This window comes from Geodermatophilus sp. DSM 45219 (assembly GCF_900104025.1).
Lineage (GTDB): Bacteria > Actinomycetota > Actinomycetes > Mycobacteriales > Geodermatophilaceae > Geodermatophilus.
In genome coordinates, this window is record NZ_FNIQ01000005.1 from 1 (window position 1) to 57,671 (window position 57,671).

The window sequence follows — 57,671 nt, forward strand, 5'->3', positions numbered from 1 at the left end:
CAGGCCAAGACCGCCACCCTCGCCCTCACCTTCTCCGGCGTCCAGCGCGCCGCCGCCACCCGCTGACCCCCACGCGACCCGGACACCCGAGGAGCTGAGATGACCGCGATCCCGATGCCCGCCCCCGGGGCAGCCCACCCGCTGCGACCGGTCGCCACGCGCCCCGCGACGGGGTTCCTGGGCCGCTGGTCGGTGCGGCTGCTGGTGGCCACCGCGGTCACCGCCTCCGCCGTCCTGGTCGCCGGCACCACCGCCGCGAGCGCCGCGTTCTCCGACTCCGCGGCCCTGCCGGCGATGACCGTCGGCACCGGCGCCGTCGCGCCGGCCACCAACGTGCGGGTCGATGTCTCCTGCGTCACCACGACGACGGTGGTCCAGCTGACGTACACGGTCTACGGCTGGGGCGCCCAGCTGACCGGCTACTCGGCGTGGTCGTCCACGGCCAGCGCGAAGAGCAACGTCGAGAGCGACGTGACGGTGCGGGAGGACGGCCCCAGGGGCAACCAGTACACGACGACCCGTACGACCAAGGACACCGAGCTCTACGCCTCGCTCAAGTGGACCCGGAGCGTCTCCCCCCGGGTCACCGGCTACCGGATGACGGCGCACACCGTCGCCGGCGACTTCGACATGGGCGGGACCGGCCCGAACGCCACCGAGATGACCGCGCGGTACGACGCGGACGTCGTCGACTTGGGTGCGACGCTCACGATCGACACGGTCACCGACTACGGCTGGATCGGCACCTCGAAGGCGAGCAACACCGTCAAGTGCTGACCTCGCCACCACGGCTCGATGCTGTTCCGCCGCACTCCCACACCCGACCGTGTGCGCCGATGCGCGGTTCGAGTGCCTCGAACTGTGCATCCCCGCACACGGTCGCTCGGGACACGTGTGTCGGCGGGCAAGGGGTGCGCCGGACCGGTCACTCGCTGGGCGGCTGCTCGCTGCCGTCGCCGATGGTCGCCACCGCGCGGGCCGCGTCGGGCCCCTCGTCGAGCAGCACCCGGAAGCCGTCGTCGTCCAGGATCGGCGCCTTGACCTGCACCGCCTTGTCGTACTTGCTGCCCGGGTCGGCGCCGACGACCACGAACCCGGTCTTCTTGCTCACCGAGCCGGTCACCTTGCCACCGCGCTCCTGGATGGCCGCGATGGCCTGGTCGCGGCTGAGGTCGCGCAGCGAGCCGGTGACGACGACGGTCATGCCGGTCAGCGGACCCGGCCCGGCGTCCTCCCCCTCGTCGGCCATCCGCACCCCGGCCGCCCGCCACTTCTCGACGACCCCGCGGTGCCAGTCGACGGCGAACCACTCCGTGACCGACCGGGCGATCGTCGGCCCCACCCCGTCGGCGGCGGCCAGCTCCTCCTCGGACGCCTCGGCGATCCGGTCGAGCGAGCGGAAGTCGCGGGCCAGCGCCTGGGCAGCGGTCGGGCCGACGTGCCGGATGGACAGCGCGACCAGCACCCGCCACAGCGGGACGTCCTTGCGGATCTGCAGGTTGGCCAGCAGCTTGCCCCCGTTCGCCGACAGGGTGCCGTCCTTCCTGGTGAAGAACGCCGTGCGCTCGAGCTTCTCGGCGTCGAGGGAGAACAGGTCGCCCTCGTCCTGCAGCAGGCCGCTCTGCAGCAGCGCGATCGCGGCCTCGTACCCGAGGTTCTCGATGTCGAAGGCGCCGCGACCGGCCACGTGGAAGACCCGCTCCCGCAGCTGGGCGGGGCAGGAGCGGGCGTTCGGGCAGCGGATGTCGGCGTCGCCCTCCTTCTCGTGCCGCAGCTCCGTGCCGCACTCCGGGCAGTGCGTGGGCATCTCGAACTCGCGCTCGTCGCCGGTGCGCGCGGCCACCACCGGTCCGAGCACCTCGGGGATCACGTCGCCGGCCTTGCGGATGACCACGGTGTCGCCGATGAGCACGCCCTTGCGCTTGACCTCGCTGGCGTTGTGCAGCGTGGCCAGCTGCACCGTCGACCCGGCCACCTTCACCGGCTCCATGTACGCGAAGGGCGTCACCCGCCCGGTCCGCCCCACGTTGACCCGGATGTCGAGGAGCTTGGTGGTGGCCTCCTCCGGCGGGTACTTGAAAGCGATCGCCCAGCGCGGCGCCCGCGACGTCGAGCCCAGCCGGCGCTGCAGCGCGACCTGGTCGACCTTGACCACCACGCCGTCGATCTCGTGCTCCACCGAGTGCCGCTGCTCGCGGTAGCGCTCGATGTAGGCCCACACGCCCTCGAGGTCGTCGACCACCTCGAAGCGGTCGCTGACCGGCAGCCCGAGCTCGCGCAACCGCGTGTAGGCCTCCGACTGCCGCTCCGGGCTGATCCCCTCGCGCGCGCCGAGCCCGTGCACGACCAGCCGCAGCGGCCGGGAGGCGGTGACCCGCGCGTCCTTCTGCCGGAGCGAGCCGGCGGCGGCGTTGCGGGGGTTGGCGAACGGCGGCTTGCCGTCGGCCACCTGCCCGGCGTTGACCTCGGCGAACGCCTCGACCGGGAAGTAGATCTCGCCGCGCACCTCGAGCAGCGGTGGGACGTCGTCCCCGCCGAGCTGCGGTGGGACGTCGTCCATCGTGCGCACGTTCGCGGTGACGTCCTCGCCCGTGACGCCGTCCCCCCGGGTGGCCGCGCGCACCAGCCGGCCGCGCTCGTACACCAGGTCCACGGCCACGCCGTCGACCTTCAGCTCGCACAGGTAGGCCGCCGCCGAGCCGACCTCGCGCTCGATCCGGCCTGCCCACGCCGACAGCTCGTCGCTGGAGAACGCGTTGTCCAGGCTCTGCATCCGCTCCAGGTGCCGGACCGGGGCGAAGGTGGCGGTGAAGCCCCCGTTGACCTTCTGGCTCGGCGAGTCCGGCGTGACCAGGGCCGGGTGCGCGGCCTCGATCGCCGTGAGCTCGCCCATGAGCTCGTCGTACTGCCCGTCGCTGACCAGCGGCGCGTCCTGCACGTAGTAGGCGAACGCGTACCGGTCGAGCTCCTCGGACAGGTCGCGGTGCCGGGTGCGCGCGTCGTCGGGGACCTCGGTGAGGTCCTCCCGCTCGGTCGGGGCCTCGACCTGGGGCTCGTCCAGCTCGGCGTCGGTGGTCACGGCGGAACGGTATCCGGCGGGTCCGACGGGGAACGCCGCCGCCGCGACGGTCACCCGGTCGGGGCGACCCCGGCCGGTGGGCGCTCCACGGAGCGGTTCCGGCGCCGGGGCGGGCGGACCTCGACCAGCGAGAAGAGCCCCAGGACCGCGGCGAGCACGCCGAACCCGACCCGCCCGTCCCCGACCTGCACCCAGGCCACCACGAACAGCGCGAGGGCGGACACGCCGTTGCCGACCCGGTAGCCGACGGGCCGCTCCCGGCCCAGGCGCGCCCAGCGGTCGACCCAGCTGCCGCTCCCCGGAGCCGGGGCGTAGTCACCGCGGACGGCGGCGCGCATGCCGCCGGCGATCCCCCGGCCCTCCACCCGCTCGGCACCGGAGACCTCCCGGCCGGCCAGCAGGTCGGGCACCTGCTCCGGCAGTCCCAGCACGGCGACGAGGCGGTCCAGCACCTCGGCCGGCGAGCCCGGGTCGGCCAGCACCGCGGTCAGCTCGTCCACGGGCCGGCCGGTCTCCCGCGCGAGCACCGCCGGGTCGCCGGGCGCGACCCCCCAGCGGTGCCGGTCGAGCTCCCGGCCCCCGCGGTAGAGCACGTACTCCAGGTCGGCGTGGGTCAGCCGCAGCACCAGTGCGGTCGTCCGCAGGCCGGCGGCGGCACCGAACTGCAGCGCCCGCTCCTCGGCCGGTCGCGCCCCGTCGGGGACGACGGCCGTCCACTCCGCGCCGGCCACGAGGGACACCTCGTCCCGCGAGGTGCCGACGGCCTCGCGGACGCGGTGCACGGGGGCCTGCACCAGCAGGACGCCGTCCCGGTCGCGCAGCTCGTCGTCGTCCACCTGCAGCTCCGCCGGGACCGCGGCCCGGACGAGTCGCACCGCCTCGGCGCCGTCCCGCCAGTCGGCCGCCGCGAGCGGCACGCCGGTGCCGTCCCGGCCGACGAGGTCCCACCCGTCCGCCGCGGAGCGCACCAGGCCGACCGCGTCGGCCCAGCGGACGGTGAGCAGGCGCCCGTCCCCCAGGTCCGCGCTGACGCCCTCGTCGCCCACGAGGAGCACCGCACCGCGCGGCGCTCCTCGACGCCGGGCGGCGCGGAACGCCCGCCCGGTCACCCGGTCGGCCGACCACTCGGGCAGCCGGGGCAGGCCCGGCGGCGGCTCGGTGCCCTGGGCGACCCCCAGGACGGCGGCGTCGCGCAGGGCGGCCGCCGCCGCCCGCACCTCCCCGGCGTCCAGCCGCTCGACCTCGGCCCGCAGCTCCTCCCCCGTGGCGACGGGCACACCGGTGACCCGCCCGCAGGCGCTCGCCCGTGCCGCGGCGGCGTCGGACCGCGGGTCGTCGAGGTACTCGGCCACCAGGGCCCGCTCGTGCTCCAGCTCGGCCGGCAGCGGACCCTCGTCGGCCAGCCGCTGCACCTCGCGCCAGAGCAGGCGGGCCACCACGGCGGTCTCCCCCGGCCGCGCGTCCGAGGACAGGACGACGACCCGGCGGTGGACGTCCAGCGGCACCTGCTCGACCCCGACGGCGTAGGCGACGCCGCGGCGGGAGCGCAGCTCCTCCTCCACGCGTGCCCGCAGGACCTCCGTGGTGGCCACGAGCGCCGGACTCCTCGGGACCTCGGCGGCCAGTGCGACCCGGTCCTCGAGGGCGAACTCGGTCCAGGCGGGCGTGCGCAGGTCCCGGCGCAGGTGGGGGGCGCGCTGCGGTGCCGGCCCGGCGGTCAGCGGCAGGGAGAGTCCCTCGGGCACCGGTCCGGCCAGCCACAGGGCGGCGTTCCCGGCGACGAACCACCGGCGCGCCCAGGCCCGGACGTCGTCGGCGGTCAGCGAGCGCAGGGCCGGCTCGCGCACTGACGCCAGCCCCGGGCCGGTCGCACCGAACAGCTCGCCGAGGAGGACGGCCGCGTCGGGAGCGGCGGCGAGACCGCCCTCGCTGCGCAGCACGTCGGCGTCGACGGCGAGCCGGTCGGTGGGCAGGTCGGCCAGCGCGGTGCACACCGCCTGCAGGAAGCCGGCGACCCGGTCGGGCGCACCGGTGGCCGTGAACTCGGTGAGGGTGACGTCGACCGACGCGTTGCACTGGGTCGTCGTCCGCCCGAGGGCGCCCATCGCCAGGTGCTCGACCAGGTGGGTGATGCCGCCGTGGACGACGTCCTCGTCGCGGCGGCCGACGCCGAACACCAGCCCGGCCGCCAGCGGCGGCGGGCCGTCGGCCACGAACACGGGGATCCCGTCGATGGTGAGCTCGCGCACCGCGGCAGCGTAGGGCCCGGGGCGTCACCGAGTGCGCACACACGCTCACTCATCGCTCGTCCGAGGGGTCACTCGGGGAGCAGGTACCTCGCGGCCTCGCGCACGTGGGTCATCGCCCGGCGCGCGTAGCCCGGCGTCGCGCCGGCGAGACCGCAGGACGGCGTGAGGGTGACCGCCCCGTGCAGCCGGTCGGCGGGGAAGCCGAGTTCCCGCCACCACGCCTGCACCCGCGACGCGGTCGCCCTCGGCGCGGGCAGCGCGGTGTCGGTACCCGGGACCACCCCCGGGAACAGGTGGGTGCCGGCCTCGACGGCCGTGCCCAGGGCGTCGAGGTCCTGGACCAGCCCGAGGTCGAAGGAGACCGCGTCAGCGCCGGCCGAGCGGACCAGCTCCAGCGGCGCCCGGTCGGCGCAGCAGTGCACCAGCACAGGCCCGGGTAGCGCGCCGACGACCGCGGCGAGCTCCTGCTCCACCACCGGCGCCTCCACGGCGGTCAGCTTGCCGAACCCGCTCGCGGTGGGCAGCGCGCCGAGGAGGACGGCGGGCAGCGAGGGCTCGTCCAGCTGGACGACCAGCTGTGCCCCGGGCACCCGCGCGGCGACGGCGGCGACGTGCGCGGTCAGGCCCTCGGCGAGCGACTGGGCCAGGTCGCGCCGGGCCCCGGGGTCGACGACGGCGCGGTCGCCGCGCGCGCGCTCGAGGCCGGCGGCCAGCGTCCACGGCCCGGCCGCCTGCACCTTGAACGGACCGGTGTAGCCCCCGGCCACGTCGTGGAGCGCGTCGAGGTCGCGGGCCAGCAGCTCCTCGGCGCGGCGCTGGTCGACACCCGGTCGCGGGACCAGCCGCCAGCCGGCCGGCGTCAGGTCGACGGCGAGGTCGACCAGGAGCGCGGCGCTGCGCCCCACCAGGTCCGCGCCGGCCCCGCGGCCGGGCAGCTCCGGCAGGTGGGCGAAGTCGGGCAGCTCGCCGGTGACCACGCGCAGCGCCTCGACCGGGTCGGCGCCGGGCAGCGAGCCCACGCCGGTGGCCGGGCCCCACGACGGGCGCGGGGGCGCCGGCTCCACCTCGGGGGACGGTCCGGTCGGTGGGGTCACAGCGGCGACGGTAGCCCGCGCCCGGCTCCGTCCAGGGCCGGCCCCGTCCCGCGGCTCGCCGCGAGCCTGGCAACGTACTGGAACGGCCACCCTTCAGGGTCCCGCGCCGAGCGTGCGAGGCGTGGGGGGAAGGGTGGTCCTTGCTCAGGCGGTGGCGAGGACCGTGCCCTGCCCGAGCACCAGGTCGCCCCGCTCGGCGTCCGGGGCATAGAGCACCGCGGACTGCCCCGGGGCGACCCCGCGCTGCGGCGGGTCGAGCAGCAGCCGCAGCCCGCCGTCGTCCCCGGCGGTGACCTCGCACGGCACCGGGGTGCCGTGCGCGCGCAGCTGCACCTCGGCGCGGAGCGGCAGCGAGGGGACGGCGCCGGTCCAGGTCGGGCGCGCGGTGCGCACCTCGGCCACCCCGGCCAGGTCGGCGGTGCCGACGGTCACGGTGCGGCTGACCGGCTCGATGCCCAGCACGTAGCGCGGCCGGGAGTCCCCGACCGCCACACCCAGCCCGCGGCGCTGGCCGACGGTGAAGCCGTAGGCGCCGGCGTGCTCCCCGACGACGGCGCCGGTGGCCGCGTCGACGACCGGGCCCGGCTGCTCGCCGAGCCGGCGGGTGAGGAAGCCGCGGGTGTCGCCGTCGGGGATGAAGCAGATGTCGTGCGAGTCGGCCTTGGTGGCCACCGCGAAGCCCCGCTCGGCGGCGATCCCGCGCACCCGCTGCTTGGTCATCGACCCGAGCGGGAAGACCGCGCCGGCGAGCTGACCAGCGGTGAGCACGGCGAGCACGTAGGACTGGTCCTTGGCCGCGTCGACCGAACGCCGCAGCTCGCCGTCCACCAGCCGGGCGTGGTGCCCGGTGACGACCGCGTCGAAGCCGAGCGCCTGCGCCCGGTCCAGCACCGCGGAGAACTTGATCCTCTCGTTGCAGCGCAGGCACGGGTTGGGCGTGCGACCGGCGGCGTACTCGGCGACGAAGTCCTCGACGACGTCCTCGGTGAAGCGCTCGGCGAGGTCCCAGACGTAGAACGGGATGCCGAGCTCGTCGGCGACCCGTCGGGCGTCGTGCGCGTCCTCGACGCTGCAGCACCCGCGGGCGCCGCTGCGCAGCGCCTGCCGGTCCGGCGAGAGCGCCAGGTGGACGCCGGTGACGTCGTGCCCGGCGTCCACGGCCAGCGCCGCGGCGACGGCCGAGTCCACTCCCCCGCTCATCGCGGCCAGGACACGCATCAGCGCCGTCCCATCCCGGCACGGCGCGCCCGCTCGACCACGGGACCGATCACGTCGAGGACCGCGTCGACGTCGGCGTCGGTCGAGGTGTGCCCGAGGCTGAACCGCAGCGAGCTGCGCGCCCGGTCGGGGTCGGCGCCGGTGGCCAGCAGCACGTGGCTCGGCCGCGCGACGCCGGCGCTGCAGGCCGACCCGGTGGAGCACTCCACGCCGCGGGCGTCGAGCAGCATCAGCAGGGCGTCGCCCTCCGCCCCCGGGAAGGACAGGTGGGCGTTGCCCGGCAGCCGCCCGGGCCCGCCGGCGACGACGTCGTCCAGGCGGGCGCCGTTGAGCTGCGCGTCGGGGACCTGCGCCACCACGCCGGCGACCAGCCGGTCGCGCAGCACGGCCAGCCGGTCCGCGCGGTCCTCCCGCTCGGCGACGGCGACGGTCGTGGCCACCCGCAGCCCGACGATCGCGGCCACGTCCAGCGTGCCGGAGCGGACGTCGCGCTCCTGGCCCCCGCCGTGCAGCAGCGGCGCGCACTCGGTCTCGCGGCGCAGCAGCAGCACGCCGGCGCCCATCGGACCGCCGAGCTTGTGCCCGGTCATGGTCAGCGCGTCGACCCCGCTGGCGGCGAAGTCGACCGGCACCTGCCCGACGGCCTGGACGGCGTCGGTGTGCAGCGGGACGCCGACCGCGTGCGCCACCTCCGCCAGGGCCGCCAGGTCGCTGACCGTGCCGATCTCGTTGTTCGCCCACATGACGCTGGCCAGCGCGACGTCCGCACCGTCGCCCAGCGCCTCGGCCAGCGCCTCGGGCGTCACCCGGCCGGTCGGCTCGACGGGCAGCCAGGTGACGTCGGCGCCGTCGTGCTTGGCCAGCCACTCGACGCTGTCGAGCACCGCGTGGTGCTCCGCGGGGCTGACCACGATCCGCCGGCGCCGGGAGTCGCTGTCGCGCCGGGCCCAGTACAGGCCCTTGACGGCGAGGTTGTCGCTCTCGGTGCCGCCGCCGGTGAACAGCACCTCCGACGGGCGGGCGCCCAGCGCCTCGGCCAGCCGCTCGCGCGACTGCTCGGCGACCCGGCGGGCGGCGCGGCCGCTGGCGTGCAGCGAGGAGGCGTTGCCCACCCGGCCCAGCTGCTCGGTCATCGCAGCGAGCACCTCGGGCAGCACCGGGGTGGTCGCCGCGTGGTCGAGGTACGTCATGACGTGGCCAGGGTAGTCGCGGGCGCGCCGGCCCCCGCCGGTCCGGCCGGGACGCCGGCCCGCGGGGCCACCACGGCGCCCAGGACGGCGAGCGCGGCGAGCACGACGGCCGCGGCGACCACCGCGCCGGCCAGGGGCAGCAGGCCGGCCGCCACCGCGGCGACGAGCACCCCGACCAGCCCGACGCACAGCGCCGCGGCGGTGACGTCCGCGATCTGGAACGCCGACGAGTCCGCGCCGCGCCGGTGCTCCGGCGACTGCTCGAGCAGGAGCACCCCGACGCTCGGCATGCCCAGCCCCATGCCCAGCCCGGCCACCGCCCAGGTGGGGTACGCCGCCCAGCCGCCGAGCCCGGGGTGGGCGACCAGCGCGCTGCCCGCCACGCCGACGGCGAGCAGGACGAAGCCGGCACGCAGCAGGCGGGCCCGGGAGACCCCGGGGTACCGGCCCTGCAGGTGCGCGGCGGCCGCCCAGCCGAACGCACCGGCGGTCAGCGGGAACCCGGCAGCCGCGGGACCCGCGCCGTGCAGCTGGGTCAGCGCCAGCGGCAGCAGCACGTCCATCCCGAAGAACGCCCCGGCCAGCAGCCCGCGGGAGGCGATGACGGCGGGCAGCCCGGCCCGGACCCGGACGACGCCCCGCGGCAGCAGCCGCCGCAGGCCCGCCGCCAGCGCGACGAGGCCGACCGCGGCGATCGCCGGGGAGAGCCGGTCCAGCCGCTGGCCGGCGACCTGCAGGGCCGCGGTGCCGAGCCCGGCCACCAGCGCCCACCCCGGACGGGCCAGACGGCCGCGGGACCGGGCCGCGGGCTGCGCCGGCTGCTGGGCGCGCAACGCGGGCAGCACGAGGACCGGGCTGAGCGCGGCCAGCGGCAGCAGGCCGAGGAACACCCACCGCCAGCCAGCGTGGGTCGTCACCAGTCCGGCGACCAGCGGCCCGACCAGCGCGGGCAGCACCCACGCCGCGGAGATCGCACCGAACAGCCGCGGCCGCAGCCGCGCCTCGTAGGCCTGCCCGGCGACCACGTACAGCGAGACGGCGACCAGCCCGCCGCCGAGGCCCTGCAGCGCGCGGGCGGCGACGAACGGCGCCATGCTGCCGGCGAGCCCCGCGGCCAGCAGTCCGGCGCCGAAGAGCCCGACGCCGAGCACGAGCGGCGTCCGTGGGCCCTGCCGGTCGCCGACGTCGCCGCCGACGACCATCCCCACCACCGAGGCGACCAGGTACGCGCTGAACGACCAGCCGTACCAGGCCAGCCCGTCCAGCTCGGCGACCACCGTGGGCATCGCCGTCCCCACGGCCATCGCCTCGAAGGCGACCAGGGTGACCAGCAGGAGCAGCCCGGTGGTCGGCAGCCGGTGCCGCCGGTCGAGGAGGCCGCCCACGGGCTCCCCGGTCGGCTCGCTCACAGGGAGTCCGAACGCCCCACGGGGTGCTCCATTCCCGCTCCGGGTCCCTTCCCGACCCGGGACGCACGTCGGGCGCCGACCCCGGCCGGGGTCGGCGCCCGACGCTGCGCCCTGGCACGGCCCCGTCCCGGGCCCCTGGGCGCGCGGAGGACGGGGTCCTCGGTCAGCCCCTGCGCGCGGTGATGGCCTCGGTGGCCTGCGGGACGACGGTGTTCAGGTCGCCCACGACGCCGAAGTCGGCGAGCTCGAAGATCGGCGCCTCGGGGTCCTTGTTCACCGCGACGATCGTCTTCGAGGTCTGCATGCCGGCCCGGTGCTGGATGGCCCCGGAGATGCCGACGGCGATGTAGAGCTGCGGGCTGACGGTCTTGCCGGTCTGCCCCACCTGGAAGGTGTGCGGGTAGTAGCCGGAGTCGACCGCGGCACGGGAGGCACCGACCGCCGCACCGAGGGAGTCCGCGAGGCCCTCGATGAGGGAGAAGTTCTCCGCCGAGGCCACGCCACGGCCACCGGACACGACGATCGAGGCCTCGGTCAGCTCCGGCCGCGAGGACTTCTGCTCCACCACCCGGTCCACCACCCGGGTGGCCCTCGCGGCGTCGGACAGCTGCACCGCCACCTGCTCCTCCTCGGCCGCGCCGGGGGCGGGCTCGGGGGTGACCGAGTTGCCGCGGACGGTGTAGATGGGGGTGCCGACGGTGACCTTGGAGTGCACGATCGTCGCCCCGGCGAAGGCGACCTGGGTCGCGGTGCCGTCACCGGCGATCTCGGTGACGTCGGTGAGGAAGCCGCTGCCGGTCTTGATGGCCAGCCGGCCGGCGATCTCCTTGCCCTCCGGCGAGGAGGGGATCACCACGGCCGCGGGCTGCTTGTCGGACACCAGCTGCGCGAGCACCTCGGCCTTGGGGGCGACCAGGAACTGCTCGACCTCCTCGGACTCGGCGACGTAGACCTTCGCCGCGCCGTACTCGGCCAGCTGCGCCGTGGCGGCGGCGGCCGAGCCGGGGCCGCCCACGACGACCGCGGCGGGCTCACCCAGCGCGCGGGCGGCGGTCAGCGCCTCCAGCGTGGTCTTGCGGACCCCCTCGCCGGTGGGGTTCAGCTCGACGAGGACCAGGACCTCTGCCATGACTGCTCAGTCTCCTTCTGCGCTTCGATCCGGGTCAGACGATCTTCTGGCCGGCCAGGAAGTCGACGAGCTTGCTGGCGCCGTCGCCCTCGTCGGTGACCTTCACCCCGGCGCCCTTGGGCGGGCGGCCGGCGAACTCGAGCACCTGGCTGGTGGCCATCGCCAGGCCCACGGTGGCCGGGTCGATGCCCAGGTCGGCCAGCGACAGCTTGGTCACCGGCTTCTTCTTGGCCGCCATGATCCCCTTGAAGGAGGGGTAGCGCGGCTCGTTGATGGTGTCCCAGGTGGACACGATCGCCGGCAGCGGCGCCTCCAGCGCCCAGTAGCCGCCGTCGGTCTGCCGCTCGACCCGCGCCATCCCGCCCTCGACGGTGAGCTTGCGCGCCCCCGACAGCAGCGGCAGGTTCAGCCGCTCGGCCAGCAGCGCCGGCATCACCGCCAGCTGGCCGTCGGTGGACTCCGCACCGCAGAGCACGATGTCGAAGCTCAGCTGCTGCAGCGCCGCGGCCAGGATCGCCGACGTCTGCGGCGCACACGCGCCGTGGATGGCGCCGTCCACCACGTGCACGGCCTTGTCCGCGCCCATCGACAGCGCCTTGCGGATCGCGTCGGCGGCCGACTCCGGGCCGACGGTCAGCACGGTGACCTCGCCGCCGTGGGCCTCCTTGAGCAGGAGCGCCTCCTCGATGGCGTACTCGTCGATCTCGTTGACGACGTTGTCCGCGCTCCCCCGGGCGACGGTGTTGTCCGCCGGGTCCAGGGAGCGCTCGCTCCCCGAGTCCGGGACCTGCTTGACCAGAACGACGATGTCCATCGTCAGACCCACCTCCACGTCTGAGGGGCCGCGGGCCGGCGCCCGCCTGCTCCGATGTTCCAGGTTACCGGCCGGTAACGGGTGGCCTGCCCGGGCTCCGAGGTGACCCGGGTCACCCTGGCGATCAGCGCCCGGTGAAGGTCGCCTTGCCGGGGCCGCTCTCCAGGAACGACCGCATGCCGGTCGCCTGGTCCTCGGTGTCGAACAGCTCGGCGAACAGCCGGCTCTCCAGGACCAGCCCCTCGTGGAGCGGCAGGTCCAGGCCCTCGTCGATCGCCTTCTTGGCCGCGGCCAGCGCCAGGGGCGGGCCGGCCGCGAACTTGCGCGCCATGGCCACGGCGGTCCCGTACACCTCGGCGTCGGGGACGACGGCGTCCGCCAGCCCGATCTCCAGCGCCTCCTCGGCGCCGACGTGCCGGCCGGTGAAGACCAGGTCCTTGGCCTTGGCCGGGCCGACCAGCCGGGCCAGCCGCTGCGTGCCGCCCGCGCCGGGGATGACGCCGAGCAGGATCTCCGGCTGGCCGATCCTGGCGCCGGCGCCCATGACCCGGAAGTCGGCGCACAGCGCCAGCTCGTAGCCGCCACCCAGCGCGTAGCCGGTGATCGCGGCGATCACCGGCTTGGGGACCTGCTGCACGGCGGTGAAGGAGTCGGTCAGCTCCCGGCCCCAGGCCACCATGCTGCTGCCGTCGAGCTGCGACATCGCCTTGATGTCGGCGCCGGCGGCGAACACCCGCTCCCCGCCGTAGACCACGACAGCGCGCACGTCCTCGCGCTCCCCGGCCTCCAGGGCCGCGGCGCGCACCTCCAGGTGCAGCTGCTCGTCGATCGCGTTCATCTTCGGCCGGTCCAGGCGGATGGTCCCCACCCCGTCCTCGACCTGCAGCGTCACGAACTCCGGCTGTGCCACGGGGACCTCCTGGCGGTGGACGACGTCGTCGCCCGCACCCTAGCCAGCAGCACCGCGCCGGCCTCGGGGCGGCTCAGGGGGCGGCGACCGGCGGGAAGACGTGCAGCCGGTGGTCCTCGGGCACCGCGGCGTCGGTGGCGACGACGAGCTCGGGCTCGCCGCGGGCGGCCTCCAGGGAGTCGACCAGGTCGCCGCAGCGCTGCGGCGACGGCACGCGGTACCCGTTGCCCGTGACCACCCAGACCGCCGATCCGGCGCCGGCGCGTTGCAGCAGGTCGGCCGCGACGGCCGCCGACGGGGTGCCGGCGACGCGGTCGGCGTAGTCGGTCCAGTCCACCCGGTCCGCGGGACCCAGGTCCGGGTACACGACCAGGTCCAGACCGCGCTCCGGCGGGACGAGGCGGGCCACCGACGGGCCCAGCTGGTCGGGGCAGAAGACGACCACGTCCCCCGGCGCGGCGTCCCCCAGGGCGCGGGCCACCTCTCCGGCCTGGGTGCGCGGTGCGGTCAGCTGCGGCAGCGCGGTGGCCAGTCCGAGTCCGGCGACCACCAGCAGCCCGGCGGCGCGCGTCCCGGTGCCCGGCAGCGCGGCCAGGCCCAGGGCGGCGAGGGCGAGGAAGGGCAGCACCGCGACGCTGGTGTAGCGACCGGCGACCGCGGTGCCCGTCAGCACGCTGACCGCACCGGCCACGAGCAGGGTCCCCGCCGACAGCGCCAGCAGGACCAGCCGCGACGGGCGCGGGCGCAGCGACAGCAGCAGGGTGCGCTCGCCGGGACGCCGGGGCGCGGCCGCGGCCAGCAGACCGACCGCGGCGAGCAGCACCAGCGCCGTCCCCAGGGCGTGGGCACGCAGCTCGAACCCGCCCCGCCAGGCCTCGAGGGCGATCGGCAGGGCGTCGAAGCCGGCCGCCTCCGCCCACGGCGTGCCGGTACGGGTGAGCTGCACCAGGAAGGACGGCAGCCAGGGCGCGAACAGCAGGACCCCCACCCCCAGCCCGGCCAGCACCCGCAGCGCCGGCCCGCGGCGGGCGGGCAGCGCCGCCAGCGCGAGCAGCCCGGCCGCCGCCACCAGGTGGGCGGCCCAGACGTGGGTGAGCAGCAGGGCACCGGTGACCGCGCCGAGGCCGAGGACCGGCCCGGCGCCGGGACGGCGCAGCACCGCGGCGCCCGCGGCGACGCCGAGGACGGTCAGCAGCACCAGCAGCGCGTACATCCGGCTCTCGCTGGCGTAGCGGACCAGGAACGGCGAGGTCGCCAGCAGCACGACCAGCGCGACCGCGGCCCGGCGGCCGGCCAGCCGGCGGGTGACGTGCCACGCCAGCGGCAGGGTGGCCACGCTGATGAGCGCGGACAGCGCCCGGACGGCGGTGGCGCTGGTGCCGAACACCGCCGTCCAGCCGTGCAGGAGCAGGTAGTACAGCGGCGGTGAGCCGTCCTGCTCCAGGGCGGCGAGGAGCTCGGGCAGCGGCAGCCGGGCGATGGCCACGCTCTGCGCCTCGTCGAGCCACAGCTCCGGCGGCGCGACGAACCGGGCGACCACCCCGGCGGCGACGCAGGCGGCCAGCACGGCGGCCAGCCACGCGACCGGCCAGGGCTGGGCGGGGCGCTCGCCGAGCCGGGTCCAGGCCGCGGACCGGCCGGTCGGGGCCCGGCGCGCCGGCGCGTCCCGGAGGGTGGGCGGCGCGTCCCCCGCGCTAGGCGGCACGCGGCCGGCGCGGCAGGACGGGGGCCGCCCGTCCGGTGCCGCTGCGCGCCGTCCCGTCGTCCGTGCCGGACGCGGGGTCCGTCCCGCCCTCGTGGTAGTCCTCCTCCACGTTGACCGCCCAGACGTCGTGCCCGGTCCCGGACACGATGTTCTCGACCGTCAGCATCGCGGTCACCATCGAGTGGTCCTGGTTGTTGTACTTGTGCATGCCGTTGCGCCCGACGGGGTGCACGTTGGGCACCGCCTCGGCCAGCCACGCCCGGATGACCTCGACCCGCTCGTCGTAGCCGGAGTCGTAGACCGGGTAGGCCTTCGACATCCGGACGACGAAGCCGCGCTCGACCCGGTCGGCGTCGACCAGGCCGAGCTGCTCCAGCTCCCGGGTCGCGAGCTCCACCAGGGCGTCGTCGTCGGTCTCCCAGGTCTCGTCGCCCTCGTCGACGAAGTACTCCAGACCCAGGCACGTCCGGCCGTCCTTGACCAGGAAGGGCGACCAGCTCCCGAAGTTTTGGATCCGCCCCACCCGCACCTCCGGGGAGTGGATGTAGATCCAGTTGTCCGGGAACCCGGCCTCCTCGGGGACGACGAGGGCCACGGTGAGGAAGTCGCGGTGGGACAGGCCACGGGCGGCCTCCTGCACCGGCTCCGGCGCGGGCGGGTCCATCGCGAGCACCAGCTCGGGCAACGGCATCGAGGAGATGACGTGGTCGGCCGGGATGCGCCGGTCGGGCTCGGCGACGTGCGGGCCGGGGGTGGCCGTGCGCGCGCTGACCGCGACCGCGCCGGCCCCGTCGCGGTGGACGGCGGTGACGCGGGTGTCCATGTGCACGGTCGCGCCGGCGTCGAGGACCTTCTCCACCGTCCGCTCCCACATCAGGCCGGGGCCGGTGCGGGGGTACTGGAACCGGTCGATCAGCGTGGTGATGTCGGTCCGACCCGCCTGGGGCCGCAGCGCGTGCAGCACCGCCCGCCACAGGTCGAGGTCCTTGATCCGCTGGGCGGCCCAGTCGGCCTGGATCTCGGTGGCCGGGACGCCCCACACCTTCTCGGTGTAGGTCTTGAAGAAGATCTCGTAGAGCCGGCGACCGAACCGGGCGGACACCCAGCCCTCGAAGTGGCTCTGGTCGCGCGGCGGTCGCACCCGGGCGACGACGTAGGACAGCAGGCAGCGCACCGCCTCGACCGGGCCCAGGCCGCGCAGCGCGTTGACCGGCTTGAGCGGGTAGTCGAACAGCTGCCCGGCGTAGTGGATGCGGGACAACCGGGGCCGGGAGAGGAACTCGTCGTCCCGGAGCATCCGGTGCCACCAGCGCTCCACCGCGGGCACCTTGGTGAAGAAGCGGTGCCCGCCGATGTCGAAGCGCCACCCGTCCCGCTCCACCGTGCGGCTGATGCCACCGACGACGGAGTCGGCCTCGAGGACCGTCACGGGCACGTCCCGCTCGGTGAGCTCGAAGGCAGCGGTGAGGCCCGCGGGCCCCGCTCCGACGACGACGGTCGAACCGGTCTGCGGCTGTGGCTGGCGCACGCGTCCTCCGACACTCCCCGGCTCGTCCGGGACCTGGGTCGCCCTGCCTCTGCTCGGCCATGGCTCCGGTCGCCCTACCCCGGTCGTCTGCGACCGGAACGTGGCCCACGTCGCTACGCCGGGCCGGGACCACCCCGGGCAGTCTGACCGGACGGGGGGTCCGGGCGCCACAGCACCGCGAGTCCCGACGGCGACGTGGCGACCGGTGAGTAGTGGGCCGCCAGCTCGGCGGTGGCCGCGCGGGCCCGCGCCGATCCCCGCACGCCCGCGTCGGCCCGCTGCAGGCCGAGGACGACGACCGCGTCGAGGTCGCCGCGCACCGCGGGCAGGTCGACGGCCGGCGGGATGCGCTCCAGACCGTGCAGGTCCGGGTGGGGGTCCAGCCGCCCCCGCAGGGACGGCGACCCGACGAAGCGCACCTGGAAGTAGTCGTGCACCGCCTCGTAGTGGCCGAGGTCGACGCCGCCGGCGCGCACCGCCAGCCGGCTCGACTCGTGCCGCAGCGGGTCGGGCGACCCGGGCCCGGCCGAGGCTGTGGAGCGGTCGTACTGCAGGACGGCGACCGTCGAACCCGGCGGGATCCGCTCGGCCAGGGCCAGCAGCTCGGCGACCTCGCCGGCCGCCGCCGCCTGGGCCGGCAGCCGGGACAGCGCCAGGGCCGAGCCGGCGGCGACGAGCAGCACGGTCGCGGCCGCGGCCACCCGCGGGCCGGGCACGCGGCTGGCCGCCCACAGCACCAGCAGCAGCGGCGGGAACCAGGCCAGCCGGGCGGCGAGGAAGCCGAAGTCCTCGCCGAGGCGGTCCGGGGTCAGCCAGTAGACCGCCGTCACCCCGGTCAGCAGCAGCCCGAGCGCGACCCGCTCGGCCCGCAGCGGCGCGCCGCCGCGCACCCGGCGCAGCGCCGCGGCGGCCAGGACCACGAGCAGGGCGGCGGTGGCCAGGGCCGGCAGCCGCTCGTCGCCCCAGCCGGTGACCAGCGGCCGCGCCCCGGTCAGCAGCTCCCCGAGCCGCTCCGGGGAGGGCGTCGGCTCGCCCTCGGCCGGCGGCCCCTCCCCCGTGGCGAGGTAGCCGGCGGTCAGCGCCGCCGAGGGCAGGACCGCCAGCAGCACGGGCAGCCCGTGTCCGCGGACGGCGGCGGCGACCGGTCGTCCGCTGCGGACGGCTGCGCCCGCACGGACGGCGGCCAGCACCAGCACGCCGCCCGCGGCGAACACCCAGGGCAGCAGGTGCGCGCTCCAGGTCAGCACCAGCAGCCCGGCCAGCCCCGCCGCCGCGGCCACCGGCCACCCGTCCCGCCGGCGCAGCGCGACGGCGAGGACCAGCAGCGCCCCGGTCACTCCCAGCACGAAGTTGTAGAACCCGTAGGCGACCAGGTGGCTGCCGGCGAGCGGCAGGGCGGCGGCGGCGAGGCACCACGCCCGCCGGTCCAGGGCGCGCACCGCGCAGGCCAGCGCCGCGACCAGCCCGAGGACCAGCCCCGCCACGAGGAGCTTCTCCGCGCCGTCCGGCCCCGCCAGCGGCAGCAGCCCGGCCAGCAGCAGGGTGGCGAGCATGTTGGGCACCGGCGTGAGGTCGGTGCGGTAGTGCTCGCGCAGCACCGCGCCGGTGGGGTCGTCGGCCCCGTGTCCCAGCAGCACCCAGGCCCCGGCGACGTGCGCGGGACCGTCCTGGCTGAGCACCGTCGGGAACAGCACCAACGGCAGCAGCTGGACGACGACGCCGAGGGCCAGCGCCGCCCCGGCCACGACCCCCGGCGCACCGGGGCGGCGGCGCGAGCGGGTCGGCACCGAGGCGACGCCGGACGGCCCCGTCCCGGGCACGCCGAGGGCGGGGAGGACGGGGTCCTGCCTCAGGCCGCCCGGCGGGCGGTCCAGCGCCCACCGGAGCGCTGCACGGAGAGCGCCAGCCCGAAGGTCTCCGACAGCGCCTCCTGCCCCACCACCTGCTCCAGCGGCCCGGCGGTCACGACCTGCCCACCGCGCAGCAGCAGCGCGTGGGTGTAGCCGGGCGGGATCTCCTCGACGTGGTGGGTGACCAGCACCTGCGCCGGTGCGGCGGGGTCGCCGGCGAGCGCGGTCAGCCGGGCGACCAGGTCCTCCCGGCCGCCGAGGTCCAGGCCTGCACCCGGCTCGTCGAGCAGCAGCAGCTCGGGGTCGGGCATGAGCGCCCGCGCGATCTGCACCCGCTTGCGCTCGCCCTCGCTCAGCGTGCCGAAGGCGCGGTGCGCCATCGCCGTCACGCCCCACTGCTGCATGAGCACCGCCGCGCGGGTCAGGTCGTGGACGTCGTAGCGCTCCCGACCCCGGCCGACCACCGCGTAGCCGGCGGACAGGACGACGTCCCCGGTCCGCTCCCGGGCCTCGATGCGCTGGGCCAGTGCCGCGCTGGTCAGCCCGATGCGCGGCCGCAGCTCGAACACGTCGACCGCGCCCATGGTCTCCCCGAGCAGCGTGACGGCCCCGCGGGTCGGGTGCAGGTGCGCCGAGGCCAGCTGCAGCAGCGTCGTCTTGCCGGCGCCGTTGGGGCCCAGGACCACCCAGCGCTCGTCGGCGTGGACCGTCCAGTCGACGCCGCGGAGCAGGCGGGTCTCCCCCCGGACGACGTCCACACCGCGCACCTCGACGACCGGATCGCTCGACACGACCCCATCCAACCAACCAGCACCGCACCCGCGCCGCTGCGACGCCGGATCGTCCGGTGGTGTCAGGATCCCTGCCGTGCGCAGCAGACCCGGAGAGTACGAGGTGTGGCCCGGCTCCCCCGCGCCCCTGGGCGCTTCCTGGGACGGCATCGGCACCAACTTCGCGCTCTGGTCGGCCGGGGCGCACGCGGTCGACCTGTGCCTGTTCGACGAGGACGGCACCGAGCACCGCCACCGGTTGCGGGAGAACACCCACCAGGTGTGGCACGGCCGGCTGCCCGGCGTCGGTCCCGGCCAGCGCTACGGCTACCGGGTGCACGGCGGCTGGGACCCAGCCTCCGGACAGCGGCACAACCCGGCCAAGCTGCTGCTGGACCCCTACGCCCGCGCCGTCGACGGCGACCAGTCCCTGCACCCGGCGCTGTTCGGCTTCCGGTACGAGGGCGGCGAGGGCCCCGACCCGCGCGACTCCGCGCCGTACGTGCCGCGCGGGGTCGTGGTGCACGACCCGTTCCCGTGGGACGGCGACCGGCCGCCGGCCACCCCGTGGTCGGACACCGTCGTCTACGAGGTGCACGTCAAGGGCGCCACGATGCGCCACCCCGAGGTCCCGCCGGCACTGCGCGGCACCTACGCGGGCCTGGCCCACCCCGCCTTCGTCGAGCACCTGCGGTCCCTGGGCGTCACCGCCGTCGAGCTGCTCCCGGTGCACCACTTCGTCAGCGAGCCGCACCTGCTGCGCCGCGGCCTGACCAACTACTGGGGCTACAACACCCTCGGCTTCTTCGCCCCGCACGCGGCCTACAGCTCGTCGGGCACCGCCGGGCAGCAGGTCACCGAGTTCAAGGCGATGGTCAAGTCGCTGCACGCGGCGGGCATCGAGGTCGTCCTCGACGTCGTCTACAACCACACCGCGGAGGGCGACCACACCGGCCCGACCCTGTCGTTCAAGGGCATCGACAACGGCGGCTACTACCGGCTGCGCGGGGAGGACCCGAGCCGCTACCAGGACTACACCGGCTGCGGCAACACCCTCGACGTCCGCCGTCCCCAGGTGCTGGCGCTGCTCATGGACTCGCTGCGCTACTGGGTCACCGAGATGCACGTCGACGGCTTCCGGTTCGACCTCGCCTCGGCGCTGGCCCGCTCGCTGCACGACGTCGACCGGCTCTCGGCCTTCTTCGACGTCGTCCACCAGGACCCGGTGGTCAGCCGCGTGAAGCTCATCGCCGAGCCGTGGGACGTCGGCCCCGGCGGCTACCAGGTCGGCAACTTCCCGCCGCCGTGGACGGAGTGGAACGGCAAGTACCGCGACACCGTCCGCGACGTGTGGTCCGGCGCGCGGGTGGGCGTGCGCGACCTGGCCTACCGGCTCACCGGCTCGTCGGACCTCTACCGCTCCGACGGCCGGCGGCCCTTCGCCAGCATCAACTTCGTGACCGCCCACGACGGCTTCACCCTCGCCGACCTGGTCGCTTTCGAGCGCAAGCGCAACGAGGCCAACGGCGAGGACAACCGGGACGGCGAGAGCCACAACCGCAACTGGAACGGCGGCGTCGAGGGGGCCACCGACGACCCGGAGGTGTGCGCGCTGCGGGCGCGCCAGGTGCGCAACCACCTGGCCACGCTGCTGCTGTCCACCGGCGTCCCGATGCTCACGGCCGGCGACGAGCTCGGCCGCACCCAGCAAGGCAACAACAACGCCTACTGCCAGGACAACGAGATCTCCTGGCTGGACTGGGAGCGGGTCGACGAGGAGCTGCGCGCCTTCGTCGCCCGGCTGCTGCGGCTGCGCCGGGAGTCCCCGGTGCTGCGCCAGGAGGCGTTCTTCGAGGGCCACGAGCTGCCCGACACCGGCGGCACCCGCGACGTGGCCTGGTTCGCCCCGGACGGCGCGCAGCTGGACACCGCCGACTGGTTCGACACCGCGCTGCAGACGGTCGGGATGTACCTCGACGGCCGCGGCATCCGGCACCGCGACGAGCGCGGCCGCCCGGTGCAGGACGACTCCTACCTCGTGCAGCTGCACGCCGGCGCGGAGCCGGTGACGGTGCACCTGCCCGGCGCGCCGTGGGCGGACGGCTACGAGTTCGCCGTCTCCACCGAGTGGCCGACCGGCGCGCCGCCGCAGCCGGCCGTGGTCGCGCCCGGACCGATCGAGGTGCCCGCCCGCTGCGTCTGGCTGCTCCGGGTGCTCCGCCGTCCCTGACGGGGTGACCGCCGACTCCCGCGCGGTTCCTGCCGGTCTCGCGCTGGTGCAACGGCGCGAGAGCGGCAGGACCGGCGCCGGAGTGCTCCCTGGAGACGCGGGCTGCTACTCCGGCTGCTGCTCGAAGGTGATGACCGTCCAGCCGAGCAGCAGGCGGTCGCCGTCGGACAGCGGGTGGGCGACACCGGGCTCGAGCTGGGTCCACTCGGTGGCCTCGGGGCCGGCGACGTGGGTGCCGTTGAGCGAGCCCAGGTCGACGAGGGAGACCTCCCGGCCGCTGCGCTGGATCGCGGCGTGCGCGGAGGAGAGCACGTTCTGGGTGTCGGCGATCGGCACCGGGCGCGCGGAGCCGGCGGTCACCAGCTCGTGGTTGTCCGGGCGGCGGCCGAGCACCAGGTCCTCGTCGACGGTCACGACCAGGCCGTCGTCGAACCGCAGCACCGGGGCGGGCGGGGCGTCCGGCGTCCAGAACGCGGTGGCCTCGCCCTCGTCCTCCTCCTGACGCGAGGGGGCGGCAGTGGCGCCGTAGCCGGAGGAGCCCGCGCCGCCGAAGCCGGCGTCGGAGCCGGCGGAGTAGGACGGCGCCGCGGCCTGCGGGACGGCGGCCGACGACGCGTGCGCGACCGCGGCCAGCTGCAGCATCGCGCCCGAGCCCGGGACGGTGCCCTCGACCAGGTCGTAGGCGACGCCCGGCGGCATCGAGGGCACCGGCTGACCGGGGCCGACGTACAGGGTCTGCCCGAGCTGGAAGCCGCTGGCCAGGGTGCAGCCGTCGACCGACGAGCCCGACACCGGGACGCCGTCCACGGCCGGCTGGCCCTTGCCCGACCACAGCGCGACGCCGGTGCCGGACCCGCCTGCGGTGTCGACCAGGACCAGGGCGAAGGACGCCGAGCTGCCGCCCAGCGCCGGGACCTGACCGGCGACCGCGCCGAGCACCCGCTCCGCGCCGGGGCCGGCCACCCCCAGGCAGGCGTGCAGCGCGGCGACCAGGGCCGGCGAGCCCGGGGCGTCCACCCACAGCAGGCCGCCTCCCCGTCGGGCGACGACGGAGTCTCCTGGCAGTACTTCACAGCGGTCGGGCATGGGCTCAGCCTAGATGCGACTCACCCGACTGGGTGAGCCGTCCTCGCCGCCACGCCGATCACCCGGTGGGCTCCCGGGACCCGTGCGACCGGCGTGGCGGTTGTGCCGCCGGTGAGCGAGGACCTCCCTGCCCCCCGCTGCTGGAAGGTCGTTCAGGCGGACGCGACGACGCCCAGCTCCGCCGGGTCGGCCAGGTGCTCGGAGTGCGGCAGCACCCGCACCGTGTACCCGAAGGCACCGGTGCGCTCCAGCGGGACCGTGGCGGAGAACCAGTGCCGCGACCCCTCGGTGTGCTCGTGGGTCATCGGCCGGGTGGTCACCTCGTGCAGCCCGTCGGCGTCGTCCACCCGCCCGTAGGCGGCCTGCACCTGGACGTCGGACGGCGTCAGGCCCGGCAGCTCGACCTCCGCCCGCAGCGCCAGCGTCGACCCGATCTCCGGGGTGTCGCCCGCGCCGGTGGCCTCGACGTGCGCGACCCGCACGGTGCTCCAGTGGTCGAGCAGCCGCGCGCGCCAGCCGGCCTCGGTGCGCGCCGGGCCGTAGCCGCCCTCGGCCATCGCCCGTGACGAGCCGGCCGCGGGCACGTACAGCTGCTGCACGTAATCGCGCACCATGCGGGTGGCCAGCACCTTGGGGCCGGTCTCGCGCAGCGTGTGCCGCACCATCTCCACCCACCGGGTCGGGACGCCGTCCCGGTCGGTCTCGTAGAACCGCGGGATCACCTGGCTGCCGAGCAGGTCGTAGATCGCCCGGGCCTCGATGTCGTCGCGGCGCTCGGGGTCCGCGACGCCGTCGGCGGTGGGGATGGCCCAGCCGTTCTGGCCGTCGAACCACTCGTCCCACCAGCCGTCGCGGATGGAGAGGTTCAGCCCGCCGTTGAGCGCGGCCTTCATCCCCGACGTCCCGCAGGCCTCCAGCGGGCGCAGCGGGTTGTTCAGCCAGACGTCGCAGCCCCAGTAGAGGTAGCGGGCCATGCCGATGTCGTAGCCGGGCAGGAAGGCGATCCGGTGCCGCAGCTCCGGGTCGTCGGCGAACTTCACCATCTGCTGGATCAGCTGCTTGCCGCCGTCGTCGGCCGGGTGGCTCTTGCCGGCGATGACCAGCTGCACCGGCCGCTCGGGGTCCAGCAGCAGCGCCCGGAGCCGCTCGGGGTCGCGCAGCATCAGGGTCAGCCGCTTGTAGGACGGCACCCGGCGGGCGAAGCCGATGGTGAGGACGTCGGGGTCGAAGGCGCTGTCGGTCCAGCCGACCTCGGACTCCGCCGCACCGCGGGACAGCGCGGTCTCGCGGAGCCGGCGGCGCACCTCCTCGACCAGCCGGCCGCGCAGCATCCGGCGGGTGCTCCACAGCTCACCTGCGGGGATCCGGTCCACGCCGTCGAAGTGCACCTCGCCGCCGGCCTCGACCGGGTCGCCCTGGCTGCTGGTCTGGGTCCCCATCTCGACCAGCTCGCGCGCGGTCCAGGTCGGCGCGTGCACGCCGTTGGTGATCGAGCTGATCGGCACGTCGCCCTCGTCGAAGCCCGGCCACAGGTAGTTGAACATGCCCCTGCTGACGTGCCCGTGCAGCCGGCTGACGCCGTTGGCGCGCTGGCCCAGCCGCAGGCCCATGTGGGCCATGTTGAACTTCGTCGGGTCGGCCTCGGCACCCAGCGGGATCATGTGCTCCAGCGGGACGCCGAAACCGGCGAAGTAGCGCTCGATCAGGGCCCGCGGGAAGCGGTCGATGCCGGCCGGCACCGGGGTGTGGGTGGTGAACACCGTGCCGGCGCGCACCGCCTGCAGCGCCTCGGCGAAGGACAGCCCGTGGGACTCGGTCAGCTCGCGGATGCGCTCGATCCCGAGGAAGCCCGCGTGCCCCTCGTTCGCGTGGTAGACCTCCGGCGCCGGCGTCCCCGTGAGCTGGCAGTAGGCCCGCAGCGCCCGGACGCCGCCGATGCCGAGCAGCATCTCCTGGCGCAGCCGGTGGTCCTCGTCGCCGCCGTACAGGCGGTCGGTGACGCCGCGCTCGGCGGGGGCGTTCTCCTCGATGTCGCTGTCGAGCAGCAGCAGCGAGACCCGGCCGACCTGCGCCCGCAAGACGTGGGCGGACAGCGTGCGGCCCTCGGGCAGCGGGACGGCGATGACCACGGCGGTGCCGTCGGACTGGCGCAGCAGCTTCAGCGGCAGACCCTGCGGGTCCAGCGACGGGTAGTGCTCCAGCTGCCAGCCGTCGGCCGACAGGCCCTGCTCGAAGTAGCCGGCCCGGTAGAGCAGCCCGACGCCGACCAGCGGGACACCGAGGTCCGAGGCGGCCTTGAGGTGGTCACCGGCCAGGATGCCCAGGCCGCCGGAGTACTGCGGGAGCACCTCTGTGATGCCGAACTCCGCGGAGAAGTAGGCCACCGTCGCCGGGGCCTCCTCCCCCAGCGACTGGTACCAGTGCGGCGCCGACAGGTACTCCTCCAGGTCGTCGACGACGTCCTGGAGCCGGCGCACGAAGCGCCGGTCCCGGGCCAGGGTGGCCAGCCGGTCGGCCGACACCTCGCCGAGCACCTGCACCGGGTCGCCGTTGCAGGTGCGCCACAGCTCGGGATCCAGGGCCTCGAACAGGTCGCGGGTCTCGGCGTGCCACGACCAGCGGAGGTTGGCGACGAGCTGGGACAGCGGCATCAGCTCCTCGGGGAGCGAGGCCCGGACGGTGAACCGGCGGAGAGCGCGCACGGGGCGAGACTAGCGACGGTCGCCGCGGCCGCCAGAGCGGCGCAGGCCGGCACGCGCCAGGATGCAGCATGGCCAGCCGACGCCCGGGTCACCCGCCCGTCCCGCCCGTCCAGCACAGCGAACGGCATGCCTCGGCGGCCGATGTGCTCACCCGACGCGCCGCCGATAGCGTGGCGGGGATGACTGGCCGCGCTGACCTCCGTCTCGGCATCACCGATGTCGCCCCCGTCGTGTCCTGCGGCGCGTTCTCCGCGCGCGCCGTGGTCGGCGAGCACCTGCCGATCACCGCCACCGTCTTCCGCGAGGGCCACGACGCCGTCGCGGCGAACGTGGTGTGGACCCCGCCCACGGAGGCGGCCGGCGACCCGTCGCGCACCACACCCGCCCGGGACGCCGCGCAGCCGCTCAACCGGATGGCCCGCTTCGGCGACCAGCCCGACCGCTGGCTCACCACCGTGGTGCCCGACCGCGAGGGCCGCTGGACCTACCAGGTCGAGGCGTGGAGCGACCCGCTGGCGACCTGGCACCACGCCGTCGAGGTCAAGACGGCCGCCGGTCAGGGCGCCGAGGAGCTCGCCAACGACCTCGAGGAGGGCGCCCGGCTGCTCGACCGGGTGGCCGGCGAGGCCGACGGCGACTGGAAGGGGCGGCTGACCGACGCCGCCGCCGCGCTGCGCGACACCTCCCGCGAGCTGCCCGCGCGGGTCGCTCCCGCGCTGGCCGAGTCGGTGCAGCGGTACCTGCACGAGCACCCGGTGCGCGAGCTGGTCACCGGCGGCCCGGTGTACGAGGTCTGGGTCGACCGGCCCCGCGCCCTGTTCGGCTCCTGGTACGAGTTCTTCCCGCGCTCCACCGGCCCGGTCGTCGACGGCAGGCCGACCCACGGCACCTTCGCGACGTCGGCCGAGCGGCTGCCGGCGATCGCCGACATGGGCTTCGACGTCGTCTACCTGCCGCCGATCCACCCGATCGGCACCGTCAACCGCAAGGGCCCGAACACCCCGCAGTTCCCCGGCGGCAACCCCTACGAGGTCGACCCGGAGGACCCCGGCTCGCCGTGGGCCATCGGCAGCGCCGAGGGCGGGCACGACGCCGTCCACCCGCAGCTGGGCACGATGGAGGACTTCCGGGCCTTCGTCGAGCGCACCCGCGAGCTCGGCATGGAGGTGGCGCTGGACTTCGCGCTGCAGGCCGCACCGGACCACCCCTGGGTCGCCGCGCACCCGGAGTGGTTCACCACCAAGCCCGACGGCACGATCGCCTACGCGGAGAACCCGCCGAAGAAGTACCAGGACATCTACCCGGTCAACTTCGACAACGACCCCGAGGGCTTCTACGCCGAGTGCCTGCGGGTCCTCCGGGTCTGGATGGACGCCGGTGTGCGGGTCTTCCGCGTCGACAACCCGCACACCAAGCCGCTGAACTTCTGGCACTGGCTGATCTGGACGGTCAAGGAGACCGACCCCGACGTGCTGTTCCTCGCCGAGGCCTTCACCCGGCCGGCGATGATGCACCAGCTCGCCCGCATCGGGTACACGCAGTCCTACACGTACTTCACCTGGCGGACCGAGCGCGCCGAGCTGGAGGACTACGGCCGCGAGCTGGCCGCCAGCAGCCACTACATGCGGCCGAACTTCTTCGTGAACACCCCGGACATCCTGCACGCGTCGCTGCAGCTCGGCGGCCCGCCGATGTTCAAGATCCGCGCCGTCCTGGCGTCGATGATGAGCCCGACGTGGGGCGTCTACTCGGGCTTCGAGCTCTTCGAGCACGTCGCGGTGCGCCCCGGCAGCGAGGAGTACCTCGACAGCGAGAAGTACCAGCTGCGGCCGCGCGACTGGGCCGCGGCCGAGGCGTCCGGGCGCAGCCTCGCGCCCTACATCCGCCGGCTGAACGAGATCCGCCGCGCCCACCCGGCGCTGCAGCAGCTGCGCACGCTGCGCTTCCACTCCGTGGACAACCCGAACCTGCTCTGCTTCACCAAGACCGACCCCGGCTCGCAGGACGCCGTCCTGGTGGTGGTGAACCTCTCCAGCCACCACACCCAGATCGGGACGACGGCGCTGGACCTGCCGGCCATCGGGCTGGACTGGTACGAGCGGTTCACCGTGACCGACGAGCTGACCGGCGACAGCTGGGACTGGGGCCAGTTCAACTACGTCGAGCTCGACCCCTACCGGGAGCCGGCGCACGTCTTCTCGATCACCTACCCCCGGCAGGTCCAGGTGCCACCGCCGGTCACCTGATGAAGGGCCCCCTTGCCCCCCGCCATGGAAGGACCCCGTCCTCCTCACGCCTCGCACGCTCGGCGCGAGCCTCGGGACGGGGCCACGGCGGGACCCTGCAAGGGGGCGGCCCAACCGCTCACCCCCGCAGAACCGAGGGCGACTCCCCACCATGACCGTTCCCGTCCCCGACCGTTCCGAGGCGCCGGCGCAGGCGTCGGCGCTGCCCGCACCCGGTACCGATCCCGAGTGGTTCAAGCGCGCCCTCTTCTACGAGGTGCTCGTCCGCGGCTTCGCCGACAGCAACGCCGACGGCGTCGGCGACCTGCGCGGCATGATCGACAAGCTGGACTACCTGCAGTGGCTCGGTGTCGACTGCCTGTGGCTGCCGCCCTTCTTCGCCTCCCCCCTGCGCGACGGCGGCTACGACGTCAGCGACTACACCGCCGTGCTGCCGGAGTTCGGCGACATCGAGGACTTCACCGAGTTCCTCGCCGCGGCCCACGCCCGCGGCATCCGCGTGATCATCGACTTCGTCATGAACCACACCTCGGACCAGCACCCCTGGTTCCAGGCCAGCCGCAGCGACCCCGAGGGTCCCTACGGCGACTTCTACGTGTGGAGCGACGACGACACCCGCTACGCCGACGCGCGGATCATCTTCGTCGACACCGAGAGCTCGAACTGGACGTTCGACCCGGTGCGCAAGCAGTACTTCTGGCACCGGTTCTTCTCCCACCAGCCCGACCTGAACTTCGAGAACCCGCGGGTGCAGGAGGCGATCATCGGCGCCCTGCGCTTCTGGCTGGACCTGGGCGTCGACGGCTTCCGGCTGGACGCCGTCCCCTACCTGTTCGAGGAGGAGGGCACCAACGGCGAGAACCTGCCGCGCACCCACGAGTTCCTCAAGCACGTGCGCAAGGTGGTCGACGCCGACTACCCCGACCGGGTGCTGCTGTGCGAGGCCAACCAGTGGCCGGCCGACGTCGTCGAGTACTTCGGCGAGGACGGCGACGAGTGCCAGATGGCCTTCCACTTCCCGGTGATGCCGCGCCTGTTCATGGCCGTCCGGCGGGAGCAGCGGTTCCCGATCTCGGAGATCATGGCCCAGACGCCGGAGATCCCGGACAACTGCCAGTGGGGCATCTTCCTGCGCAACCACGACGAGCTGACCCTGGAGATGGTCACCGACGAGGAGCGCGACTACATGTGGGCGGAGTACGCCAAGGACCCCCGCATGAAGGCCAACATCGGCATCCGCCGCCGGCTGGCGCCGCTGCTGGACAACGACATGGACACCCTCGAGCTGTTCAACGCGCTGCTGCTGTCGCTGCCGGGCTCGCCGGTCCTCTACTACGGCGACGAGATCGGCATGGGCGACAACATCTGGCTCGGCGACCGCGACGGCGTCCGCACGCCCATGCAGTGGACGCCGGACCGCAACGGCGGCTTCTCCACCGCCGACCCGCAGCGGATGTACCTGCCGCTGAACCAGGACCCGGTCTACGGCTACCAGGTGACCAACGTCGAGTCCCAGCTGCGCAACACCAACTCGATGCTGCACTGGCTGCGGCAGATGATCCACGTCCGCAAGCAGCACCCCACCTTCGGGCTGGGCAGCTTCGCCGAGATCGGCTCGCGCAACCCGACGGTGCTCTCGTTCGTCCGCGAGTTCGGCGACGACGTGGTGCTCTGCGTCAACAACCTGTCGCGGTTCCCGCAGCCGGTGGAGCTGGACCTGCGCCGCTTCGAGGGCTACACCCCCATCGAGCTCACCGGCCGGGTGGAGTTCCCGCAGATCGGCGTGCTGCCCTACATGCTCACGCTGTCCGGCCACGGCTTCTACTGGTTCGAGCTGGCCAAGCCCGCCGAGCCGGTGGAGGAGCCGGTCGAGACCGACGACACCGCGGTGGCCGACTCCCTGCTGGCCGCCGGCCTCGTCGGCACGGGGGACGAACCGCCCGCGGCCGACACGGGAGGAGACCGATGACCGCCCTGACCGGACTGTTCCGGGACTGGATGCCGTCGCAGCGCTGGTTCGGCGGCAAGGGCCGGGAGTGGGCCGGTGTCGAGGAGGAGAGCTTCTTCCTCGACCGCTCGCACCCCGTCCTGTCCATCCACCGGGTGACGGTCAGCTACACCGACGGCGCGACCGAGACCTACCTGGTGCCGCTGTCGTGGCGCGACCACCCCGCGGAGGACCTCGCCTCGGCGCTGATCGGCACCGTGCCGCACGAGAACGGCGAGAACTACGCCTACGACGCCATGCGCGACCGCGAGGCGACGGCCACCTGGCTCACCCACCTCGCCGAGGGGGCCACGGTCGGCCCGATGCGGTTCGTCCCCGGCGAGGGCGCCGAGATCCCGGCCGGACTGCCCGGCGACATCCTCTCCACCGAGCAGAGCAACACCTCGCTGGTGTACGGGCAGGAGGCCATCCTCAAGCTGTTCCGCCGCCTCGAGCCCGGCCTCAACCCGGACGTCGAGATCCACGCCGCCCTGCGGGGGACGGACAACCCGCACATCGCACCGCTGCTGGGCCACGCCGAGATCGACCACGACCGGGACAGCGACACCCCGCCGGCCACGGTGTTCATGCTGCAGGGGTTCGTGCCCAACGCCAGCGACGGCTGGCGGCTGGCCACGGCGAGCGTGCGCGACCTCTACGCCGAGGGCGACCTGCACGCCGACGAGGTGGGCGGGGACTTCGCCGCCGACAGCGAGCGGCTGGGCGCGGCGACGGCCTCGGTGCACGCCGACATGGCCGCGGTGCTGCCCACCGAGGAGGCCGGTCCCGAGTGGCTGGCCACGGTCGCCCGGCAGATGACCGAGCGACTCGAGGCGGCGATCCAGGTCGCCCCGCAGCTGGCCGAGCACGCCGAGGGGCTGCGCGCGGTGTACGCGGCGGTGGCCGGCGGCGGCGAGCAGGTCGTCCGGCAGCGGGTGCACGGCGACCTGCACCTGGGCCAGGTGCTGCGCACCGCGACCGGGTGGATCGTGCTCGACTTCGAGGGCGAGCCCGCCCGGCCGCTCGCCGCCCGCCGCGAGCTGGACAGCCCGCTGCGCGACGTGGCCGGGATGCTCCGCAGCTTCGACTACGCGGCCCGCCACATGCTCGTCGAGCAGCCGGGTGATCAACAACGCGCTTACCGCGCGCAGGAGTGGGCAGAGCGCAACCGGAGCGCCTTCTGCGCGGGCTACGCGGCCGCGGGCGGGACGGACTCCTGCGGCGACAGCCCGTTGCTGCGGGCGTTCGAGGCGGACAAGGCCGTCTACGAGTGCGTCTACGAGGCGCGCAACCGCCCGCACTGGCTGATGATCCCGCTGCAGTCGCTGTCCCGGCTCACCGCCGCGGGCTGAAGAAGGGCCCTCTGCCCCCCGCCGCTCGCGAGCTCGCGGCGGGACCCTGCAGAGGGGCCGGCACGACCACCGACGACCGGCACCGAAGAGGACGGCGACGCGATGACATCCCCGGACGAGACCGAGCGCACGACCGACTCCCCGCCGACCGGCGGGCGTCCTCCCGCGAGCCGGGAGGAGTTGCAGGCCGCCGTCGAGGAGAAGACCGCCGCGGCCGAGGCGGCCGAGGCCGAGCCGATCGTCAACGCCGCTCCGGCCCGCGAGCGGACCGCGGCGAAGAAGGCCTCGGCCACGCGCGGCCCGCAGGAGGGCGGGACGCAGGGGGACGTGGTCGCCGAGCAGGGCGGCACCGCCGCCCCCGTGGTCGCGCCGGCGCCGATCGCCCAGCCGGGCAGCCCGAGCGGTGCCCCCGCCGGGCAGCCGGAGCCGCCGAGCTCCGACCCCGCACAGCCGAACACCCCGCAGACGCCGGACGAGGACGGTGGCCCCAGCCCGGCCGGGACGACGTCCACCGGGACCGGCCCGGCCCGGTGACCGGCGTTCACGAGGCGCGCAACCGCCCGTACTGGCTGATGACCCCGCTGCAGTCGCCGTCCCGGCTCACCGCCGCCGGCTGGCGCGCGCGGCGCACGACCACCGACACACCGGCACCGAAGAGGACGGCGACGCGATGACATCCCCGGACGAGACCGAGCGCACGACCGACTCCCCGCCGACCGGCGGGCGTCCTCCCGCGAGCCGGGAGGAGCTGCAGGCCGCCGTCGAGGAGAAGACCGCCGCGGCCGAGGCAGCCGAGGCCGAGCCGATCGTCAACGCCGCTCCGGCCCGCAAGCGGACCGCGGCGAAGAAGGCCCCTGCGGCCAAGAAGACCCCCGCCGCCAAGAAGACCGCGGCAGCAGGGAAGGCCACGGCGGCGGCGGACGGCGAGGCGCCGGCGAAGAAGACCACGGCCAAGCGCGCCCCGCGCAAGAAGGCGACGCAGGGCGATGTGGTCGCCGAGCAGGGCGGCACCGCCGCCCCGGCGGTGGCGCCGGCGCCGATCGCCCAGCCGGGCAGCCCGAGCGGCGCCCCCGCCGGGCAGCCGGAGCCACCGAGCCCGGACCCCGCGGGGCCGGCAACCCCGCAGGCGCCGGACGAGGACGGCCGCGGCGGCCCGGCCGGGACGACGCCCGTCGAGGCCACGCCGGCCGCGGCGGCGCCGGCCGTGGACGCACCCGGCGCCGGCGCGGAGGTCGCGGCCGCGACCGTCCCCGAGGGGCAGGCGCCCGCAGAGGAGGGCCTGGCCCAGCAGGAGACGCCCGCCGAGGTGGGCGAGGAGCAGCTGCGCGCCGTCGTCGAGGGCTGGTCCTACGCCCCGCACAGCGTCCTCGGCGCGCACCCCGCCAGGGACGGCTGGGTTGTCCGCACGCTGCGCCCCGACGCCAGGACGGTCACCGTCGTCGACGAGGACGGCACCCGGTACGACACCCGACGGCTGCACGGCGGCGGCATCTACGAGGCGCACCTGGCCGAGCAGCCCGGCGACTACCGCATCGAGGTCGTCTACGGCGACGGGGTCGGCGGCACCAACACCTTCGTCGTCGACGATCCCTACCGCTGGCTGCCCACGGTCGGTGAGCTCGACCAGCACCTGATCCGCGAGGGCCGCCACGAGCGGCTGTGGGACGTCCTCGGCTCGCACGTGCGCCGCTACGACACCCCTCGCGGGCAGGTCCAGGGCGTCTCCTTCGCCGTCTGGGCGCCCAACGCCCAGGGCGTGCGGGTCACCGGCGACTTCGACTACTGGGAGGCCCGCGCCTACCCCATGCGGTCGCTGGGCTCCTCCGGCGTGTGGGAGGTCTTCATCCCCGGCGTCCCGGTGGGCACGAAGTACCGCTACCACGTGCTCGGCCGCGACGGCGTCTGGCGGCAGAAGTCCGACCCACTGGCGTTCGAGACCGAGGTCCCGCCGCTCAACGCCTCGGTGGTGACCGAGTCCAGTCACGAGTGGAACGACGACGACTGGCTGTCCGAGCGCGCGCGGAACGCCTGGCACCAGCGCCCGATGAGCATCTACGAGGTGCACCTGGGCTCGTGGCGGCAGGGGCTGTCCTACCGCCAGCTGGCCGACGAGCTGGTCGACTACGTCGTCGAGCACGGGTTCACCCACATCGAGTTCATGCCGGTCGCCGAGCACCCCTTCGGTGGCTCCTGGGGTTACCAGGTCACCTCCTACTACGCCCCGACCGCGCGCTACGGCAGCCCCGACGACCTCCGCTACCTGATCGACCGGGCGCACCAGGCGGGCATCGGCGTCATCGTCGACTGGGTCCCGGCGCACTTCCCCAAGGACGAGTGGGCGCTGGCCCGCTTCGACGGCACGGCGCTGTACGAGCACGGCGACCCCCGCCGCGGCGAGCAGCTGGACTGGGGCACCTACGTGTTCGACTTCGGCCGGTCCGAGGTGCGCAACTTCCTCGTCGCGAACGCGCTGTTCTGGTGCACGGAGTTCCACGTCGACGGCATCCGGGTCGACGCGGTCGCCTCGATGCTCTACCTGGACTACTCGCGTGAGGAGTGGGAGCCCAACGTGCACGGCGGCCGGGAGAACCTGGAGGCGATGGCGTTCCTGCAGGAGATGAACGCCACCGTCTACCGCGAGGTGCCCGGCGTGGTCACCATCGCCGAGGAGTCCACCGCCTGGCCCGGCGTCACCCGGCCGACGCACCTCGGCGGCCTGGGGTTCGGCTTCAAGTGGAACATGGGCTGGATGCACGACTCGCTGTCCTACATGTCCAAGGAACCGGTGCACCGCAGCTACCACCACGGTCAGCTGACGTTCTCGATGATCTACGCCTACTCCGAGAACTACGTGCTGCCGATCAGCCACGACGAGGTCGTGTACGGCAAGGGCTCGCTGCTGCGGAAGATGCCCGGCGACCGCTGGCAGCAGCTGGCCAACCTACGGGCCTACCTGGCCTACATGTGGGCCCACCCCGGCAAGCAGCTGCTGTTCATGGGCTCGGAGTTCGGCCAGGACGCCGAGTGGGCCGAGAGCCACTCGCTGGACTGGTGGCACCTGGAGGACCCCGCCCACCGGGGCGTCCTGCAGCTGGTCACCGACCTCAACCACCGGTACCGCGAGACCGCGGCGCTGTGGTCCCAGGACGTCGACCCGGCCGGCTTCCAGTGGATCGACGCGAACGACGCCTCGGGCAACGTGCTGTCCTTCCTCCGCTACGCCCGCCCGGGTGCGGGCGGGGACGGCGCGGATGGCGACCCCGGCACGGGTCAGGCACTGGCGTGCGTCGCGAACTTCGCCGGCAGCCCCCACCACGGCTACCGCATCGGGCTGCCCCGGCCGGGCGTCTGGCGCGAGGTGCTCAACAGCGACGCCCAGGGCTACGGGGGCTCCGGGGTCGGCAACATGGGCGGCATCGAGGCCGTCGAGCAGCCCTGGCACGGGCAGCCGTACTCCGCCACCCTCGCCGTCCCTCCGCTGGGCACCGTCTGGTTCGTGCACGGAGGCTGAGACAGGACCGCCTCCTCCCACGCCTGGTGGGGACCCCTGCTCCCCGCCAGTCGACGGAGGGCCGTTCCAGGACCTCACGGGGCCGCCGGCCGGGCGGCGGCCCCTGCGGAGCGACCGCCCCGATGCGACGATCCGAGGGACATGCCTGCCTCCTCCCTGCGCCGAGCGGCCGTGGCCCTGCTCGCCACGGCCGCGCTGCTGCTGGTCTCCGGCTGCTCGTTCGTCGTGGTCGGCCGGCCCAGCGCCGCGCAGCCCCCCGCATCCGACATCGCCTCGGCCGAGCTGGGTGTCGTCGGCGCCACGGACGGCCCGATCGACACCCTGGCCCGCAACGCGCTGGCCGACCTGGAGACCTACTGGGGGCAGCAGTTCCCCGAGGTCTTCGGGCGGGAGTTCGTGCCGCTGCAGGGCGGCTACTTCAGCGTCGACCCGGGCGACGTCGACCCGGGGGCGTACCCGCAGGGCATCGGCTGCGGCTCCGACCCCCGCGAGGTCGAGGGCAACGCCTTCTACTGCCAGGCCCCGGACGCGCCGAACTCCGACTCCATCAGCTACGACCGCGCCTTCCTGGGTGAGCTGTCCGACCAGTACGGCCGCTTCATCCCTGCGCTCGTGATGGCCCACGAGTTCGGCCACGCGGTGCAGGGCCGGGTGGGCTACCCGGACTACTCCATCTCCGTGGAGACGCAGGCGGACTGCCTCGCCGGCGCCTGGACGGCGTGGGTGGCCGACGGCCAGGGCGAGCACTCGCAGATCCGCGCGCCGGAGCTGGACGAGGTGCTGGCGGGCTACCTGCTGCTGCGCGACCCGGTGGGCACCAGCATCAGCACCGAGGCGGCCCACGGCTCCTACTTCGACCGCATCTCGGCGTTCCAGGAGGGGTTCGACGTCGGCCCGGTCGCGTGCCGGGACAACTTCTCCGCCCAGCGGCCCTACACCCAGGGTGCGTTCATCAGCCCCGAGGACGCGGCCAGCGGCGGCAACGCGCCGTTCCAGCTGGCGCAGCGGTTCGCCGCCGACGCCCTGCCGGAGTTCTGGACCCTCGCCTTCGACCAGGTCTTCGGGGAGACCTTCGCCCCTCCCACGCTCGAGCCCTTCGCCGGCACCGCCCCGGCCTGCGCCGGCGACGAGCTGGACCTGGTGTTCTGCGCCGAGCAGGACCTCGTCGGCTACGACGTCGAGGACCTGGTCGGCCCGGCCTACGAGCAGCTCGGTGGCGCGGACTACGCGGTCATCACCGCCGCCTCGATCCCCTACGCGCTGGCCGCCCGCGAGCAGCTGGGGCTCTCGACCGACGACGAGGAGGCGATCCGGTCGGCGGTCTGCCTCACCGGGTGGTTCTCCGCGGTGTTCTTCGACAACGAGCTGCAGGCCGCCGACATCTCCCCCGGTGACATCGACGAGGCCGCCCAGTTCCTGCTCAGCTACGGCACCGACCCCTCGGTGGTGCCCGACGTCGAGCTGACCGGCTTCCAGCTGGTCGACCTGTACCGCAACGGCTTCTTCGAGGGCGCCGCGGCCTGCGACGTGGGGGTGTAGTTGCTCTTCAGGTCCCCGGGAGCGGGGGGCCGGAGGCTCCCCCGAGCGGGGACGGGGCGGGCTCAACGCAGGTCGGGACGACCCCTGGCCGCGGTGCGGTCCGGAGGACCGCAGTTCAGTAGAGCGCGAGGGTGAGCTGGCGCCGGGCCGCGGCCACCCGCGGGTCCTGGTCGCCCACGACGCCGAACAGCTCCACCAGGTGCTGGCGGGCCTGGTCCCGGTCGTCCCCGGCGGTGCGGCGGACGACGTCCAGCAGCCGCTCGAAGGCGCCCTCGACGTCCCCCGTGCCGAGCAGGAAGTCCGCGGCGCGGGCCTGCGCGGCCACGTCGTCCGGGGCGGCGTCGGCGGCGGCGAGCGCGTCGGGACCGGCCTCGTCGGCGCGGCGGAACAGCTGCACCTGGCGCAGTGCGAGGCCGGCGACCGGGTGGTCGGGCTCGGCGTCGACGATCGCCTGGTAGGCGGCCTCGGCGGCGGTCAGGTCACCGCGCTCGAGGGCGGCCTCGGCGGCGTCCAGGCGCGGGTCCTCGACCTCGTCGGGCTCCTCGGCACCGGCACCGGGGACCGCGCCGCCGGTGGTCGCGCGCACCAGCTCGGTGACGAACTGGCGGGCCTGCTCCTCCGGGATGGCACCGGTGAACTCGGCGACCAGCTGGCCCTGCCACACCGCCTTGACCGCCGGGATGCCCTGCACGCGCAGGCCCTGCGCGAGTGCCGGGTTGGCGTCGACGTCGACCTTGGCCAGCACCCAGGAGCCACCGCCCTCCGCGGCCAGCCGCTCCAGCACCGGGGACAGCTGCTTGCACGGCCCGCACCACTCGGCCCACAGGTCGAGCACGACCGGCACCTGGAAGGAGCGGTCGAGCACCTCGGTCTGGAAGGTGTCCTCGGTGACGTCGACGACGGCGGCACCAGGGGCTCCGGCCGGGGCCCCGGCACTGGGCGGCGGTGCGGCCTGGGCCCGCGCCGCGGCCTCGGAGCGGGCCTTGACGGCGGCGAGGTCGACCGCGCCGGCGAGGGAGGCGGCCAGCTGCGCCTGCTGGGCCTGCGCGCGCGGGTCGGGGCGTGCGGGACGGGTCGGCTGCATGGCCTCGATCATCCCATCGCCGTGCGGCCGGTGTCGGGGGTGCCGGGGGTCAGCTCGCCGCGGGTCCGTCGTCCGCCACGTCGCCGGCCCCCCGGCGGACCCGTTCGAGGATGGTGAACAGGGTGTCCAGCTCCTCGTCGGGGACGTCGGCGAGACCGAAGTCCAGCGCGGTGAGCGCGGCGGTGGCCGCCTCGACGACGGCCCGGCCGCGGTCGGTGATGGCGGCGAGCACGCCCCGGCCGTCGGCGGGGTTGGGACGGCGGTCGACGTAGCCCGCGGCGACCAGCCGGTCGATGGCGTTGGTGACGCTCGTCGGGTGCACCATCAGCCGGCTGCCGACCACCTTCAGGGGCAGCTCGCCGGTGCGGCTGAAGGTCAGCAGCACCAGCACCTCGTAGCGGGCGAAGGTCAGCGCGTGCGGGCGCAGCGCCTCGTCGAAGCGGGCGAGCAGGATCTGCTGCACCCGGAAGACCGACGTCGCGGCGCGCATGGCGGCGGCCGGGCCGAAGCGCTGCTCCCAGGACTCCCCGGCACGCGCGATGGGATCGAACGGCAACCCCAGCGGACGGACCATGGCTGAACAGGCTACGGGTGCCGCCGATGCCGTCAGCTACCGGCGAGCCGCCGTGGTCCCCCGGGCCAGGAGACCTCGGCAGCCGACCACTCAGCGGGCGGCGAGGCGGTGACCTCGGGCCGCCGGGGCGGGGCGCAGCGGCGGGACGTGCCGCAGGCCGAACACCTCGCGCAGCGCGACCTGCGCGGCGTTGTCGCCGCAGGCCCCGTGCACGGCCGGCCCGGGCGGGGTGGCCGACGAGGCGAGGTACACGCCCTGCACCGGCGTCTTGTAGGTGTTCCAGCGCGGCACCGGCCGGGCGAGCATCTGCCACAGCGTCGCCTGGCCGTTGGAGATGTCCCCACCCAGGTAGGTCGGGTTCCAGGCCTCCATCTGGACGGCGTTCTTGGTGACCCGGTCGACGATCGTGTCCTTGAAGCCCGGCGCGAACCGCTCGATCTGGTCCTCGATGGCGTCGGTCACGTCGAGGTCCGACCCGTGCGGGACGTGCACGTAGGCCCAGAACACGTGGCCGCCGGCCGGCGCCCGCGTCGGGTCGGGCACGGTCGGCTGGACGGCGAGCACGTAGGGGCGATCGGTGCGCTCGCCCCGGTTGGGCGCCCGCTCGCCGGCGATGGTCTCCTCGAGGTCGCCGGCGACGTGGATGGTCCCGGCCCGCCGGACGTCGGGGTTGGTCCAGGGCACCGGGTCGGAGAGGATCCAGTCGACCTTGAAGACCCCCGCGCCGTGCTTGTAGCGGCGCACCCAGCGGCGGTACCCCTCGTGCACCCGGTCGCCGGCCATGGCCACGAAGGCGTCGGGCGTGGTGTCCAGCAGCACCGCCGGCACGCCGTCGAACTCGCGCAGGTCGGTGACCAGGTGCCCGGTCTCCACCTCGCCGCCCTGCTGCTCGAGCGCGGTCACCATGGCGTCGGCGAGGTTCTGCGACCCGCCCTCGACCAGCGGCCAGCCGACGTGGTGGCCCAGCATGGTCAGCAGCATCCCGAGCGCCGAGGTGAGCGGCTGGCTCAGGTCGAGCATCCCGTGCGCGGCCGCACCGCCGAGCAGGGCGCGGGCCTCCTCGGTGTCGAAGTACCGGTGGGCCAGCCAGCGGACGTTGGGCAGCCCGTTGACCATGAAGTGCGCGATCTGCGGCACGCTGCGGGTCGGCAGCCGGCGCAGCCGGCTGGTGAGGAAGAAGTCGACGACGTCCTGGCCGTGCTCGACGAGCGGCTCGAACAGCCGGCGGTACGCCGGGCCGTCGACGCCGAGCCCGGCCGCGGTCTCCGCCAGCGAGTGGTACGCGACCGAGGCGCGCCCGCCGTCGAGGGGATGCGCGTAGTTGACCTCCGGCTGCACCAGGCGGACCCCGCGGCTGGGCAGGTCGAACTCCCGGAAGAACGGCGCCGCGGCGGCCATCGGCTGCACGATCGAGCAGACGTCGTGCCGGTACCCCGGCCGCATGAGCTCTTCGGTGCGCATCCCACCGCCCGGGCGCTCCGCGGCCTCGACGACCTGCACCCGCAGGCCCGCGGCGGCCAGCCGGAGAGCGGCGGCCAGCCCGTTGGGCCCGCTGCCGACGACGACGGCGTCCGCCTTGCCGTTCACTGCCCCAGCCCGTTCACCCCGTCATCGTGCCCGCAGCGGCTCGGAGCCGCCCGGGCAGCGCCCTGCAACTGGGCGAGGAGCACCTCCGCCGCGCGGAACGGGTCGCTCTCCCCCGCGAGGACCTGCTCGGCCAGCCTGCCGAGGGCGGCCGACCCGCGGACGTCGCCCATCCGGGCGCGCAGCCCGGCCAGCGCGATCGCCTCGATCTCGCGGGCCGCCCGGACGGCCCGGCGGCGGTACCCCTCCCCCGAGGACCCCAGCCACGCGCGGTGCTCCCCGATCGACCCGACCAGGTCGTCGATGCCGGTGTGCTGCGCGGCCACGGTCCGGCGGATCGGCGGGCGCCATGCGCCGGCCCGGTCGTGCCCGCCGCCGAGGGAGACCGCGTAGCGCAGGTCGCGCACGGTCTGGTCGGCGCCGTCCCGGTCGGCCTTGTTCACCACGAGCACGTCGGCCACCTCGAGGACGCCCGCCTTCGCCGCCTGGATGCCGTCACCCATCCCCGGCGCGAGCAGCACCAGCGTGGTGTCGGCGAGCGACGCGACCTCCAGCTCCGACTGGCCGACGCCGACGGTCTCCACCAGGACGACGTCGCACCCGGCGGCGTCCAGCACCCGCAGGGCCTGCGGCGTGGCCCAGGCCAGCCCGCCCAGGTGCCCGCGCGAGGCCATCGAGCGGATGTAGACGCCGGCGTCACCGGCGTGGTCCTGCATGCGCACCCGGTCGCCGAGCAGCGCGCCGCCGGAGAAGGGGGACGACGGGTCGACCGCGAGGACGCCGACCCGCAGGTCCCGCTCGCGGTAGGCACGCACCAGCGCGGTCGTCGTCGTGGACTTGCCGACGCCGGGCGCGCCGGTCAGGCCGACGACGTGGGCGTGCCCGGTGTGCGGGGACAGCGCCGCGGCGACCTCGCGCAGCGCCGGGCTCGCGTCCTCGACCAGGGAGATCAGCCGCGCCACCGCGCGGGCCTCGCCGTCCCGGGCGCGGGCGACGAGGTCGGGGACGTCGACCGCGCGCCGGCCCCGCCTCCCACGAGGGGTGGCGGGGCCGGGGGTCTGGACGGCGGTGCCGTCCGCGGGGACGGCAGGGCCGTCCGGGCTCACGCCTGCGCGGGAGCGGGCACGTGCAGGATCAGCGCGTCGCCCTGGCCGCCGCCACCGCACAGCGCGGCCGCACCGACACCGCCGCCGCGGCGCCGGAGCTCCAGCGCGACGTCCAGCACCACGCGGGCGCCGCTCATGCCGATCGGGTGGCCCAGGGCGATCGCACCGCCGTTGGGGTTGACCTTCTCCGGGTCGATGCCCAGCTCGCGGGTGGAGACGATCGCGACCGCGGCGAAGGCCTCGTTGAACTCGACCAGGTCGAGCTCCGCAGGCTCGATGCCCTCGCGCTCGCAGGCCCGCTGCACCGCACGCGACGGCTGGCTCTGCAGCGTCGCGTCCGGGCCGGCCACGACACCGTGCGCGCCGATCTCGGCGATCGGGGTGATGCCGAGCTCGGCGGCCTTCTCGGCGCTCATCACCACGACCGCGCAGGCGCCGTCGGAGATCTGCGAGGCGGTGCCGGCGGTGATCGTGCCGTCCTTCGCGAAGGCCGGCTTCAGCCGGGCGAGGGTCTCCACCGTAGTGTCGGCGCGGACGCCCTCGTCGTCGCGGAACTCGATCGGGTCGCCCTTGCGCTGCGGGATGAGCACCGGGGTGATCGCCTCGTCGAAGACGCCGTTCTTGCCCGCGCGCGCGGCCTTCTGGTGGCTCTCCGCGGCGAAGGCGTCCTGCTCCTCGCGGGTCAGGTCGTACCGGCTGTTCGCCTGCTCGGTCAGCTCGCCCATGGCGACCTGGTCGAAGGTGTCGGACAGCCCGTCGTGGGCCATGGAGTCGACCAGCGTGGCGTTGCCGTACTTGGTGCCGGTGCGCGAGCCCGCGAGCAGGTGCGGGGCCTGGGTCATCGACTCCTGGCCGCCGGCCACGACGACGTCGAACTCGCCGGCGCGGATCAGCTGGTCGGCCAATGCGATGGCGCTCAGCCCGGACAGGCACACCTTGTTCACCGTGACCGCGGGCACCGTCATCGGGATGCCGGCGGCCACGGCCGCGGGACGGGCGGGGTTCTGGCCGGCGCCGGCCTGCAGCACCTGACCCATGATCACGTACTCGACCTGGTCGCCGGAGATGCCGGCGCGCTCCAGGGCCGCCTTGATGGCGACCCCGCCGAGGTCGGCGGCGGAGAAGTCCTTGAGCGAGCCGAGCAGCCGCCCCATCGGGGTGCGGGCGCCGCTGACGATGACCGAACGGGACATGAGCTGCCTCCAGGGGCGGGCCGCCGACGCTGGCGACCGCGGGGTCGGTGCCGCCGCGCTCCGGGGCGCGGCGTCCATCTCCAGCAGAGGATAGGACTCCGCGCGGGGTCGCCGGGGTGACGACGGTCCCAGCGCGTTCGACCGTGGGCCACCGGGTAGGGCTCCAGGCGACCACGCACCCGAGACGAGGAGGGACCATGCCCCGCCTGAACGTGGGCACGGACGACGGCCAGCCGGTCGAGCTGCACTACCAGGACGTCGGCGCCGGACGGCCGGTCGTGCTCATCCACGGGTGGCCGCTGTCCGGCCGCTCCTGGGAGCCCCAGGTCGCTCCGCTCGTGGCCGCCGGCCACCGCGTCGTCACCTACGACCGGCGCGGCTTCGGCGACTCGTCGCAGCCGTGGGACGGCTACGACTACGACACCTTCACCGCGGACCTGCACGCGCTGCTGGAGCACCTGGACCTGCGCGACGTCGCGCTCGTCGGCTTCTCCATGGGCGGCGGCGAGGTCGTGCGCTACATCGCCCGGCACGGCGTCGCCCGGGTCAGCCGCGTCGTGCTGGCCGCCGCCGTACCGCCGTACCTCTACAAGACCGACGACAACCCCGACGGCGGCCTGGACGACGCCACCATCGAGCAGTTCCAGCAGGGCGTCACCACCGACCGCCCGAAGTTCCTCGACGGCTTCACCGCCGACTTCTTCAACGCCGGCGGCAAGGGCCTGCTGGACAGCAAGTCCGGTGCGGTCAGCGAGCAGCAGCGGCAGTACGCGCTGCGCATCGCGGAGTTCGCCTCGCCGAAGGGCACGCTGGACTGCATCACCGCCTTCGGCCGCACCGACTTCCGCGGCGACGTCGCCACGGTCACCGTGCCGACCCTGATCATCCACGGCGACTCCGACGCGATCGTGCCGTTCGAGGTGAGCGGCAGGCGCTCGCACGAGCTGATCCCGGGCAGCGAGCTGGTCCTGATCAAGGGCGGCCCGCACGGGATCAACGCGTCGCACACCGCGGAGTTCAACGAGGCGCTGATCGGTTTCCTGCGCCGCTGATCCCCCCAGCCACCGTGCGTGGGCCCGCCGCACCCGTGTGTACGGCGGGCCCACGCGGCTGTGTGGTGCCCCCACCTGTCGTCTGAGACGTCTGGTCCGGGAGGATGCCGCGGTGACCACCGACCCGCGCACCGGCCTGCCGGCCGAGTTGTTCACCACGATCGACCACGTCGGCATCGCCGTCCCGGACCTGGACGAGGCGCTGGCCTTCTACGCCCAGGCCTTCGGCGTGCACTCGGTGCACGAGGAGGTCAACGAGGAGCAGGGCGTCCGCGAGGCGATGCTCGCCGTCGGGGACGGCGACACCCGCATCCAGCTGCTCGCGCCGCTGACCCCCGAGTCGACGATCGCGAAGTTCATCGGCCGCTCCGGGCCCGGCCTGCAGCAGCTGGCCTTCCGCGTGGCCGACCTCGATACGGTCAGCGCGACGCTGCGCGAGCGCGGCCTGCGGCTGCTCTACGACGCCCCCCGCCGCGGGACCTCCGGCAGCCGGGTCAACTTCGTGCACCCCAAGGACGCCGGCGGCGTCCTCGTCGAGCTCGTCGAGCCGGCGTCGACCGCGCACTGAAGAAGGACCCCGCCCTCCGCACCCCTCGCGAACTCGGGGCGAGCCTCTGGGCGGGGCCATGGACCCGTTTCGACTACTCGCCAGTAACATTTCGACTACTCGCCAGTAACATCTCGCGCCACCGCACCGCCCCGCACCGCCTCACGAGCCGACGAAGACCCGGGAGACGCACATGGACGACATCAGGGACGCCATCCTCGCCGACCAGCTGGACGACATCGCCGGGCTGCCGGTGCCGGAGTCCTACCGCGCCGTGCTGGTGCGCAAGGACGAGCAGGAGATGTTCGCCGGCCTGCCGACGAAGGAGAAGGACCCGCGCAAGTCCCTCCACGTCGAGGAGGTGGCCACCCCGGAACTCGGGCCGGGTGAGGCGATCGTGGCCGTGATGGCGTCCTCGGTGAACTACAACACCGTCTGGACGTCGATCTTCGAGCCCGTCTCGACCTTCGGCTTCCTGGAGCGCTACGGCCGGCAGAACGCCCTGACCAAGCGGCACGACCTGCCCTACCACGTGGTCGGCTCCGACCTGGCCGGCGTCGTGCTGCGGGTGGGCGCGGGGGTGAACCGGTGGAAGCCCGGCGACGAGGTCGTCGCGCACTGCCTGTCGGTGGAGCTGGAGGACCCGGCCGGCCACGACGACACGATGCTGGACCCGCAGCAGCGGATCTGGGGCTTCGAGACCAACTTCGGCGGCCTGGCCGAGCTGGCGCTGGTGAAGAGCAACCAGCTCATGCCCAAGCCCGCGCACCTGTCCTGGGAGGAGGCGGCCAGTCCCGGGCTGGTCAACTCCACCGCCTACCGGCAGCTGGTCAGCCGCAACGGCGCGGACATGAAGCAGGGCGACGTCGTGCTGATCTGGGGCGCCTCGGGTGGCCTGGGCTCCTACGCCACCCAGATGGCGCTCAACGGCGGCGCGATCCCGGTCTGCGTCGTGAGCAGCCCGGAGAAGGCCGACATCGTCCGCACGATGGGCGCCGAGCTGGTCATCGACCGCTCCGCCGAGGGCTACCGGTTCTGGAAGGACGAGCAGACCCAGGACCCCAGGGAGTGGCAGCGCTTCGGCAAGCGGATCCGGGAGCTGACCGGCGGGGACGACGTCGACATCGTCTTCGAGCACCCCGGCCGGGAGACCTTCGGCGCCAGCGTCTACGTCGCCAAGAAGGGCGGCACGATCGTCACCTGCGCCTCCACCAGCGGCTACATGCACTCCTACGACAACCGCTACCTGTGGATGAACCTCAAGCGGATCGTCGGCTCGCACTTCGCCAACTACAAGGAGGCGTGGGAGGCCAACCGGCTCATCGACAAGGGCCTGGTCCACCCGACGCTGTCCAAGGTCTACGCGATGGAGGAGGTCGGGCAGGCCGCCTACGACGTCCACCACAACAGCCACCAGGGCAAGGTCGGCGTGCTCACCCTCGCGCCCACCGAGGGCCTCGGGGTCAAGGACGCCGAGAAGCGGCAGAAGCACCTGACCGCGATCAACCGGTTCCGGGGCGTCTGAGAGAGGACCTCCCTGCCCGCCACCGCTCGCAGGCTCGCGGCGGGACCCTGCAGGGAGGCCGCCCTGCAGGGCGCCGGCACGTGGCGCGCCCCCGCGCCCGGCTGGCACCCTGCAGGGAGGGGTCTGGTGACACGCCGGGCTCGCCGACGATCTCTGCGAGGATGACCGCATGACCGATCCCCGCCGCGACATGCTGCCGATGCGCGAGGCCCAGCACTCCTTCGACGTGGTGCTGCGTGGCTACGACCGGCACCAGGTGGCCGAGACGATCGAGCGCCTCGAGGCCGACATCCAGGTGGCGCTGGCCGACCGCGACGCGGCGATGAGCCGCTCGTCGGACCTGGCCGGTCAGATCTCCGCGCTGCACGGCGAGATCGAGCAGCTGCGGCGCAAGGCCGCCTCCTCCGGTCCGACCACGTTCGAGAACATCAGCGAGCGCATCCAGCACATGCTGCGGCTGGCGGAGGAGGAGGCCGCGGAGATCCGCCGCTCCGCCGAGCAGGAGGCCATGGCGCTGCGCGAGCACACCGCCGCCGAGGAGCGGGCGATGCTGGAGCGGCACGCGGCCGGCCAGGCCGAGGTCGACCGGATGATCGCCGAGGCCCGGCAGGCCGCCGAGCAGATCGCCAGCAAGGCGCAGATCCGCGCCGACGAGCTGGTCGCCAAGGCCCAGGAGAAGGTCGCCCGGCTCGACGCCGAGTCGCAGGCCCGGCGGGCGAAGGTCGAGGAGGACTTCGACATCGCGCAGCGGGCGCGCCGGCAGGAGTCCGCGCGCCTGGAGGAGGAGCGCGACCGCACCTCGGCCGAGGCCGCCCGGCAGCGCGTCGCCGCGGCCGAGCAGCACGCCGCCCGCCTGGTCAACGAGGCCGAGGCCGCCGCCGCGGCCGTGCGCGGGGTGCGCGACGAGCTCACCGGGCGACTGCTCGAGGCCCGCCGGCTCCTGGAGCGGCTGCCCGACCTGGGCGACCGCCGTCCCGAGCCCCAGACCGGACCGCGCCCGCCTGCCCCGGCGGTGCGTCCCCAGCCCACGCCGCGCACCGCACAGGCCCAGCCGGAGCAGACCCGCCCGGAGCACCAGGTCGGCCCGCTCACCGCGGAGCAGCCGGCCGTGCGGCCCACCACCGCCCCGCAGGCGGCCCAGCGGCCGGTCGAGCCCCCGTCCGCGCAGCGGCCGGCCGAGCCCCCGGCGGGCAACGGTGAGGCGGCCGCCGCCCGCCAGCCGACCCGTCCGCCCGCCCCGCCGACGCAGCCGGCCGTGACCCCGGCGCCCGACGCGCCTGCCCAGCAGGCCGCCCCGGGCCCGCAGCAGACCCAGTCGCTGCGCCCGGTCCCCACAGGCAGCAGCGCCGCTCCCGCACGGGTCGACCCGCCGACGCTCGTGCAGCCGGCCGTCCGCCCCGACGACGCCGACACCGGCAGCCGACCGGTCACCCCCGGCCGGCGCTGAGCCCGACCACCGCCCTCTCCTCGGCAGCGAGGCACCACACCACCGCTCGCGGGACACCGGCGTCCCGCGAGCGGCACCGTCCACGGCCGCCGGGGAGGAGGCGAGGTGCCGACCCGTCGTGCCCGGCACCGCCCCCGGCACCGGCCCGGCCCACGGCTCGTCGCGTTCCTGCGCAGCGCGCCCGGCCAGGTGGCCCTCGCGAGCGCCCTCGTGGTGCTGCTGGCCGCCGCGGTCCTGGCCCTGGTCCTCGGCGACGACCCGACCGACGGGGTCACCGCCGACCGTGACCGCCCGGCCGGCCTGACCACCCCACCGCCGGCAGGGCCGACGACGCCCGCCGCCTCCACGCCGGGCACGTCCGCTCCCGGCTCGTCCGGGACCCCGGCGGCGGCGCTGCTCGACTTCGCCGGGCAGGAGCTGCCCGACCGCACCCGGCTGCGCCCCGAGGACGCCGTCCGCGACGACCTGGTGGCCGCCGGGGCCCCCGACGAGCTGGTGGGCACCGACGCGCCGACCGGCCCCGGCGACCTCGTCCTCACGGTCACCGAGGGACCCGCGGCGCCCGGCAGCCGGGTGGTCGCCCGCTTCGGCGACCTCGCCCTCGTCGACCCCTCCCCGGGCACGCCGACACCCGAGCAGCTCGCGAGCCGGCAGGCACTGGCCGAGGCGGTGTTGGCCAACCCGACCACGCGCGTCGCCGGGGACGCCGCCGGGGTGCTGCGGTCGGCCGACGTCGACATGCGGCTGCTGTCGCTGCTCGCGGTGCTCACCGCCCGCGAGGGCCTCGCCGTGGCGGCCTTCCCGCGGGCCGAGGGTGCGGAGGGCCCGGCCCGCGACGTGCTGCTCACCGCCGTCGGCAGCGCGCCGGTCGGATCCGACCGGCCGGCGACCGAGCCGCTGCGGACCTGGCTGGAGGCCCAGCTGCCGCCCTTCGCGCCGGACCGCGTCGAGGTCACCGGGGACGGCGTCCTGCTGTCGTACGACTACGCATCCGCTCCCGACGCGCTGGTGGCCGAGGTGTCCCCGTGACGCTCGGTTGGACAGGAGTCGCGATGAGTGCGCGAATGGACGCCGGGACCCCACCGGGTCCGCCCCCGGAGACGCTGGAGGAACCGTGCACCGTTGGACCCGTCTGCTGGCCGTGACCGCCGTGACCGCCGGGACGGTGCTCGTCACCCCCTCCGGCGCCGGCGCCGCCGAGAACGGCCTGCTCCGGCTGGCCCACCTGTCCCCCGACACCCCGGCGGTCGACGTCTACGTCGACTCGGTCGCCGACCCCGGCGACGGGACGGCGCTGCTGACCGTGCCCGGCGTCGGCTACGGGACGATCTCGGACTACCAGGACGTGCCCGAGGGCGTCTACACCGTCAGCATGCGCGAGGCCGGGGCCGACCCGGGGGCGCCGCCGGTCCTGTCCACCACCGTGCAGGTGGGCTCGGACAGCGCGCGCACCGTCGCCGGTGTGGGCCGCTTCGCCGACCTCGGCCTGGAGGTGCTCGAGGACGACCTGGCCCTGCCGCCCACGGGCCAGGCCCGGGTGCGCGTGGTGTCGGCCGCGGCGACAGCGCCGACCCTGGACGCCTCGGCCGGCGGGACGCCGATCGCCAGCGGCCTGGCCTTCGCCGAGGCCGGCGAGTACGCCCCGGTGTCCGGGGACGCCGGAGCGCTGCAGGTCACCGTGGACGGCGAGGCCACCGAGCTCCCCCTCGACCTGGCCGCGGGCTCGGTCTACAGCCTGTTCGTGCTCGACCGGCCCGAGGGCGGGCTGACCGTGCGCACGGTGCTGGACGCCGCGGGCTCGGGCGTCGTCCCGGCCGGCGGGGTGGAGACCGGCGCCGGCGGCACCGCGGACGGCGGGCTGCACTCCCTCGCCGTCGGCGGCCTCGTCGGGGCCACCGTGCTCGCGGGTGCCGGCCTCGCGCTCACCCGCCGGTCGCGGCGCGGTCCGGCGCGGCACGCCGCCTGAGGCCGCGGCCGGTGAGCCGCCACCGCAAGCCGCGGCGGCCCCTGCTGCCGCTGGTGTCCGGGCTGCTGACCGGCGCCGCAGTCGTCGTCACCGCCGGGACGGTGGCTCTGGTCTCCCCCGGTGCCGCCGTCCCCGCCGCCGGGATGGCACCGGTCGCCACCTCCGCCGTGCCGGTGGTCGCCGAGCCGGGCACCCGGCGGTCGGCGGCACCGCCGGTCCGGGTCCGCGTGCCGGCCATCGGGGTCGACAGCGAGCTGCTCCGGCTGGGCACGGACGCGGCCGGCGCCCTGGTCCCGCCGGACGACTACGACCTGGCCGGGTGGTTCGCCGCCGGCGCGGTCCCCGGTGACGTGGGTCCCGCGGTCGTCGCCGGCCACGTGGACTCGGTTGACGGCCCGGCCGTCTTCGCCCGGCTCGACGAGCTCGCGCCCGGCGACGAGGTGCTCGTCGACCGCGAGGACGGGACGACGGCGGTGTTCACCGTCACCGGGCTCGGCCGCCACCCCAAGAGCGACTTCCCGACGGAGGCGGTCTACGGGCCCACCCCGCGTGCGGAGCTGCGGCTGGTGACCTGCGGCGGGGAGTTCGACCGGTCGGCCCGCAGCTACCTCGACAACGTCGTGGTGACCGCGGTCCTGACGTGAGGGAACGGCCTCCTGCAGGGGCCCAGGCCGAGCGTCGGGTGGCCCCGTCCGGAGGCTCACCCCGAGCTTGCGAGGGGTGAGGGGGACGGGGTCCTTCTCGGGGAGCAGGAGGTCCTTCACCGGCGGTGGCCCCGCGACTGCCAGCAGGTGCCGTGCCAGTGCCGGCGCCGGTCGGCGGCCGACCCGGTGTCCCAGGGGTCGAGGTCTGAGTCGCGGGGATAGGCCGGCCAGGTCACCAGGTGCGGCGTCCCCGGGCGGATCTCCTGGTCGCACCCCGGGCAGCGGTAGGTCTTGCCGGTCGCTGCGCCGGTCAGCCGGCGGACGACCCAGTCGCCGTCCGCCGCCTCCTCCACCGCCTCGGGACGGCGGGACGGGTCGCGGCCCGCAGGCCGCGACCCGTTCCGTCCACCGCGGCGGGGCACCGGGCTCAGCGGCTCGCGTGGTCCCGGAAACCGCGACCGGTCTTGCGGCCCAGGTACCCGGCGGTGACCAGGTGCTCGAGCAGCGGTGCGGGCGCGAAGCCCGGCTCGCGGAACTCGGTGTACAGCTCCCGCTCGATCGCCAGGGACACGTCGAGCCCGACGACGTCCAGCAGTTCGAAGGGCCCCATCGGGTAACCGCAGCCGACCTTCATCGCGGCGTCGATGTCGTCGGCCGTCGCGTAGTGCGCCTGGAGCATCTTCACCGCGTCGTTGAGGTACGGGAACAGCAGCGCGTTGACGATGAACCCGGCCCGGTCGGTGCACGACACCGCGTGCTTGCCCAGCCGCTCGGACACCGCGTGCGCGGTCGCCGCGACGTCGGGGGCGGTGGAGATCGTCGACACCACCTCGACCAGCTTCATGACCTGGGCGGGGTTGAAGAAGTGCATGCCGACGACGTCGGCCGGCCGGCCGCTGGCCTTCGCGCACTCGATGACCGGCAGGCTGGAGGTGGTGGTGGCCAGCACCGCGCCGGGCCGGACGATCTCGCCGAGGTTGGCGAACAGGGCCTCCTTGACCGCCAGCGACTCGACGACGGCCTCGACGACCAGGTCGCGGTCGGCGAGCTCGTCCAGCGACGTCGTCCCGTCGACCCGGGCGAGCACCGCGTCGCGCTCGGACTCGTCGAGCCGGCCGCGCTGGACCTGCTTCTCCAGCGACCGGGCCAGCGCGGTGTGCACCGCCTCGACCTTCTCCGGCGAGCGGGCGACGAAGCGGACGTCGTAGCCGCCCTTCGCGACGACCTCGACGATGCCGGTGGCCATCGTCCCGGAGCCGACGACGCCGACCGTCCGCACCTCGCGGGCGCCCTCGGCGGCCCCGCCCGGCGTCGGGGTCCGGGCGTCGGGCACCACCTCGGCGGAGTCACGGCCGGCGTAGGTGTAGAAGCCGCGGCCGGACTTCCGGCCCAGCAGGCCCGCGGTCATCATCTGCTTGATGATCGGGTTCGGCGCGTGCAGCCGGTCGCGCGACTGCCGGTACATCGTCTCGAGGATCTCGTAGGCGGTGTCGATGCCGATGAGGTCCATGAGCGCCAGCGGGCCCATCGGCAGGCCGCAGCCCAGCCGCATCGCCGCGTCGATGTCCTCGCGGCTGGCGTAGCGGTTCTCGTACATGGCGACCGCGTGGTTGAGGTAGCCGAAGAGCAGCGCGTTGGCGATGAAGCCGGCCTTGTCCCCGATCGTCACGTCGACCTTGCCCAGCCGCGCGGCCAGGGCCTCGACGTCCTCGACGACCGGCTGCTCGGTCACGACCGTGCGCACGACCTCGACGAGCTTCATGACCGGCGCCGGGTTGAAGAAGTGCATCCCGATGACCTTGCTCGGCCGACCGGTCGCCACCGAGATCTCGGTGACCGACAGGCTCGAGGTGTTGGTGGCCAGGATGGTGTCCGGCGGGCAGATCTTGTCCAGCGCGGAGAAGATCTCGCGCTTGAGGTCCATCCGCTCGGGGACGGCCTCGACGACCAGCTCGGCCTGGGCGAGGTCCTCCAGCGACGTGGCGAACCGGATCCGGCCGAGGATGGCGTCGCGGTCGGCGGGGTCGAGCTTGCCGCGCGCCACCGCCTTGCCGGTGGACTGCTCGACGTGCGCCCGGCCGCGGGCCACGGCCGCGTCGTCGACGTCCACGGCGGTCACCGACAGGCCCGCGCGGGCGAGCACCTCGGCGATGCCGGCCCCCATGGTGCCCAGCCCCACCACGCCGACCTCGGTCAGTTCTCTGGCCACGCTGCCATCTCCTCTGCGCCGGCACCCGGCACCGGGCACCCCGTCCGCGATCGGGGGCAGTCTCCCACCCGGGCTACCCGCCGGTAGTCCTGGCCCCGTCCGGCCGGCTCTCGGGTCCCACCACGGGCCTGCGAGTGGTGGTGAGGCGGTCCGCTCAGAACAGCCGCTGGGAGGGGTCGTCGGTGCCCTTGAGGACGGCGTAGTCGACGGTGACGCAGTCGATGCCGCGATCACCGGCCAGCACCCGGGCCTGCGGCTTGATCTCCTGCGCGGCGAAGACGCCCTTGACCGGCGCCAGACGCGGGTCGCGGTTGAGCAGCTCCAGGTAGCGGGTGAGCTGCTCGACGCCGTCGATCTCGCCGCGGCGCTTGATCTCCACGGCCACCGTGCCGCCGTCGGCGTCGCGGCAGAGCAGGTCGACCGGGCCGATCGCGGTCGGGTACTCGCGGCGGACCAGCGACCAGCCCGCCCCGAAGGTCTCCACGTGCAGGGCCAGCAGCCGCTGCAGCTCGGCCTCCACGCCGTCCTTCTGCAGGCCCGGGTCGACGCCGAGCTCGTGGGAGCTGTCGTGCTCCACCGACTCGATGGTGATGATCAGCTGCTCGCCGGCCTTGTTGGTGACCGTCCAGGTGCCCGCGCCGTCCACCAGCTCGTCCCGGAACGAGCACGGCGGGGTCATCCAGTTCAGCGGCTTGTAGGCGCGGTCGTCGGCGTGCACCGACACCGAGCCGTCGGCCTTGACCAGCAGCAGCCGGGGCGCCATGGGCAGGTGGGCGGTCAGCCGCCCCACGTAGTCGACCGAGCAACGGGCGATGACCAGGCGCACGGGGACCGACGGTACCGAACCGGCAACGATGCGCCGGGGCGGGCGGCCGCCGGCCCCTGGCGAGGCCATCCTGACCCGGTGAGACGCGCTCCGCTCCTCGCCCTGCTCGTGCTGCTCAGCGGCTGTGCCGGGGACGCCGGGGACGCCGCCACCCGGCCGGCCCCGGCCACGTTCGGGCCCGGCCCGCTGGTGCTGTCGGTGGAGCACGTCGGTGGCTTCACCACCCCGGAGGAGCTGGCCGCCCGGCTGCCGCTGGTCGCCGTCTTCGGCGACGGCCGGGTCGTCGCGCCCGGCGCCCAGATCGAGGTCTACCCGCCGCCGGCGCTGCCGGCCCTGCAGGTGTGGCAGCTCGACGCCGAGGGCGTCCAGACCGTCGTCGACCGGGCCGTGGCGGCCGGCGTGACCGCCACGGGTGACCTCGGCACGCCACCGGTCGCCGACGCCCCCGCGACCCGGTTCACCCTCGTCACCGACGAGGGGACGGCGGTGCGCGAGGTCGAGGCGCTGTTCGAGCTGCCCGGGGACAGCGGGGTCACCATGGAGCAGCAGGCGGCGCGCGGCGAGCTCATCGGGCTGCTCGACGTCCTCACCTCACCCGAGCCGCTGGGCGCGACCGGGCCGGAGCCGTACCAGGCCGACGCGGTGGCCGCCGTCGTCGCGCCGTGGACCGACCCCGGCGACCCGGCGCTGGCGCAGCCCGAGACCGCCTGGCCCGGGCCGGCGCTGCCCGGTGAGCCGCTGCCGGGCGGGGTGGGGCTGTCCTGCGTGGTCGCCCGCGGCGCCGAGGCCGCGTCCGTCCTCGAGGTGGCGGGAGGTGCGACCACCCTGACGCCGTGGGTGGCGCCCGACGGCACCCGGTGGTCGCTGCGGCTGCGCCCGCTGCTGCCGCACGAGACCGGCTGCGCGGACCTGTCCGGGGCGTAGGCCCCCTGCAGGGTCCCGCCGCGAGCCTGCGAGCGGTGGGGGGCAGGGGGTCCTTCTTCAGGCGGTGGCGGGCCGCAGGTCGCCGTCCACTCCCCCGCGCTCGGCGACGGGCGCCAGCGGGCGGGCCGCCGAGGTCGAGCGGAACCGCTCCTCGTCGAGGATCCCCTCGCGCTTCGCGACGATCGTCGGCACCAGCGCCTGGCCCGCGACGTTCACCGCCGTCCGACCCATGTCGAGGATGGGGTCGATCGCCAGCAGCAGGCCGACGCCGGCCAGCGGCAGACCCAGGGTCGACAGGGTGAGGGTCAGCATGACGACCGCGCCGGTGACGCCGGCGGTGGCGGCCGAGCCGACCACGGAGACCAGCGCGATCAGCAGGTAGTCGGTCAGCGCGAGGTCGACGCCGAAGAACTGGGCCACGAAGATCGCGGCCAGCGCCGGGTAGATCGCGGCGCAGCCGTCCATCTTGGTCGTCGCGCCCAGCGGGACGGCGAACGAGGCGTAGGACCGGGGGACGCCGAGCTCCTGCTCGGTCACCCGCTCGGTCACCGGCAGGGTGCCGATCGACGAGCGGGACACGAAGGCCAGCTGGATGGCCGGCCAGGCGCCGGCGAACCAGCGCACCGGTGAGAGGCCGTGCAGCTTCAGCAGCACCGGGTAGACGCCGAACAGCACCAGCGCGAGACCCGCGTAGACCGCGGCGGCGAAGACGCCGAGCGAGCCGACGGACTCCCAGCCGTAGCTGGCCACCGCGTTGCCGATCAGGCCCACCGTGCCGATCGGGGCCAGCAGGATGACCCACCACAGCAGCTTCTGCACGACCGCCAGCGCCGAGCGGGTCAGCGCCAGGAACGGCTCGGCCGGCTCGCCCACCTTGAGCGCGGCGACGCCGACCGCCACGGCCAGCACGATCAGCTGCAGCACGTTGAACGACAGGCCGCCGTCGGACGAGGTCTCGAGACCGAGGACGTTGGCCGGAACCAGGCCGGTGAGGAAGTCCCACCAGCCGCCGGTGGTCTCGGGCGCCTGCTGGGCGGCGGCGTCGACCGTGCTGTTGCGGCCAGGCTCGGTGAGCAGACCGAGGCCGATGCCGATCGAGACGGCGATCAGCGCGGTGATGCCGAACCACAGCAGGGTCTGCCCGGCCAGCCGGGCGGCGTTGGACACCTGCCGCAGGTTGGCGATGCTGACGATGACGGCGGTGACGACGAGCGGCGGCACGAGGACCCGCAGCAGGGTCACGAAGGTGCTGCCGACGGTGTCGAGGGTGCTGGTCAACCAGTTCGGGGAACCGTCGCCGACGGGACCGAGGTCCCGGGCGACGAGGCCGAGGGCGACCCCCAGCACGAGGGCGAGGAGGACCTGCGCCGCGAAGGGGACGCGGCGGAGACGAGCGAGCACGAGGGTGCCTTCCGGGGACGGGCTGAGGAGGGGACGACGGAGCGCGGGCGCTCAGGAGTCGGCCGTCATCCGCCCGAAGTCGAGCGCCCGCCGCCGGGTCAGGTCCCACCTGTCACGCACAGGGGGGTCAAGTCCGCCCCGGCACCGTCCCATCCCGCCTGTGGGCACTCTCACCTCGGTGACGCACGGGAACGGCCGCCCTTCAGGGCCCCGCGCCGAAGCCCTGACGGCCCCCCCGCAGGGTCCCGCCGCGAGCCCTGACGGCCCCCTCGCAGGGGCCCGCCGTGAGCTTGCGAGCGGTGGGGGGCGAGGGGGTCCTTCGAGGCGGGGGGCGAGGGGGCCCTCCAAGTGGGGAAGGGTGGTCCTTCGTCAGTCCGACCAGACCGGGCGCCGCTTCTCCAGGAACGCCGACATGCCCTCGACGGCGCCGGGCAGCTGGCTGGCGGCGGCCATGACCTCGACCGCGGTCGTGTAGGCGTCCCGCTCGGGCCGGCCCAGCTGGGAGTGCATCGTCTGCTTGCCCCAGGCCTTGCTGGCCCGGGAGCCGCGGGTGGCGCGGGCCATCAGGTCGGCGACGGCGTCGTCCAGCTCGGCGTCGGGCACCACCCGGTTGACCAGGCCCCAGTCCAGCGCGGTCGCGGCGTCGATGACGTCGCCGGTGAGCGCCAGCTCCATGGCCCGCTTGCGGCCGATGTCACGGGCGATGGCCACCATCGGCGTGTGGCAGAACCAGCCGCCCTTGCCGCCGGGGGCGGCGAAGCCGGCGGACTCCGCGGCCACCGCCAGGTCGCAGGAGGCCACCAGCTGGCAGCCGGCCGCGGTGGCCAGCGCGTGCACGCGGGCCAGCACCACCTGCGGGACGTCGTGCAGCGCCTGCATCAGCTCGGTGCACAGCTGCAGCAGGCTGCGCACCTCGGGGACCGGCCGGCCGGCGACGTCGGCGAAGTCGTGGCCCGCGCTGAACACCGGTCCCTCCGCCGCGATGACCAGCCCGGCGGCGTCGCTCTCGCCCACCGTCGTCACCGCGGCCAGCAGCTGCTCCAGGTGCTCGCGGGACAGTGCGTTGCGCTTCGCGGGCCGGCACATCGTGAGGGTGACGACGTCACCGTCGCGCCGGACCCGGGGGGCACCGTCTGCAGTCATGCGGGGACCACACCACGGCCGGGCGGGTGGGGGCAACGGGGGACGGCGGCCGGTGGCACCGGGCTGGGAGGCTCGTGGGCGTGCAGCCCGAGGACGTCACCGACACCGCGCCCCGCCCGGCCGGGCGCACGGTGTTCACGCAGGGCTGGCGGGACGTCGCCTTCCTGCACTGGGCGGTGGACCCGGAGCTGGTCGCCCCGCTCCTCCCGCCCGGCACCCGGCCCGACGTGCTCGGCGGTGCCACGTACGTCGGGCTGATCCCCTTCCGGATGCGCCGGATCGGCCTGCTGGGGGCGCCGGGCCTGCCGTGGGCCGGGTCCTTCGCCGAGACCAACGTCCGGCTGTACTCCGCCGACGACCGGGGACGGCGCGGGGTGGTGTTCCGGTCCCTGGACGCCGACCGGCTGCTGCCCGTGCTCACCGCCCGCTGGGTCGCCGGGCTGCCCTACTGCTGGGCGCGGATGCGGGTGCGCCGCGAGGGCGACCTGCTGACCTACACCTCGCGGCGGCGCTGGCCCGGCCCGCGTGGTGCGGGCGGCCGGGTCGCCGTCCGGGTGGGCGCGCGGCTGGCCGACCCCGGGCCGCTGGCCGGGTTCCTCACCGGCCGGTGGGGGCTGCACCAGACGGCGTCCGGGCGCCTGGCGTACTGGCCGAACGAGCACCCGGCGTGGCCGCTGCACTCCGCCGAGCTGGTGGCGTGCGACGAGGACCTGCTGGCCCCGGCCGGGCTGCCCACGGTGGGCGGCGCCCCGGACAGCGTGCTGTTCTCCCCCGGCGTCGACGTCCGCTTCGGCCCGCGCCTGCGCTGACCCGGGCACGGCATGATCGCGGCATGGACCCCGTGCGCTTCGGACTGGTCGGCTACGGCTTCGGCGGCCGGTGGTTCCACGCCCCTCTGCTGGCCGCCGCACCGGAGGTCGACCTCCTCGGCGTGGTGACGACGTCGGCCGAGCGGCGGGCGCAGGTCGCCGCCGAGCACCCCGGCCTGCGCACGTTCGGCTCGCTCGAGGAGCTGGCCGACGCCGGCGCCGAGGCGGTGGCGATCTCCACGCCCGCGGACACCCACACCCCGCTGACCGAGCAGGCGCTGTCCCTGGACCTCGCCGTCGTCTGCGACAAGCCCTTCGCGCTGGACGCCCCGGCCGCGCAGGAGACGGTGCAGCTGGCCGCGGCGCGGCGGCTGCCGCTCGCGCCGTACCAGAACCGCCGGTGGGACTCCGACTTCCGCACCGTCCGGGCGCTGGTCGACGAGGGCCGGCTGGGCACGGTGACCCGCTTCGAGTCGCGGTTCGAGCGCTTCGAGCCCGAGCCCGGCCCGCCGGCCGCGGGCGGCGGCACGCTGCTGGACTTCGGCAGCCACCTGGTCGACCAGGCGCTGGTGCTGCTCGGCCCGGTGACCAGCGTCTACGCGGAGTGGCGACCGACCGACAGCGGACGGGACGACGACGTGTTCGTCGCGCTCACCCACGCCGAGGGCGCCCACTCGCACCTCTGGGGCAGCTGGAGCCAGGGGGCGCCCGGCGACCGTTTCCGGGTCAGCGGCACCGACGGGGCCTACGTCGTCGGCGGGCCGATGGACGGGCAGGAGGCCGCGCTGCTGGCCGGGCAGACGCCGGCCACGCTGGGCGAGCGCTGGGGCGCCGAGCCGGAGGAGCGCTGGGGCCAGTTGCGGCGCGGGGACGAGGGCGTCGTGGTGCCGACCGAGCGGGGCCGCTGGGACACCTTCTACCCGGCGTTCGCCGCCGCCGTCCGCGGGGAGGGCCCGGTCCCGGTGGACCCGCGGGACGCCGTGGCGACCGCCGGGGTGCTCGACGCCGCCCGCCGCAGCGCCACGGAGGGCGTCGTCGTCCGGCTGTAGCGGAGTGGACCCGTGCGGGCGTCCGCACGGGTCCACTCCCTCACGCGGGGTCGGGGACGCGTTCGTCGAGACGGTGGGCCTCGCGGACCACGTCGACGATCTTCCCCATGATGTCGGTCAGCCCGAAGTCCTTGGGCGTGAAGACCCGGGCCACGCCCAGCTCGCGCAGCCGGCGGGCGTCGCTGTCGGGCACGATCCCGCCGACGACCACCGGGACGTCGTCCAGACCGGCCTCGCGCAGCCCGCGCAGCACCGCCGGCACCACCTGCAGGTGCGAGCCGGAGAGCACCGACAGGCCGACGACGTGCACGTCCTCCTCGACCGCGGCGGAGACGATCTGCGCCGGGGTCAGCCGGATGCCCTGGTAGACGACCTCGAAGCCGGCGTCCCGCGCGCGGACGGCGATCTGCTCTGCGCCGTTGGAGTGACCGTCCAGGCCGGGCTTGCCGACCAGCAGGCGCAGCCGCCCGCCGAGCTCCTCGCCCGTGGCCCGGACCCGCTCGCGGACCTCGACCAGCGTCCGGTCGGCCTCGCCGCCACCGGTGGCCGTCGCGACGCCGGTGGGCGCCCGGTACTCGCCGAACACCCCGCGGAGCACCCCGGCCCACTCCCCCGTCGTCACACCTGCGCGGGCGCACTCGAGGGTGGCCTCCATCAGGTTCTCGTCGGTGCCGGCGACCTCGCGCAGCCGGGCGAGCGCCCGCCGGACGGGCTCCGGGTCCCGCTCGGCGCGCCACTGCTGCACCGACCGGCAGGCCGCCGCCTCCACGGCCGGGTCGACGACCTGGATCGCGGCGTCGAGGTCGGCCAGCAGCGGGTTGGGCTCGGTGGCCTCGAACCGGTTGACGCCGACGACGACGTCCTCCCCGCTCTCGATCCGCCGCCGCCGCTCGGCCAGGGAACCGACCATCGCGCTCTTCATGTAGCCGGACTCGACGGCCGCGACGGCGCCGCCCATCCCTGCGACGCGCGCCATCTCGGCCCTCGCGC

The 57,671-nt window shown here is 75.0% G+C and carries 44 protein-coding genes (1 of these 44 running past the window's edge); 18 read left to right on the plus strand and 26 right to left on the minus strand.

From position 1 onward, the window contains the following. The first annotated feature begins 99 nt into the window (after positions 1–99). The gene (locus BLR12_RS15715) at positions 100–777 is read left to right on the plus strand and encodes a hypothetical protein (RefSeq protein ID WP_091380098.1); all 678 of its coding nucleotides are present in this window, start codon (positions 100–102) and stop codon (positions 775–777) included. A 148-nt stretch (positions 778–925) separates the two neighbouring features. On the opposite strand, the gene ligA is transcribed toward BLR12_RS15715, so the two are convergent. The 13 genes from ligA to BLR12_RS15780 form a co-directional block, all read right to left on the minus strand. Then, on the minus strand, positions 926–3,079 hold the full coding sequence (ligA, locus tag BLR12_RS15720) for an NAD-dependent DNA ligase LigA (RefSeq protein ID WP_091381184.1): 2,154 nt from the start codon (positions 3,077–3,079) through the stop codon (positions 926–928). A gap of 50 nt (positions 3,080–3,129) precedes the next feature. Then, complete coding sequence (locus tag BLR12_RS15725) at positions 3,130–5,328, minus strand: insulinase family protein (RefSeq protein ID WP_091380100.1); 2,199 nt, start codon at positions 5,326–5,328, stop codon at positions 3,130–3,132. A 68-nt stretch (positions 5,329–5,396) separates the two neighbouring features. Beyond that, positions 5,397–6,422 carry a methionine synthase gene (locus tag BLR12_RS15730; protein ID WP_218120700.1) on the minus strand — a complete coding sequence of 342 codons (1,026 nt, stop codon included), beginning with the start codon at positions 6,420–6,422 and terminating at the stop codon, positions 5,397–5,399. Between the two features lie 144 nt (positions 6,423–6,566). Further along, on the minus strand, positions 6,567–7,640 hold the full coding sequence (gene mnmA / locus BLR12_RS15735) for a tRNA 2-thiouridine(34) synthase MnmA (protein WP_091380104.1): 1,074 nt from the start codon (positions 7,638–7,640) through the stop codon (positions 6,567–6,569). Further along, positions 7,640–8,830, minus strand: a complete 1,191-nt coding sequence (locus BLR12_RS15740; RefSeq protein ID WP_091380107.1) for a cysteine desulfurase family protein — start codon at positions 8,828–8,830, stop codon at positions 7,640–7,642. Before BLR12_RS15740 ends, mnmA begins: the two co-directional genes overlap by 1 nt. After that, entirely contained in the window at positions 8,827–10,239 is a 1,413-nt protein-coding gene (locus BLR12_RS15745; RefSeq protein ID WP_255363543.1) for an MFS transporter, read from the minus strand. Before BLR12_RS15745 ends, BLR12_RS15740 begins: the two co-directional genes overlap by 4 nt. 163 nt (positions 10,240–10,402) lie before the next feature. Continuing rightward, positions 10,403–11,368 carry an electron transfer flavoprotein subunit alpha/FixB family protein gene (locus BLR12_RS15750; protein WP_091380110.1) on the minus strand — a complete coding sequence of 322 codons (966 nt, stop codon included), beginning with the start codon at positions 11,366–11,368 and terminating at the stop codon, positions 10,403–10,405. Positions 11,369–11,402: 34 nt separating this feature from the next. Further along, entirely contained in the window at positions 11,403–12,182 is a 780-nt protein-coding gene (locus BLR12_RS15755) for an electron transfer flavoprotein subunit beta/FixA family protein (RefSeq protein ID WP_091380114.1), read from the minus strand. Positions 12,183–12,306: 124 nt separating this feature from the next. Further along, entirely contained in the window at positions 12,307–13,092 is a 786-nt protein-coding gene (locus BLR12_RS15760) for an enoyl-CoA hydratase/isomerase family protein (RefSeq protein ID WP_091380117.1), read from the minus strand. A gap of 73 nt (positions 13,093–13,165) precedes the next feature. Further along, positions 13,166–14,797: a glycosyltransferase family 39 protein gene (locus BLR12_RS15765; protein ID WP_091380119.1), complete on the minus strand. Its 1,632-nt coding sequence runs from the start codon at positions 14,795–14,797 to the stop codon at positions 13,166–13,168. Then, positions 14,787–16,325: an NAD(P)/FAD-dependent oxidoreductase gene (locus BLR12_RS15770; RefSeq protein WP_091380122.1), complete on the minus strand. Its 1,539-nt coding sequence runs from the start codon at positions 16,323–16,325 to the stop codon at positions 14,787–14,789. The genes BLR12_RS15765 and BLR12_RS15770 overlap by 11 nt, the downstream gene beginning before the upstream one ends. 113 nt (positions 16,326–16,438) lie before the next feature. Further along, positions 16,439–18,112 (minus strand): hypothetical protein, encoded by a 1,674-nt coding sequence (locus BLR12_RS15775; RefSeq protein ID WP_143018793.1) that lies wholly within the window; start codon positions 18,110–18,112, stop codon positions 16,439–16,441. A 62-nt stretch (positions 18,113–18,174) separates the two neighbouring features. Beyond that, positions 18,175–18,966, minus strand: a complete 792-nt coding sequence (locus BLR12_RS15780; RefSeq protein WP_255363544.1) for an ABC transporter ATP-binding protein — start codon at positions 18,964–18,966, stop codon at positions 18,175–18,177. A gap of 76 nt (positions 18,967–19,042) precedes the next feature. Here BLR12_RS15780 and glgX point away from each other — a divergent pair, with 76 nt between their 5' ends. Then, positions 19,043–21,175, plus strand: a complete 2,133-nt coding sequence (glgX, locus tag BLR12_RS15785) for a glycogen debranching protein GlgX (RefSeq protein ID WP_091380126.1) — start codon at positions 19,043–19,045, stop codon at positions 21,173–21,175. A 105-nt stretch (positions 21,176–21,280) separates the two neighbouring features. On the opposite strand, the gene BLR12_RS15790 is transcribed toward glgX, so the two are convergent. Continuing rightward, positions 21,281–22,261 (minus strand): FHA domain-containing protein, encoded by a 981-nt coding sequence (locus BLR12_RS15790; protein WP_091380129.1) that lies wholly within the window; start codon positions 22,259–22,261, stop codon positions 21,281–21,283. Between the two features lie 152 nt (positions 22,262–22,413). Then, positions 22,414–24,963, minus strand: coding sequence for an alpha-glucan family phosphorylase (gene glgP, locus BLR12_RS15795; protein WP_091380132.1), 2,550 nt, complete (start codon positions 24,961–24,963; stop codon positions 22,414–22,416). A gap of 179 nt (positions 24,964–25,142) precedes the next feature. Between glgP and BLR12_RS15800 the strand changes: the two genes are divergently transcribed. The 6 genes from BLR12_RS15800 to BLR12_RS15825 all read left to right on the plus strand — a co-directional run bounded on the left by BLR12_RS15800 (position 25,143) and on the right by BLR12_RS15825 (position 35,598). After that, complete coding sequence (locus BLR12_RS15800) at positions 25,143–27,209, plus strand: alpha-1,4-glucan--maltose-1-phosphate maltosyltransferase (protein ID WP_091380135.1); 2,067 nt, start codon at positions 25,143–25,145, stop codon at positions 27,207–27,209. A 151-nt stretch (positions 27,210–27,360) separates the two neighbouring features. Further along, on the plus strand, positions 27,361–29,178 hold the full coding sequence (treS, locus tag BLR12_RS15805) for a maltose alpha-D-glucosyltransferase (protein WP_091380137.1): 1,818 nt from the start codon (positions 27,361–27,363) through the stop codon (positions 29,176–29,178). Then, positions 29,175–30,548, plus strand: coding sequence for a maltokinase N-terminal cap-like domain-containing protein (locus tag BLR12_RS15810; RefSeq protein WP_091380140.1), 1,374 nt, complete (start codon positions 29,175–29,177; stop codon positions 30,546–30,548). Before treS ends, BLR12_RS15810 begins: the two co-directional genes overlap by 4 nt. Before the next feature lie 102 nt (positions 30,549–30,650). Further along, positions 30,651–31,082 carry a hypothetical protein gene (locus BLR12_RS15815; RefSeq protein ID WP_091380143.1) on the plus strand — a complete coding sequence of 144 codons (432 nt, stop codon included), beginning with the start codon at positions 30,651–30,653 and terminating at the stop codon, positions 31,080–31,082. Between the two features lie 136 nt (positions 31,083–31,218). Then, positions 31,219–34,059, plus strand: coding sequence for a 1,4-alpha-glucan branching protein GlgB (glgB, locus tag BLR12_RS15820; protein ID WP_091380146.1), 2,841 nt, complete (start codon positions 31,219–31,221; stop codon positions 34,057–34,059). Positions 34,060–34,200: 141 nt separating this feature from the next. After that, a complete protein-coding gene (locus BLR12_RS15825) occupies positions 34,201–35,598 on the plus strand; it encodes a neutral zinc metallopeptidase (RefSeq protein WP_255363545.1) in 1,398 nt (465 codons plus the stop codon). A 115-nt stretch (positions 35,599–35,713) separates the two neighbouring features. Here BLR12_RS15825 and BLR12_RS15830 read toward each other — a convergent pair whose 3' ends face one another. The 5 genes from BLR12_RS15830 to BLR12_RS15850 form a co-directional block, all read right to left on the minus strand. Next, a complete protein-coding gene (locus tag BLR12_RS15830; RefSeq protein ID WP_091381191.1) occupies positions 35,714–36,682 on the minus strand; it encodes a tetratricopeptide repeat protein in 969 nt (322 codons plus the stop codon). Between the two features lie 49 nt (positions 36,683–36,731). Next, positions 36,732–37,256, minus strand: a complete 525-nt coding sequence (locus BLR12_RS15835; RefSeq protein WP_091380148.1) for a MarR family winged helix-turn-helix transcriptional regulator — start codon at positions 37,254–37,256, stop codon at positions 36,732–36,734. Positions 37,257–37,346: 90 nt separating this feature from the next. Next, positions 37,347–38,843 carry a phytoene desaturase family protein gene (locus BLR12_RS15840; protein WP_091380151.1) on the minus strand — a complete coding sequence of 499 codons (1,497 nt, stop codon included), beginning with the start codon at positions 38,841–38,843 and terminating at the stop codon, positions 37,347–37,349. Further along, positions 38,840–39,946, minus strand: a complete 1,107-nt coding sequence (gene meaB, locus BLR12_RS15845) for a methylmalonyl Co-A mutase-associated GTPase MeaB (RefSeq protein ID WP_255363546.1) — start codon at positions 39,944–39,946, stop codon at positions 38,840–38,842. Before meaB ends, BLR12_RS15840 begins: the two co-directional genes overlap by 4 nt. After that, positions 39,943–41,139: an acetyl-CoA C-acetyltransferase gene (locus BLR12_RS15850; RefSeq protein WP_091380154.1), complete on the minus strand. Its 1,197-nt coding sequence runs from the start codon at positions 41,137–41,139 to the stop codon at positions 39,943–39,945. Before BLR12_RS15850 ends, meaB begins: the two co-directional genes overlap by 4 nt. A 197-nt stretch (positions 41,140–41,336) precedes the next feature. Between BLR12_RS15850 and BLR12_RS15855 the strand changes: the two genes are divergently transcribed. The 7 genes from BLR12_RS15855 (at position 41,337) to BLR12_RS15885 (ending at position 48,320) form a co-directional block, all read left to right on the plus strand. Then, the gene (locus BLR12_RS15855) at positions 41,337–42,191 is read left to right on the plus strand and encodes an alpha/beta fold hydrolase (RefSeq protein ID WP_091380158.1); all 855 of its coding nucleotides are present in this window, start codon (positions 41,337–41,339) and stop codon (positions 42,189–42,191) included. Positions 42,192–42,303: 112 nt separating this feature from the next. Further along, entirely contained in the window at positions 42,304–42,759 is a 456-nt protein-coding gene (gene mce, locus BLR12_RS15860; RefSeq protein WP_091380160.1) for a methylmalonyl-CoA epimerase, read from the plus strand. A gap of 172 nt (positions 42,760–42,931) precedes the next feature. Continuing rightward, positions 42,932–44,263, plus strand: a complete 1,332-nt coding sequence (gene ccrA / locus BLR12_RS15865) for a crotonyl-CoA carboxylase/reductase (protein WP_091380163.1) — start codon at positions 42,932–42,934, stop codon at positions 44,261–44,263. Positions 44,264–44,432: 169 nt separating this feature from the next. Beyond that, on the plus strand, positions 44,433–45,710 hold the full coding sequence (locus BLR12_RS15870; RefSeq protein ID WP_091380164.1) for a coiled-coil domain-containing protein: 1,278 nt from the start codon (positions 44,433–44,435) through the stop codon (positions 45,708–45,710). A gap of 105 nt (positions 45,711–45,815) precedes the next feature. Continuing rightward, positions 45,816–46,739: a hypothetical protein gene (locus tag BLR12_RS15875; RefSeq protein ID WP_091380167.1), complete on the plus strand. Its 924-nt coding sequence runs from the start codon at positions 45,816–45,818 to the stop codon at positions 46,737–46,739. A gap of 85 nt (positions 46,740–46,824) precedes the next feature. Continuing rightward, on the plus strand, positions 46,825–47,676 hold the full coding sequence (locus BLR12_RS15880) for a DUF4397 domain-containing protein (RefSeq protein ID WP_091380170.1): 852 nt from the start codon (positions 46,825–46,827) through the stop codon (positions 47,674–47,676). Between the two features lie 11 nt (positions 47,677–47,687). After that, a complete protein-coding gene (locus BLR12_RS15885; RefSeq protein ID WP_091380173.1) occupies positions 47,688–48,320 on the plus strand; it encodes a class F sortase in 633 nt (210 codons plus the stop codon). Positions 48,321–48,436: 116 nt separating this feature from the next. Here BLR12_RS15885 and BLR12_RS15890 read toward each other — a convergent pair whose 3' ends face one another. From BLR12_RS15890 to nucS, 3 genes are all read right to left on the minus strand, one after another. Then, positions 48,437–48,673: a hypothetical protein gene (locus tag BLR12_RS15890; RefSeq protein WP_255363547.1), complete on the minus strand. Its 237-nt coding sequence runs from the start codon at positions 48,671–48,673 to the stop codon at positions 48,437–48,439. A gap of 74 nt (positions 48,674–48,747) precedes the next feature. Continuing rightward, positions 48,748–50,529 (minus strand): 3-hydroxyacyl-CoA dehydrogenase family protein, encoded by a 1,782-nt coding sequence (locus BLR12_RS15895; RefSeq protein WP_091380176.1) that lies wholly within the window; start codon positions 50,527–50,529, stop codon positions 48,748–48,750. 154 nt (positions 50,530–50,683) lie between these two features. After that, positions 50,684–51,355: an endonuclease NucS gene (gene nucS / locus BLR12_RS15900; protein ID WP_091381195.1), complete on the minus strand. Its 672-nt coding sequence runs from the start codon at positions 51,353–51,355 to the stop codon at positions 50,684–50,686. 78 nt (positions 51,356–51,433) lie between these two features. Between nucS and BLR12_RS15905 the strand changes: the two genes are divergently transcribed. Then, the gene (locus BLR12_RS15905) at positions 51,434–52,279 is read left to right on the plus strand and encodes a hypothetical protein (RefSeq protein ID WP_091380179.1); all 846 of its coding nucleotides are present in this window, start codon (positions 51,434–51,436) and stop codon (positions 52,277–52,279) included. Positions 52,280–52,336: 57 nt separating this feature from the next. On the opposite strand, the gene BLR12_RS15910 is transcribed toward BLR12_RS15905, so the two are convergent. Both BLR12_RS15910 and BLR12_RS15915 read right to left on the minus strand, forming a co-directional pair. Continuing rightward, on the minus strand, positions 52,337–53,680 hold the full coding sequence (locus tag BLR12_RS15910; RefSeq protein ID WP_255363548.1) for a dicarboxylate/amino acid:cation symporter: 1,344 nt from the start codon (positions 53,678–53,680) through the stop codon (positions 52,337–52,339). A gap of 369 nt (positions 53,681–54,049) precedes the next feature. Beyond that, a complete protein-coding gene (locus tag BLR12_RS15915) occupies positions 54,050–54,823 on the minus strand; it encodes an enoyl-CoA hydratase-related protein (protein WP_091380182.1) in 774 nt (257 codons plus the stop codon). An 80-nt stretch (positions 54,824–54,903) separates the two neighbouring features. On the opposite strand from BLR12_RS15915, the gene BLR12_RS15920 reads away from it, so the two are divergent. Further along, positions 54,904–55,632: a YqjF family protein gene (locus tag BLR12_RS15920; RefSeq protein ID WP_091381196.1), complete on the plus strand. Its 729-nt coding sequence runs from the start codon at positions 54,904–54,906 to the stop codon at positions 55,630–55,632. 23 nt (positions 55,633–55,655) lie between these two features. Further along, positions 55,656–56,681 carry a Gfo/Idh/MocA family protein gene (locus BLR12_RS15925; RefSeq protein WP_091380184.1) on the plus strand — a complete coding sequence of 342 codons (1,026 nt, stop codon included), beginning with the start codon at positions 55,656–55,658 and terminating at the stop codon, positions 56,679–56,681. A gap of 40 nt (positions 56,682–56,721) precedes the next feature. On the opposite strand, the gene BLR12_RS15930 is transcribed toward BLR12_RS15925, so the two are convergent. Next, positions 56,722–57,671, minus strand: the 3' end of a protein-coding gene (locus tag BLR12_RS15930) for a protein meaA (protein ID WP_091380187.1). The gene runs 1,069 nt beyond the window's last position; 950 of the gene's 2,019 nt are visible here — the last part of the coding sequence; the start codon falls outside the window, past its right edge; it ends in the stop codon at positions 56,722–56,724.

Bases quoted from the DNA above. Each gene is read 5' to 3' on its own strand.
- BLR12_RS15755 (WP_091380114.1), bottom strand. From the start codon at position 12,182: ATGGACATCGTCGTTCTGGTCAAGCAGGTCCCGGACTCGGGGAGCGAG.
- BLR12_RS15870 (WP_091380164.1), top strand. From the start codon at position 44,433: ATGACCGATCCCCGCCGCGACATGCTGCCGATGCGCGAGGCCCAGCAC.
- BLR12_RS15855 (WP_091380158.1), top strand. From the start codon at position 41,337: ATGCCCCGCCTGAACGTGGGCACGGACGACGGCCAGCCGGTCGAGCTG.
- glgB (WP_091380146.1), top strand. From the start codon at position 31,219: ATGACATCCCCGGACGAGACCGAGCGCACGACCGACTCCCCGCCGACC.
- BLR12_RS15740 (WP_091380107.1), bottom strand. From the start codon at position 8,830: ATGACGTACCTCGACCACGCGGCGACCACCCCGGTGCTGCCCGAGGTG.
- BLR12_RS15825 (WP_255363545.1), top strand. From the start codon at position 34,201: ATGCCTGCCTCCTCCCTGCGCCGAGCGGCCGTGGCCCTGCTCGCCACG.
- BLR12_RS15925 (WP_091380184.1), top strand. From the start codon at position 55,656: ATGGACCCCGTGCGCTTCGGACTGGTCGGCTACGGCTTCGGCGGCCGG.
- BLR12_RS15850 (WP_091380154.1), bottom strand. From the start codon at position 41,139: ATGTCCCGTTCGGTCATCGTCAGCGGCGCCCGCACCCCGATGGGGCGG.
- BLR12_RS15750 (WP_091380110.1), bottom strand. From the start codon at position 11,368: ATGGCAGAGGTCCTGGTCCTCGTCGAGCTGAACCCCACCGGCGAGGGG.
- BLR12_RS15800 (WP_091380135.1), top strand. From the start codon at position 25,143: ATGACTGGCCGCGCTGACCTCCGTCTCGGCATCACCGATGTCGCCCCC.
- BLR12_RS15915 (WP_091380182.1), bottom strand. From the start codon at position 54,823: ATGACTGCAGACGGTGCCCCCCGGGTCCGGCGCGACGGTGACGTCGTC.
- BLR12_RS15835 (WP_091380148.1), bottom strand. From the start codon at position 37,256: ATGGTCCGTCCGCTGGGGTTGCCGTTCGATCCCATCGCGCGTGCCGGG.
- BLR12_RS15715 (WP_091380098.1), top strand. From the start codon at position 100: ATGACCGCGATCCCGATGCCCGCCCCCGGGGCAGCCCACCCGCTGCGA.
- ccrA (WP_091380163.1), top strand. From the start codon at position 42,932: ATGGACGACATCAGGGACGCCATCCTCGCCGACCAGCTGGACGACATC.
- mnmA (WP_091380104.1), bottom strand. From the start codon at position 7,640: ATGCGTGTCCTGGCCGCGATGAGCGGGGGAGTGGACTCGGCCGTCGCC.
- BLR12_RS15810 (WP_091380140.1), top strand. From the start codon at position 29,175: ATGACCGCCCTGACCGGACTGTTCCGGGACTGGATGCCGTCGCAGCGC.
- treS (WP_091380137.1), top strand. From the start codon at position 27,361: ATGACCGTTCCCGTCCCCGACCGTTCCGAGGCGCCGGCGCAGGCGTCG.
- BLR12_RS15830 (WP_091381191.1), bottom strand. From the start codon at position 36,682: ATGCAGCCGACCCGTCCCGCACGCCCCGACCCGCGCGCGCAGGCCCAG.
- BLR12_RS15790 (WP_091380129.1), bottom strand. From the start codon at position 22,261: ATGCCCGACCGCTGTGAAGTACTGCCAGGAGACTCCGTCGTCGCCCGA.
- BLR12_RS15815 (WP_091380143.1), top strand. From the start codon at position 30,651: ATGACATCCCCGGACGAGACCGAGCGCACGACCGACTCCCCGCCGACC.